General features: G+C 61.7%; 57 protein-coding genes (2 of these 57 running past the window's edge). 24 read left to right on the top strand and 33 right to left on the bottom strand.

Features of this window, described 5'->3' with window-relative positions:
• The 11 genes from ACP15N_RS16520 to ACP15N_RS16470 form a co-directional block, all read left to right on the top strand.
• Positions 1–12, top strand: the end of a protein-coding gene (locus tag ACP15N_RS16520; RefSeq protein WP_425093436.1) for a LysR family transcriptional regulator. 930 nt of this gene lie to the left of the window's left edge; only the last 12 of its 942 coding nucleotides appear in the window; its start codon lies beyond the left edge, outside the window; the stop codon is at positions 10–12.
• An 82-nt stretch (positions 13–94) separates the two neighbouring features.
• Complete coding sequence (locus ACP15N_RS16515) at positions 95–910, top strand: putative hydro-lyase (protein WP_425093435.1); 816 nt, start codon at positions 95–97, stop codon at positions 908–910.
• Between the two features lie 27 nt (positions 911–937).
• A complete protein-coding gene (locus ACP15N_RS16510; RefSeq protein ID WP_425093434.1) occupies positions 938–1,975 on the top strand; it encodes a TRAP transporter substrate-binding protein in 1,038 nt (345 codons plus the stop codon).
• A gap of 35 nt (positions 1,976–2,010) precedes the next feature.
• On the top strand, positions 2,011–2,559 hold the full coding sequence (locus ACP15N_RS16505; protein ID WP_425093433.1) for a TRAP transporter small permease subunit: 549 nt from the start codon (positions 2,011–2,013) through the stop codon (positions 2,557–2,559).
• On the top strand, positions 2,556–3,836 hold the full coding sequence (locus ACP15N_RS16500; RefSeq protein WP_425093432.1) for a TRAP transporter large permease: 1,281 nt from the start codon (positions 2,556–2,558) through the stop codon (positions 3,834–3,836). The genes ACP15N_RS16505 and ACP15N_RS16500 overlap by 4 nt, the downstream gene beginning before the upstream one ends.
• A gap of 9 nt (positions 3,837–3,845) precedes the next feature.
• Entirely contained in the window at positions 3,846–4,511 is a 666-nt protein-coding gene (locus ACP15N_RS16495; RefSeq protein ID WP_425093431.1) for a DUF2848 domain-containing protein, read from the top strand.
• Between the two features lie 3 nt (positions 4,512–4,514).
• On the top strand, positions 4,515–5,246 hold the full coding sequence (gene pxpB, locus ACP15N_RS16490) for a 5-oxoprolinase subunit PxpB (protein WP_425093430.1): 732 nt from the start codon (positions 4,515–4,517) through the stop codon (positions 5,244–5,246).
• The gene (locus ACP15N_RS16485; RefSeq protein WP_425093429.1) at positions 5,243–6,289 is read left to right on the top strand and encodes a biotin-dependent carboxyltransferase family protein; all 1,047 of its coding nucleotides are present in this window, start codon (positions 5,243–5,245) and stop codon (positions 6,287–6,289) included. Before pxpB ends, ACP15N_RS16485 begins: the two co-directional genes overlap by 4 nt.
• 57 nt (positions 6,290–6,346) lie before the next feature.
• The gene (locus ACP15N_RS16480; protein WP_425093428.1) at positions 6,347–6,979 is read left to right on the top strand and encodes a glutathione S-transferase N-terminal domain-containing protein; all 633 of its coding nucleotides are present in this window, start codon (positions 6,347–6,349) and stop codon (positions 6,977–6,979) included.
• Between the two features lie 241 nt (positions 6,980–7,220).
• Positions 7,221–8,585 (top strand): bifunctional enoyl-CoA hydratase/phosphate acetyltransferase, encoded by a 1,365-nt coding sequence (locus tag ACP15N_RS16475; protein WP_425093427.1) that lies wholly within the window; start codon positions 7,221–7,223, stop codon positions 8,583–8,585.
• The gene (locus ACP15N_RS16470) at positions 8,582–9,727 is read left to right on the top strand and encodes an acetate/propionate family kinase (RefSeq protein WP_425093426.1); all 1,146 of its coding nucleotides are present in this window, start codon (positions 8,582–8,584) and stop codon (positions 9,725–9,727) included. Before ACP15N_RS16475 ends, ACP15N_RS16470 begins: the two co-directional genes overlap by 4 nt.
• On the opposite strand, the gene ACP15N_RS16465 is transcribed toward ACP15N_RS16470, so the two are convergent.
• The 18 genes from ACP15N_RS16465 to ACP15N_RS16380 form a co-directional block, all read right to left on the bottom strand.
• Positions 9,724–10,596, bottom strand: a complete 873-nt coding sequence (locus ACP15N_RS16465; protein ID WP_425093425.1) for a dimethyl sulfoxide reductase anchor subunit family protein — start codon at positions 10,594–10,596, stop codon at positions 9,724–9,726. The two genes, ACP15N_RS16470 and ACP15N_RS16465, sit on opposite strands and share 4 nt — an antisense overlap.
• Positions 10,596–11,369 carry a 4Fe-4S dicluster domain-containing protein gene (locus ACP15N_RS16460; protein WP_425093424.1) on the bottom strand — a complete coding sequence of 258 codons (774 nt, stop codon included), beginning with the start codon at positions 11,367–11,369 and terminating at the stop codon, positions 10,596–10,598. Before ACP15N_RS16460 ends, ACP15N_RS16465 begins: the two co-directional genes overlap by 1 nt.
• Positions 11,366–11,518 carry a hypothetical protein gene (locus tag ACP15N_RS16455; RefSeq protein ID WP_425093423.1) on the bottom strand — a complete coding sequence of 51 codons (153 nt, stop codon included), beginning with the start codon at positions 11,516–11,518 and terminating at the stop codon, positions 11,366–11,368. The genes ACP15N_RS16460 and ACP15N_RS16455 overlap by 4 nt, the downstream gene beginning before the upstream one ends.
• The gene (locus ACP15N_RS16450; protein WP_425093422.1) at positions 11,515–14,310 is read right to left on the bottom strand and encodes a molybdopterin oxidoreductase family protein; all 2,796 of its coding nucleotides are present in this window, start codon (positions 14,308–14,310) and stop codon (positions 11,515–11,517) included. The genes ACP15N_RS16455 and ACP15N_RS16450 overlap by 4 nt, the downstream gene beginning before the upstream one ends.
• A 25-nt stretch (positions 14,311–14,335) precedes the next feature.
• On the bottom strand, positions 14,336–15,922 hold the full coding sequence (locus ACP15N_RS16445) for an ABC transporter permease (RefSeq protein ID WP_425093421.1): 1,587 nt from the start codon (positions 15,920–15,922) through the stop codon (positions 14,336–14,338).
• Positions 15,915–16,952, bottom strand: coding sequence for a quaternary amine ABC transporter ATP-binding protein (locus tag ACP15N_RS16440; protein WP_425093420.1), 1,038 nt, complete (start codon positions 16,950–16,952; stop codon positions 15,915–15,917). Before ACP15N_RS16440 ends, ACP15N_RS16445 begins: the two co-directional genes overlap by 8 nt.
• 85 nt (positions 16,953–17,037) lie before the next feature.
• The gene (locus ACP15N_RS16435) at positions 17,038–18,000 is read right to left on the bottom strand and encodes a glycine betaine ABC transporter substrate-binding protein (protein ID WP_425093419.1); all 963 of its coding nucleotides are present in this window, start codon (positions 17,998–18,000) and stop codon (positions 17,038–17,040) included.
• Between the two features lie 91 nt (positions 18,001–18,091).
• Complete coding sequence (locus ACP15N_RS16430) at positions 18,092–18,502, bottom strand: universal stress protein (RefSeq protein WP_425093418.1); 411 nt, start codon at positions 18,500–18,502, stop codon at positions 18,092–18,094.
• Between the two features lie 29 nt (positions 18,503–18,531).
• A complete protein-coding gene (locus tag ACP15N_RS16425) occupies positions 18,532–19,545 on the bottom strand; it encodes an Ldh family oxidoreductase (RefSeq protein WP_425093417.1) in 1,014 nt (337 codons plus the stop codon).
• Positions 19,546–19,600: 55 nt separating this feature from the next.
• Positions 19,601–20,782, bottom strand: a complete 1,182-nt coding sequence (locus ACP15N_RS16420; protein ID WP_425093416.1) for a UxaA family hydrolase — start codon at positions 20,780–20,782, stop codon at positions 19,601–19,603.
• Positions 20,783–20,794: 12 nt separating this feature from the next.
• Positions 20,795–21,085, bottom strand: a complete 291-nt coding sequence (locus ACP15N_RS16415; RefSeq protein ID WP_425093415.1) for a UxaA family hydrolase — start codon at positions 21,083–21,085, stop codon at positions 20,795–20,797.
• A 16-nt stretch (positions 21,086–21,101) separates the two neighbouring features.
• On the bottom strand, positions 21,102–22,082 hold the full coding sequence (locus ACP15N_RS16410; protein ID WP_425093414.1) for an alcohol dehydrogenase catalytic domain-containing protein: 981 nt from the start codon (positions 22,080–22,082) through the stop codon (positions 21,102–21,104).
• Positions 22,079–22,840, bottom strand: coding sequence for an SDR family NAD(P)-dependent oxidoreductase (locus ACP15N_RS16405; RefSeq protein ID WP_425093413.1), 762 nt, complete (start codon positions 22,838–22,840; stop codon positions 22,079–22,081). The genes ACP15N_RS16410 and ACP15N_RS16405 overlap by 4 nt, the downstream gene beginning before the upstream one ends.
• Before the next feature lies 1 nt (position 22,841).
• Positions 22,842–24,149 (bottom strand): histidinol dehydrogenase, encoded by a 1,308-nt coding sequence (gene hisD, locus ACP15N_RS16400; RefSeq protein WP_425093412.1) that lies wholly within the window; start codon positions 24,147–24,149, stop codon positions 22,842–22,844.
• A 9-nt stretch (positions 24,150–24,158) separates the two neighbouring features.
• Complete coding sequence (locus ACP15N_RS16395; RefSeq protein WP_425093411.1) at positions 24,159–25,487, bottom strand: TRAP transporter large permease; 1,329 nt, start codon at positions 25,485–25,487, stop codon at positions 24,159–24,161.
• A gap of 12 nt (positions 25,488–25,499) precedes the next feature.
• Complete coding sequence (locus ACP15N_RS16390; RefSeq protein ID WP_425093410.1) at positions 25,500–26,015, bottom strand: TRAP transporter small permease; 516 nt, start codon at positions 26,013–26,015, stop codon at positions 25,500–25,502.
• Positions 26,016–26,132: 117 nt separating this feature from the next.
• On the bottom strand, positions 26,133–27,281 hold the full coding sequence (locus tag ACP15N_RS16385) for a TRAP transporter substrate-binding protein (protein ID WP_425093409.1): 1,149 nt from the start codon (positions 27,279–27,281) through the stop codon (positions 26,133–26,135).
• 11 nt (positions 27,282–27,292) lie between these two features.
• A complete protein-coding gene (locus tag ACP15N_RS16380; protein WP_425093408.1) occupies positions 27,293–27,520 on the bottom strand; it encodes a hypothetical protein in 228 nt (75 codons plus the stop codon).
• 124 nt (positions 27,521–27,644) lie between these two features.
• Here ACP15N_RS16380 and ACP15N_RS16375 point away from each other — a divergent pair, with 124 nt between their 5' ends.
• Complete coding sequence (locus tag ACP15N_RS16375) at positions 27,645–28,736, top strand: LacI family DNA-binding transcriptional regulator (protein WP_425093407.1); 1,092 nt, start codon at positions 27,645–27,647, stop codon at positions 28,734–28,736.
• A gap of 42 nt (positions 28,737–28,778) precedes the next feature.
• On the opposite strand, the gene ACP15N_RS16370 is transcribed toward ACP15N_RS16375, so the two are convergent.
• The 10 genes from ACP15N_RS16370 to iolD form a co-directional block, all read right to left on the bottom strand.
• Positions 28,779–29,255 (bottom strand): globin family protein, encoded by a 477-nt coding sequence (locus tag ACP15N_RS16370; protein ID WP_425093406.1) that lies wholly within the window; start codon positions 29,253–29,255, stop codon positions 28,779–28,781.
• Positions 29,256–29,259: 4 nt separating this feature from the next.
• Positions 29,260–29,697 (bottom strand): c-type cytochrome, encoded by a 438-nt coding sequence (locus tag ACP15N_RS16365; RefSeq protein WP_425093405.1) that lies wholly within the window; start codon positions 29,695–29,697, stop codon positions 29,260–29,262.
• Positions 29,697–30,263: a Tll0287-like domain-containing protein gene (locus tag ACP15N_RS16360; protein WP_425093404.1), complete on the bottom strand. Its 567-nt coding sequence runs from the start codon at positions 30,261–30,263 to the stop codon at positions 29,697–29,699. The genes ACP15N_RS16365 and ACP15N_RS16360 overlap by 1 nt, the downstream gene beginning before the upstream one ends.
• A 48-nt stretch (positions 30,264–30,311) precedes the next feature.
• Positions 30,312–31,802, bottom strand: a complete 1,491-nt coding sequence (locus ACP15N_RS16355; RefSeq protein ID WP_425093403.1) for an ammonia-forming cytochrome c nitrite reductase subunit c552 — start codon at positions 31,800–31,802, stop codon at positions 30,312–30,314.
• Between the two features lie 9 nt (positions 31,803–31,811).
• Positions 31,812–33,743 carry an FAD-dependent oxidoreductase gene (locus ACP15N_RS16350; protein WP_425093402.1) on the bottom strand — a complete coding sequence of 644 codons (1,932 nt, stop codon included), beginning with the start codon at positions 33,741–33,743 and terminating at the stop codon, positions 31,812–31,814.
• Positions 33,744–34,029: 286 nt separating this feature from the next.
• Entirely contained in the window at positions 34,030–35,016 is a 987-nt protein-coding gene (gene iolG / locus ACP15N_RS16345; protein WP_425093401.1) for an inositol 2-dehydrogenase, read from the bottom strand.
• Positions 35,013–35,858, bottom strand: a complete 846-nt coding sequence (locus ACP15N_RS16340; protein ID WP_425093400.1) for a class II fructose-bisphosphate aldolase — start codon at positions 35,856–35,858, stop codon at positions 35,013–35,015. The genes iolG and ACP15N_RS16340 overlap by 4 nt, the downstream gene beginning before the upstream one ends.
• The gene (locus ACP15N_RS16335) at positions 35,855–36,697 is read right to left on the bottom strand and encodes a 5-deoxy-glucuronate isomerase (RefSeq protein WP_425093399.1); all 843 of its coding nucleotides are present in this window, start codon (positions 36,695–36,697) and stop codon (positions 35,855–35,857) included. The genes ACP15N_RS16340 and ACP15N_RS16335 overlap by 4 nt, the downstream gene beginning before the upstream one ends.
• Positions 36,698–36,711: 14 nt before the next feature.
• Complete coding sequence (gene iolC, locus ACP15N_RS16330; RefSeq protein WP_425093398.1) at positions 36,712–37,695, bottom strand: 5-dehydro-2-deoxygluconokinase; 984 nt, start codon at positions 37,693–37,695, stop codon at positions 36,712–36,714.
• On the bottom strand, positions 37,692–39,557 hold the full coding sequence (iolD, locus tag ACP15N_RS16325; protein WP_425093397.1) for a 3D-(3,5/4)-trihydroxycyclohexane-1,2-dione acylhydrolase (decyclizing): 1,866 nt from the start codon (positions 39,555–39,557) through the stop codon (positions 37,692–37,694). Before iolD ends, iolC begins: the two co-directional genes overlap by 4 nt.
• Before the next feature lie 122 nt (positions 39,558–39,679).
• Between iolD and ACP15N_RS16320 the strand changes: the two genes are divergently transcribed.
• Genes ACP15N_RS16320 through ACP15N_RS16310 form a run of 3 tightly spaced genes read left to right on the top strand, consistent with a single transcriptional unit; the run spans position 39,680 to position 42,853 of the window.
• Positions 39,680–40,795, top strand: a complete 1,116-nt coding sequence (locus tag ACP15N_RS16320) for a Gfo/Idh/MocA family protein (RefSeq protein ID WP_425093396.1) — start codon at positions 39,680–39,682, stop codon at positions 40,793–40,795.
• Positions 40,792–41,685: a TIM barrel protein gene (locus ACP15N_RS16315; protein ID WP_425093395.1), complete on the top strand. Its 894-nt coding sequence runs from the start codon at positions 40,792–40,794 to the stop codon at positions 41,683–41,685. Before ACP15N_RS16320 ends, ACP15N_RS16315 begins: the two co-directional genes overlap by 4 nt.
• Positions 41,686–41,695: 10 nt before the next feature.
• Complete coding sequence (locus ACP15N_RS16310; protein ID WP_425093394.1) at positions 41,696–42,853, top strand: Gfo/Idh/MocA family protein; 1,158 nt, start codon at positions 41,696–41,698, stop codon at positions 42,851–42,853.
• A gap of 6 nt (positions 42,854–42,859) precedes the next feature.
• Here ACP15N_RS16310 and ACP15N_RS16305 read toward each other — a convergent pair whose 3' ends face one another.
• Positions 42,860–43,864, bottom strand: a complete 1,005-nt coding sequence (locus ACP15N_RS16305) for a LacI family DNA-binding transcriptional regulator (protein WP_425093393.1) — start codon at positions 43,862–43,864, stop codon at positions 42,860–42,862.
• Positions 43,865–44,005: 141 nt separating this feature from the next.
• Here ACP15N_RS16305 and ACP15N_RS16300 point away from each other — a divergent pair, with 141 nt between their 5' ends.
• The 6 genes from ACP15N_RS16300 (at position 44,006) to ACP15N_RS16275 (ending at position 48,343) form a co-directional block, all read left to right on the top strand.
• Positions 44,006–44,953 carry a sugar ABC transporter substrate-binding protein gene (locus ACP15N_RS16300; protein ID WP_425093392.1) on the top strand — a complete coding sequence of 316 codons (948 nt, stop codon included), beginning with the start codon at positions 44,006–44,008 and terminating at the stop codon, positions 44,951–44,953.
• A gap of 68 nt (positions 44,954–45,021) precedes the next feature.
• Positions 45,022–46,140: an ABC transporter permease gene (locus tag ACP15N_RS16295; RefSeq protein ID WP_425093391.1), complete on the top strand. Its 1,119-nt coding sequence runs from the start codon at positions 45,022–45,024 to the stop codon at positions 46,138–46,140.
• A 1-nt stretch (position 46,141) separates the two neighbouring features.
• Positions 46,142–46,936, top strand: coding sequence for an ATP-binding cassette domain-containing protein (locus tag ACP15N_RS16290; protein WP_425093390.1), 795 nt, complete (start codon positions 46,142–46,144; stop codon positions 46,934–46,936).
• Positions 46,920–47,189 (top strand): hypothetical protein, encoded by a 270-nt coding sequence (locus tag ACP15N_RS16285; protein ID WP_425093389.1) that lies wholly within the window; start codon positions 46,920–46,922, stop codon positions 47,187–47,189. Before ACP15N_RS16290 ends, ACP15N_RS16285 begins: the two co-directional genes overlap by 17 nt.
• Positions 47,190–47,219: 30 nt before the next feature.
• Positions 47,220–48,029: a 5-deoxy-glucuronate isomerase gene (gene iolB / locus ACP15N_RS16280; RefSeq protein ID WP_425093388.1), complete on the top strand. Its 810-nt coding sequence runs from the start codon at positions 47,220–47,222 to the stop codon at positions 48,027–48,029.
• A 137-nt stretch (positions 48,030–48,166) separates the two neighbouring features.
• A complete protein-coding gene (locus ACP15N_RS16275) occupies positions 48,167–48,343 on the top strand; it encodes a DUF1127 domain-containing protein (RefSeq protein ID WP_425093387.1) in 177 nt (58 codons plus the stop codon).
• A 7-nt stretch (positions 48,344–48,350) separates the two neighbouring features.
• Here ACP15N_RS16275 and ACP15N_RS16270 read toward each other — a convergent pair whose 3' ends face one another.
• From ACP15N_RS16270 to ACP15N_RS16255, 4 genes are read right to left on the bottom strand one after another with little or no spacing between them, the layout of a single operon-like run.
• On the bottom strand, positions 48,351–49,676 hold the full coding sequence (locus ACP15N_RS16270; RefSeq protein WP_425093386.1) for an aspartate aminotransferase family protein: 1,326 nt from the start codon (positions 49,674–49,676) through the stop codon (positions 48,351–48,353).
• A 4-nt stretch (positions 49,677–49,680) separates the two neighbouring features.
• The gene (locus ACP15N_RS16265; protein ID WP_425093385.1) at positions 49,681–50,094 is read right to left on the bottom strand and encodes a GNAT family N-acetyltransferase; all 414 of its coding nucleotides are present in this window, start codon (positions 50,092–50,094) and stop codon (positions 49,681–49,683) included.
• Complete coding sequence (locus tag ACP15N_RS16260) at positions 50,091–50,777, bottom strand: 3-keto-5-aminohexanoate cleavage protein (protein ID WP_425093384.1); 687 nt, start codon at positions 50,775–50,777, stop codon at positions 50,091–50,093. The genes ACP15N_RS16265 and ACP15N_RS16260 overlap by 4 nt, the downstream gene beginning before the upstream one ends.
• 50 nt (positions 50,778–50,827) lie before the next feature.
• Entirely contained in the window at positions 50,828–53,227 is a 2,400-nt protein-coding gene (locus ACP15N_RS16255) for a GcvT family protein (protein WP_425093383.1), read from the bottom strand.
• Between the two features lie 54 nt (positions 53,228–53,281).
• On the opposite strand from ACP15N_RS16255, the gene ACP15N_RS16250 reads away from it, so the two are divergent.
• The 3 genes from ACP15N_RS16250 to ACP15N_RS16240 all read left to right on the top strand — a co-directional run.
• Positions 53,282–54,184 carry a MurR/RpiR family transcriptional regulator gene (locus ACP15N_RS16250; protein ID WP_425093382.1) on the top strand — a complete coding sequence of 301 codons (903 nt, stop codon included), beginning with the start codon at positions 53,282–53,284 and terminating at the stop codon, positions 54,182–54,184.
• 26 nt (positions 54,185–54,210) lie between these two features.
• A complete protein-coding gene (locus tag ACP15N_RS16245; protein ID WP_425093381.1) occupies positions 54,211–55,176 on the top strand; it encodes a TAXI family TRAP transporter solute-binding subunit in 966 nt (321 codons plus the stop codon).
• A 91-nt stretch (positions 55,177–55,267) separates the two neighbouring features.
• On the top strand, positions 55,268–55,926 hold the 5' end (the start) of the coding sequence (locus ACP15N_RS16240) for a TRAP transporter permease (protein WP_425093380.1). The gene runs 1,933 nt beyond the window's last position; 659 of the gene's 2,592 nt are visible here — the first part of the coding sequence; the start codon lies at positions 55,268–55,270; its stop codon lies off the right edge, out of view.

The following is a 55,926-nucleotide window of genomic DNA, read 5'->3' as shown; positions in this document are numbered from 1 at the left end:
GGCGATAAATAACTTGGATATCATTTGAGAGAAAGATTGCATTTGATTTGATGCGAATTCGCTGCAACCCTTGACCACACGATGGGGGTGCCGGGTGTCTGTGCTTTACAACGAACTTCGCCAACAATCGCCGGAAGCGGTACGCGCGGCCATCAGGTCGGGCGCCTATGCCTCCCACACCGCAGGGCTGGGGCCAGGGTTTCTGCAAGCCAATCTCGCCATACTGCCCGAACGCTTCGCGCTTGATTTCATGCGCTATTGCCAGCGTAATCCGAAGCCATGCCCGGTGTCGGGGGTGTCGGATACTGGCAACCCGATGATGTTCACGCTGGGGGCAGAGATTGATATCCGGACCGACGTCCCCGCGTACAATGTTTACCGACACGGCAGGCTCGCGCAGTCCTGTGCGGACATTACCGATATCTGGCAGGAGGATTTCGTCGCATTCGCTCTGGGATGTTCGTTCACCTTCGAGCGCGCGTTGATGAATGCCGGGATTTCGCTCTGGCATATCGAGAACGACACGACCGTGCCGATGTATCGCTCTGGGCTCGAAACGGTGCCTGCGGGTCCGTTCCGTGGCAAGATGGTTGTCAGCATGCGCGCTATCCCCGAGGACCAGGTCGCGCTGGCGGTTGAAATTTCGGATGCTTTCCCCACCGCGCATGGCGCGCCGGTTCACTGGGGCGACCCGGCCGAGATCGGGATTGCCGATGTCGCCCGCCCGGAGTGGGGCGACCCCGCGCCAGTACCGGACGGCCACGTCCCGGTGTTCTGGGCGTGCGGCGTGACCCCGCAAGTTGCGATCGAGCAGGCCAACCTGCCGATCTGCATCACTCACAAACCCGGTCACATGCTGATCACCGATGTGCCCGAAGACGCCAAGGTCACCGTTCTGACGGCGGCCTGATTTCCAACTCGTAGTGAGGATTTAGACATGACAACCAAACTCGCGCTGATGGCCGCAACGGCTCTGATCGCCACGCCGGCGCTGGCGGAAAACCTGAACGTTGTGGGCAGCTGGTCCGGCCTGCCGCTCCACAAGCAATACGAAGCGCCGTTCTGGACGAAAACACTGCCCGAAGCTTCCGGGGGCGATCTGGAGGTTGCGCTGACCACCCACGATCAGATGGGTCTGGGCCTGGGAGACATCTATCGGCTTCTGGGGCAGGGCGTTTACGATGTGGCGATGACCGTCGCGGACTATGCGGTTGCTGACGCACCCGAGCTCGAAGGACTCGATGTGCCGCTTCTGGCGCTGGATGCCGAAAGCGCACGTGCGATGGTCGATGCGGCCCGTCCGATGGTCGAGGATATCTACAATACACGCTTCAACAGCCACGTGCTGGCGATTGCGCCGTATCCGCCACAGGTCGTGTTCTGCAATGCCGAAATTTCCGGCCTTGATAATTTGCAGGGCAAGAAGGTGCGCGCTTCGGGCCGGATGACGGCCAAGTTTCTCGAGGCGCTGGGTGCCGAAGGGGTGAACGTGTCTTTCTCAGAGGTGCCGGGCGCCTTGCAGAAGGGCGTTGTGGATTGCGCGGTCACTGGCGCCGGGTCCGGTTACAGTGCGGGCTGGTGGGAAGTCTCGACGCATTTGCTGCCCATCCCGCTGGGGGGCTGGGACTCGGTCGTCACGGCAATCAACCTCGACAAGTGGAACAGCCTGTCCGAAACACAGCAAACCGTCATTTCCGACAGCATTGCAGCAGAGTTCGAGGGCCCGGCCTGGGCCAGTGCGCAGGACGCTCTGGTCAATGACATCGCGTGCCTGACCGGCAACGGAGAATGCCCGGTCGGTGACGCGCGCGGCATGACCTTGGTCGAAGCCTCGCAAGCCGATTTCGACAAGGCGCGCGCCATCCTTGTCTCCGAAGTGCTGCCCGACTGGGCAGAGCGCGCGGGCGGCGACTGGGCCAGCCGCTGGAACGCATCTGTCGGAGAGGTTGTGGGCGTTCAGGTTCCCACCAACTGATCTGGCCGGGACACCCTGTCTGAACGGAGGTTCCGATGGCTGATACGATATTGCGCTGGATGCGGGCGGTGAACCGGATTGTGGCCTTGGGCGTCGGCCTGATGTTGCTGATCTGTGCAGCCTTCGTTCTGGCCGATATCGTGCTGCGCCAGCTTGGATCTTCGTTCGGCGGGACCGATGAGGTCAGTGGCTACGCGATGGCCATCGCAACGTCCTGGGGCATGGCCTATACCCTTCTGGAACTTGGCCATGTCCGCATTGATCTGGTGCGCAGCCGGTTGCCCGACTGGCCGCGCGCGCTGCTTGATCTGTTCGCAATGCTGGTGATGACGCTTGTGATCTCGCTGATCGCCTACAAGTGCTGGCCGGTTGTCGGCAATTCGCTGGCCAACAACTCCACGGCCAATACGCCCCTGGAGACACCGCTTGCCTTGGTCCAGATCCCGTGGTTCGCAGGGTGGCTCTGGTTTGCGCTTTCCGCGTGGATCACACTTCTGGCCGCAGCTCTGCTGGTAGTCAAAGGACGGTTGAAGGACAGTGAAAACGCCATCGGAGCCTTTGCCGAGGCGGAGACCCTGCAATGATCGTCTACGTTTCCGTGGGGTTGCTTGCGCTGCTCAGTCTGTCCATTCCCGTGGGCATTGTCCTCTTTCTTCTGGGCATCGGGATCGACACGTTTTTCAGCCCGTTTCCCCTGATCCGGGGGCTCGGCAATCTGGTCTGGTCCTCGTCCAACAGCGCAACGCTGATCGCGATCCCGTTTTTCGTGCTGCTGGGTGAAATACTGGTACGCAGTGGCGTGGCGGCGCGCACCTATTCCGCGCTGGATCGTTGGGTGAGCTGGCTGCCGGGCGGCCTCGTGCATGCCAACATCGCAACGGCCACGATGTTCTCGGCCACCTCGGGCTCGTCAGTCGCAACGGCGGCCACGGTCGCCACCGTGGCCATGCCGCAGGCGGAGCGGCTGGGATACGACCCTAAGCTTTTTTCCGGTGCCATCGCGGCCGGGGGAACTCTTGGGATCATGATCCCGCCCTCGATCAACCTGATCGTCTACGGGTTCCTTACCCAGTCTTCGATCCCGCAGCTTTTTCTGGCGGGTCTGATCCCCGGTATAGCGCTTGCCCTCTGTTTCGGCCTGATTACCGTGCTGATCTGTCTGGTGCGCCCGGAGTTGGGCGGTGACCGGCGGTTTTTTCCGTTTGCTGTGATGCTGCGTGCTTTGCTCGACCTGATCCCGATCCTTCTGCTCTTCGCGATGATTATCGGCACCATCTACAATGGATGGGCCACCCCGACGGAAGCCGCTGCCGTAGGCGTCGCCGGAGCGCTGGCCATAGCCGCAGCCTTTGGCGGCGTGTCGCTGAAGATGCTGGAGCAGAGCCTGCTTGGCACGATCAAGATCACCTCCATGATCATGCTGGTCGTGATAGGCGCGTCATTCTTGAACTTCACGCTCGCCTCCGCAGGCCTTGGCAACGAATTGCGTCAGTTCCTTGAGGGCCTGGGGCTCAGCCCGCTATCCTTCATTCTTGTCGTGGTTCTGATCTACGTGGTTCTGGGGTTTTTCATCGAAACGCTGTCGCTGATGGTGGTGACCATTCCGATCATCGTGCCACTTGTCGTCGAGATGGGGTATGATCCGATCTGGTTCGGTATCCTGATGATCGTGCTGATCGAGATGGCGCTGATCACGCCGCCGGTGGGGCTCAACCTCTATGTGGTGCAGGGCGCGCGCAAGGATGGCACAATGGCGGAAGTCATGCTCGGCGCGCTGCCTTACGTGCTGGTAATGCTCGTGATGGCGATGGCTTTGATCGCCTTTCCACAAATCGCGCTCTTCCTGCCCGGCGCTTTATAGGGGACCTTGATGATCCATGCATTCGAGCTTGATGGCGCGGGGTCGGTCTCGTTGGAGGTGCGCGACCTGATCGTTGCGGGCTGGACCGGGCGCGATCCGGCGGCGGTTCAACACCATATCGAGGAGTTGCAGGAACTCGGCGTTGCGCCACCGTCCAAGACACCGCTCTTCTATCGCACTGGCGCGGAGTTACTGACGCAGTCAGACCGCATCCAGGTGGTTGGATCCGCATCCTCCGGGGAGGCAGAGGCCGTTGTGATCGCCGGGCCGGACGGCAACTACCTGACCCTCGGGTCAGACCATACCGATCGAGAAGCGGAGGCCATTTCCGTCGCGGTGTCAAAGCAGCTTTGCCCGAAACCTATTGCCTCAACAGTCTGGAGGCTGTCGGACGTTGCGCCCCACTGGGATCGGTTGTTCCTGCGATCCTGGGTGGAGGAAAAGGGCGAGCGCGTCCTTTATCAGGAGGGGGCTCTGTCGGGGATGCTGTCGGCGGCGGCCCTGATCCATGGGTTTGGTGGCTTGCGTGCTGCAAGCGCAATGTTCTGCGGCACCCTTCCGGCGATCGGCGGCGTGCGCCCGTCCTCCCGGTTCGAAATGGCGCTGGAAGATCCCGTGCTTGGCCGTACACTGCACCATGCGTACACCGTTGAGACCCTGCCTGTGGTGGCGTGACCCATGCGTTTTCTGTCTCTTGGTGATCGTGCATTCACGGTCGAGTTCGCGACCGGGTTCGACGACAGGGCTCGCGTGGCTGTGACCCGGCTCGATGCGGCCATAGCCGCCGCGCGAGAAGCCGGAGACTTGCAAGGCGTGGTGGATGTTGCCCCCACATTTCGGTCGCTGACCGTGCACTACGATCCGGTGCAAACGACCCGCGCTGTGCTGGAACCGGTCGTCGCAGCCTTGGTCAATTCGGAAACCGGCACGGAAAAGTCGCCCGGGGCCCTGTGGCGTTTGCCGGTGCATTACAATGATGCTCATGGTCCCGATCTGGCCGCACTCGCCGAAAGCGCCGGGCTGAGCGTGGCGGAGACAGTCGCGCTGCACAGCGCAACAGAGGTGACCGTTCATATGCTCGGGTTCTTGCCGGGCTTTGCGTTCATGGGCGATATCGCGCCCGTCCTGCGACGCCCCAGGTTGAGAGAACCTCGTGTGCGGGTGCCTGCGGGAAGTGTCGCCGTCGCGGATCGACTGACCGCCGTCTACCCTTGGGAAAGTCCCGGCGGCTGGCACCTGATCGGTCATTGCCCGGTGCCTCTGTTCGATCGTACACGACCGAAGCCATCCTTGCTTGCCCCCGGTGACCGGGTGCAGTTCACGCCTGTCAGTGCTGCGGACCATGATGCGGAAGCCCGTGCTCTTGCAGCGGGTGAACGCGACGTTGCGTCCTACCGGAGCGCACCATGAGCGTGGACACGGGCAAGCTGAAGATCATCGATCCCGGTCCGGCCACGATGGTGCAGGATATGGGGCGGCACGCGGCCCGGCGGCAGGGTGTGCCGGTTGCCGGCACCCTGTGTCCCGACTGGTTGCAACTTGCCAATCTTCTGATCGGGAACCCACCGGACGCCGCCGGTCTGGAGTTTCGCCTGATGGGCCCCCGGTTCACGGTTGAGGGGGCAGAAACGACCCTCGCCGTCGCAGGCCCGGCCGAGTTGAGTTTGGACGGCGCAGAGGGTTCTCAAACGGTTCCCGCCTGGACCGCCGTACGTGCCCAGCCGGGCGACAGAATTGCCGTCGGGCGCATCACTGCGGGCACGACGGCGCTACTGGTGGTGTCTGGTGGTATCGCGACCGACCCGTTTCTGGGCAGCCGGTCCACGTATGCACGCGCACATCTCGGTGGGTTCGAGGGGCGCGCCCTGCGTCCGGGGGACATTCTGCCATGTGGCGCACCGGCAACCACTTTGCTGCATCAACTTTCGCCTGCACCGTCGGAGGACGTGCAGGCGCCGATCCGCGTTGTTTTGGGGCCGCAAGACGACCATTTCGACGCTGCTTCCATCACCGCTTTTCTGGACGGGGTTTACACGGTCACGAACAGCGTGGACCGCATGGGCATGCGACTAGAGGGGCCGGGCTTGAACCACCGGTCCCCGGAGATGCGCGAGATCGTTTCTGATGCCATTGTACCGGGGGCCGTGCAGGTGCCTGGAAACGGTCAGCCGATTGTCCTGCTTGCCGACGGGCAGACCGTTGGGGGATACCCGAAAATCGCGACAGTCATCTCGGCCGATCTGCCACGTCTTGCGCGCCGCGCCCCGACCGAAAGGATACGCTTTGCGGCGGTCTCTCCAGCGCGGGCAGAAGCGCTTGCACGGGCGGCGCAGGAGGATCTGGCGGCCTACCTTGCCAAGGCGGTGCCCGTCACGACGGCAGGTGGGGTCGACTTGCGTCAACTCTACGAAACGAACCTGATCAGCGGCGTGATCACTGGCTGGACCCGTTAGAACCTGTATGGTCGTTGAACACCCGCCAAAGCGCCCCCCAAGAACCCGGAGCCACGCATGATAGATCTGTACTACTGGAAAACCTCAAACGGGCACAAGGTAACGCTGGCACTCGAGGAGATGGGGCTTGACTACACAGTCCACCCGATTGATCTGGGCAAGGATGAACAGCACGCGCCCGAGTTTGTCGCCATCAACCCGAATGCCAAGATCCCCGCGATAATCGACCACGACCCTGCCTTCGGCACCGATCCTCTGCCGGTTATCGAAACCGGCGCGATCCTTCTGTATCTGGCGGAAAAGACAGCGAAATTCCTACCGTCCGATCCGCGCGCGCGCCTCGATGTCCTGCAATGGTTTTTTTGGCAGGCGGCTGGTGTGGGGCCGAATTTTGGCCAACTGCATCACTATAACCGGGTTGCGCCGCCCGAGGCCAGCTACGGCCGTGCGCGGTTCGCAAAAGAGACCCAGCGGCTCTACGGCGTGCTCGATACCCGCCTGACCGGACGAACCTACGTGTGCGAGGACTACTCGATTGCCGACATGATGCTTTTGCCTTGGGTCAATCGTTTCGAATGGCAGAAGATCGACCTCAAGGACTTCCCCGAGGTGAAACGCTGGCGCGACATGCTGTTCGAACGGCCTGCGGTGCAGCGTGCCTTTGCGGTACCGGAACGATTGGGAATTTGAGCTGTGTCCGGGCCCCGGTTCATCACGGGGCCGAGGCAGATCGCTGCCTTTCTGAACACCTGCGTCTGCGCTGCCGCTCTTGCGGGCATTCGGCAGGCAGGCTGTGATTTTCATGTCACTTTCGACTGCTACCGGTTGTGGCAGGAATGAGCTACCATAAACTCATCAGCAGGATGGATGGCCCGCGTCGGTTCGCGCGCAGTGCCGTTTTGGACGCTGATCAGCGGGCGTAAACCACGGGATGAACAAGATTTTCGAAGAACTCAGTGTGGGCATGTCCGCACAGGAAACGCGGCTCTGCCGGGAAGAAGACCTGATAATTTTTGCGAACGCGTCGGGTAATTTCAACCCGTTGCACGTGCCCGATCAGGATGGCGACGGCGATGGGGCACCGGAATCCATCGCGCCGGCGATGTGGGTCGCGTCCTTGATTTCGGGTGTGTTGGGCAACCGGCTGCCGGGGCCGGGAACACTCTACAAATCGCAGGACCTGAAATTCCTTGGCCAAGCCAAGGCGGGAGAGACGCTGATCGCGTCGGTGGAGATCATTTCGAAGGGGCCCGACCGGGAGATCGTGTTGCACACGGTTGTCGAGACCACAGAAGGGCGCCGGATCGTGGAGGGTGAGGCGGTCGTGATCGCGCCTAACATCAAGATCGAACTTGATGCCGAGCATGTTCCGGGCCTGCTGGTGCAGCGCCATGTGCATTTCGATCGGCTACTGGCCAAGGCAGAGCCGCTCCCGGCCTTCGCCACGGCAGTGGTCGCCCCCGAGGAACCTGATGCGTTGGCGGGTGCGCTCCTTGGCGGCGAACATACCCTGATCGACCCGATTCTGATCGGGGATCCGGCCAAGATCGCCGCCGCAGCAGAGGCGTGCGGCAAGGACATCTCCGGCTATCAGATCGTGCCGGAGTTCACCCACAAGTCTGCGGCGGCCCGCGCGGTCGCGATGGTGCACGAGGGCGCGGCGAAGGCCATCATGAAAGGCCATCTGCACACCGACGTGCTGTTGGGGCAGATCGTGAAACGCGAGGGCGGTTTGCGCGGTGCCCGCCGTCTGAGCCATGTTTACGTGATGGATGTGCCCGGTGTCGATCACCTGCTGATGATCACCGACGCTGCCATCAACATCACCCCCGATCTCAAGACAAAGGCAGATATCGTGCAAAACGCGATAGACCTTGCCAATGCAATCGGGGTTCCAGAGCCAAAGGTTGGCATCCTGTCGGCGGTCGAAACGGTGAATCCGGCCATTCCGTCGACACTCGATGCGGCGATCCTGTCCAAAATGGCCGAGCGGGGCCAGATCACCGGTGGATTGGTCGATGGACCGCTCGCGATGGACAATGCGATCGATCTGCACTCGGCGCGGACGAAAGGTATCACCTCGCTCGTTGCCGGAAAGGCGGATATTCTGGTCGCGCCAAATCTTGAAGCCGGGAACATGCTGGCCAAGGAATTGACATTCCTCGCCCACGCCGATGCAGGCGGCATTGTCATGGGGGCGTCCTGTCCGATCATTCTGACGAGCCGTGCTGACAGCGAACACGCGCGTCTGGCGTCTTGCGCGATTGCAGCGCTCTATGTAGGTGCACGCGGGTGAGCGCGATTCTGACGCTCAACGCAGGCAGTTCGTCGGTGAAGTTCGCAGTATACGCGCTCGATGAAGATCCCGATCTGCTGATCGCGGGGCAGGTCGAAAACCTCGGGCCGAATGCCCGGCTTGTGCTGGACAGCGATCCGCGCGCCGAAGCAGAGATCGGAGCCGCAGACCATGCCCGCGCGCTCGACGCGATCCTTGAAGCACTGGGGCCGGTGTTGCAGGGCAATCCGCCGGTCGGTGTCGGGCATCGCATCGTTCACGGTGGCCCGGCCTTTGGCGCACCCGTTCGGCTGGATGATGACAGCGTTGCGCAACTGTCGGAGTTCATCCCGCTTGCCCCCCTGCACCAGCCGCACAACCTGTCCATGGTCGCCGCAGCGCGCAGCGCGTTTCCCGCGGCCGTGCAGATCGGTTGTTTCGACACGGCATTCCACAAGGGCCATCCGTGGGTGAACGACACGTTTGCCCTCCCGCGCGCCTATTACGATCAGGGCGTGCGACGGTACGGGTTTCACGGGTTGTCCTACGACTATATCAGCGGCCAACTTCGGAGCGAGCGACCCGAGTTGCACGCCGGGCGCGTCGTGGTGGCGCATTTGGGGAACGGCGCTTCAATGTGTGCGATGCGCGGCGGTCGCAGCGTTGGGTCCACGATGGGGTTTTCGGCCTTGGACGGTTTGCCGATGGGCACGCGGTGTGGCCAACTGGACCCGGGCGTCGTCTTGTATCTGATGGATCAGGGGCACGACAGTTCGGACATCACCCGGATCCTCTACAACGAAAGTGGGCTCAAGGGTCTGTCCGGGATCAGCCACGACGTGCGCACGTTGTTGCCCAGCAAGGCACCGGAGGCGGCGCAGGCCATTGACTATTATGTGTTCCGGATCCGGCGGGAGCTTGGGGCCATGGCGGCCGTACTTGGTGGGCTGGATGCGCTCGTATTCTGCGGTGGCATAGGCGAGAACGCGGCTGAAATACGCGCCCGCGTGTTGGAGGACATGACATTTCTGGGGCTTGCGGTCGATGCCGCTGCGAACGCGCGAAACGCGCGCGATATCGGCGCGGGGGACACGCCAGTTCTCGTTATTCCGACCGATGAAGAGCGGGTGATGGCCCGCGCTGTTGCTGCGGAACTGGCCTAGCGCATCCCGTAATAGAGCCCGACGGTGTGTTCGGCTTCCGCAAAGAATAGCCAGCGGCTGACCGCGACCCCGGCGATATGGCTGACCACTGCAAGTGCCGCAGCGACATGGCTGAACGGCAACAGCAACAAAAGCACCGGAACAACCGCCATCAGCAGGATCGAGATCACGCGCAGCTTTTGTGTATGCTTGCGCCCGATGATATGGATGAATTCCCGCACCAGGTAATTCGGTGCCGTGTGTGGATGCGCAGCGGATCGCACCGTGCCGATGCTGCCCAACCCTGTTGCGGTTTCCATGGTCGTCTTGCGCCCGCTGAAGGCTCCGTCGCCGTGCAGCCACCACAGGATCTGAACGCCGGTCATGACCAGCAGCAGAACAAGTGCAATCCCGACACGGCCTGACAACAGGGCCCCGCCAGTGATCGCGTATCCGAGATAAAGCACGCAGGTCAGGGGCGTGTTCCAGCGCGGGATCGTCTTGAGCTGCGCGTAGATCATCGAGGTGGCGTAAACCGTCAGCAGACTGAGCACGGCACCAAGCCAGCCGAGTACGTGCAAATGCATGTCGGCCAGAACCAGAGCCGCCGCATAGAGGCCCATGACAAGCAGGGCAACGACCGCACAGACCCCTTCGCGGCTGAGCCAGCTGGTGCGCCATTGGCTGAAGGCCTTGATCGCGCGTTCCGGCCGGCCAAGGTGGAAGGTGGACGAGATCAGACCGCCCACCGCCAGCGCGAAGGCAATGAAGAAGAACGCAAAAGCTGTCCATCCCGTGGGCGGGCTGGCATCGATCCCGAGCCACGCAAGCAGTCCAAAGCCCAGACCCGAAAACGTGGTGAAGGCGATAACAGACGGGGCAGGGTGCATCAGCTCGTCCCCTTGTCGTCACCAGGCAGGCGCGAGAGTTGCTTGTCGATCCACCCCAGAAACCCCTTGGGTTCTTCGGCCACCGGCGCAAGGAACGGCGCGAGGATGTCTTCCTCCCCCTCCCACGCGTCCTTCGGGCGCGGCGGCAGATACTTGTTCACCGGCTTGGTGCCCAGTTCGGGCATCAAGTCCATCCCACCACGCTCCGCCGTCAGCCTTGAGACGTTGGAGTCCGGGTCCGCGAAATCACCGAAATGGCGCGCGCCTGCCGGGCAGGTGCGCACGCAGGCAGGCTCCCGGTCGACCTCTGGCAGGTTCTCGTTATAGATCCGATCGACGCACAGGGTGCACTTCTTCATCACGCCTTCGGCCAGATCAAGCTCCCGCGCACCGTAGGGGCACGCCCATGCACACAGGCCACACCCGATGCAGTCGCTTTCATTGACCAGAACGATCCCGTCCTCGGTCCGCTTGTAGCTGGCCCCGGTGGGGCAAACGGTGACACAGGGCGCGTCTTCGCAATGCAGGCACGACTTCGGGAAATGCACTGTCTGGGCCGGTCCGGCGTCCGGCTGCACTTCGTAGGAATGCACCCGGTTCAGGAAAGTGCCCGACGGGTCGTCGCCGTACGGGCGCTGGTCTGACAGTGGCGCACCGTAGTTTTCCGTGTTCCAGCCCTTGCAGGAGATAACGCAGGCATGACACCCAACGCAGGTGTCGAGATCAATCACGAGGCCGAGTTTCTTCTCGGTCTGGTCGGGCAGGGACGTCATGCTTGAGCCTCGCTCGAATAATCCGTCGGCAGGGCCGAGACCGGGTCACGCTCAGCTGGATCCCACGTGGCGATATACCAGATGAAGGACCCGACGCTGAGAACCACAAATGCCAGAATGATCAGCAAGGTGCGTTGAATACCGCTCATTTGCTTACCTTCCACGCAAGGCTGCCCGGGCCCTTGGGTACCGGTGATCCAATTGGGTCGAAGGCAGGTTGTGCCTCTAACGGCGGAGTTGCTTTTTCGATTTTCACGCGCAGGTCAAACCACGCGGCCTGTCCCGTGATCGGATCGGAGTTCGACCACCGCAACCCGTCGCCCTTGGGCGGCAAAAGCTCGTGGATCAGGTGATTGAGCAAAAACCCCTTGGTCGCTTCCGGCGCGTCCTCCGCCAAGGCCCATGCGCCCTTGCGCTTGCCGATCGCGTTCCATGTCCACACTGTCCGGCTGTTCAGCGCAGCTTGCAGGGCGACGGGCACGGTGATGGAGCCGTGGGCGGACGTCACGCGCGCCCAGTCGCCGTCCTGAAACCCGTGTTCCTGCCAAAGCTCGGCGGGAATGAAGAGCGGGTTTTCGCCGTGCAACTGGCGCAGCCACGCGTTCTGCGTGCCCCAGGAGTGGTACATCGCCATCGGGCGCTGGGTCAGCGCATGGATCGGGTATTCGTCCGTGTCGACACAGGCATCTTCAAACGGCGGATACCAGAACGGGAGCGGGTCCATGACCTTCTTGATCTGCTCGCGCAGATGATCGGGCGGCTGCCGGTCGCCATACCCTTCGGCAGCGCGCTGGAACTTGCGCATCGGTTCCGAATAGAGCTGGAACAGATAGGGCTGCGGCGCATCGAACAGGCCCAGATCGACCGCCCAGTCCTGATACGCCATGTTCCAGGGTTTGTAATACGAGGCCTCCTTTGGGACGTGATGGACGAAGAATCCGCCATTTTCGATATAGAGGTCCATCTGGCTTTGATTGACCGCGCCACGGCCCACGTCTTCGCCCTCATGTCCCCGGAACCCGGCGAGCGGGCCGATGCCCGGTTTGCGCTCGTGGTTTACGATGTAGTCGGCATAGTCCTCGTATTTCGCGGCGCCGTTGTCGTCCGTGAACCCGGGCAGACCCATCTTATTGGCCAACTGCACCAGAACGGTCTGGAACCCGCGCACGTCCCGGTCCGGTTCGATGACTGGCCAGCGGATCGCATCCGCCGCGCCGTCAGCCTCGCAGATCGGGCGGTCGAGCAGGCTGATGCAATCGTGGCGTTCCAGGTAGGTCGTGTCCGGCAGGATCAGGTCGGCATAGGCCACCATCTCGGAACTGTAGGCGTCTGAATAGATGATGTGCGGGATCACGTAATCGCCGTTTTCATCCGTATCGGTCAGCATCTCCATCACGCCGCCGGAGTTCATGGACGAGTTCCACGACATGTTCGCCATGTATAGAAACAGCGTGTCGATCTTGTAGGGATCGCCCGCATGCGCATTCGAGATGACCATGTGCATCAAGCCGTGTGCGCTCATGGGGTTTTCCCATGTGAACGCCTTGTCGATGCGCGCGGGTGTTCCGTCTTCTTTCAGAGCGAGGTCTTCGGGGCCACGGACGAACCCGAGATGCGGGCCATCGAGCGGACAGTTTGGTTTTGAATGGCAATGCGGGGTGGGGTGCGCCTCCACCGGCTTGGGGTAGGGCGGTTTGAACCGGAACCCACCAGGTGTTTCGACCGTTCCGAGCAGGATTTCCAGAATATGGAGCGCCCGGCAGGTCTGGAACCCGTTCGAGTGGGCCGAGATGCCGCGCATGGCGTGCATCGATACCGGGCGGCCGACCATCTTGTCATGCGTATCGCCGCGAAAATCGGTCCATGCGCGATCCAGTACAACGGCCTCTTCAAACGCCACGCGGGCAAGCTCGGCTGCGATGGTCTTGATTTTGCGGGCCGACACGCCGCAGCGATCTGCCACGGCGTCCGGGGCATAGGCCGGGTCGAGATATTTCTCGGCCATCAAGGCCATAACCGTGCGATGCCCATTATGGATTGCCGTCAGGCTGGGGCGCACGCCCTTGCGGTCAAAGGGCGCGAGATCGCCCGAAACGCTGTCGATGACAAGAGGCTTGTCGTCGCCGTCGCGCAGGAACAGGCCGGTGTCCTTGTCGATCAGAACTGGCGCATTGGTGAATTGCGCAAGGTAGTCCAGATCAATCTTGCCAGCCTTCATCAGCTCATGGACCAGCGCTAGGATGAACAGGCCGTCCGTGCCAGGCGTAATGCTGACCCATTCGTCCGCCACGGCGTTATAGCCCGTGCGGACCGGGTTTACCCCGATGACCTTGGCCCCGCGCGCCTTGATCTTCCCGATCCCCATCTTGATCGGGTTGCTGTCATGGTCCTCGGCCACGCCGAACAGCATGAAGAGCTTTGTGTGATCCCAGTCCGGCTGACCGAATTCCCAGAACGCGCCGCCCATGGTGTAGATGCCGCCCGCCGCCATATTGACCGAGCAGAACCCGCCATGGGCCGCGTAGTTCGGCGTGCCGAAGTTCTGCGCCCAGAAGCTGGTGAAGCTCTGCGACTGGTCGCGCCCGGTAAAGAACGCGAGCTTTTCTGGTGCCGTTTCGCGCAGGGGCGTCAACCAGCCCACCGCGATCTCCAACGCCTCATCCCAAGAGATTTCTTCGTACTGACCCGATCCGCGTGGCCCGACCCGCTTGAGCGGCGCGCGCAGGCGGGACGGGGCGTTGACCTGCATGATGCCCGCCGAGCCCTTGGCGCAGAGCACGCCTTGGTTGACCGGGTGGTCGCGGTTGCCCTCGATATACGCGACCTTCCCGTCCTTGAGGTGCACGTCGATTCCGCAGCGGCACGCGCACATGTAGCAGGTCGTTTTGCGCACCTCGTCGGAGACCTTTGGCGAAAGATCCAGTGGCGGTGATACGGTCATCTGCGCGTCCTCCTCCCAAAGGCGCTCATTTCTGGTCGGCTCGCCTGAACGCCCCTTGCACGATCCGGTCCATGACCATGGCGACAAACAGAATGGCGAAGCCGCCGAGCAAGCCCGGCCCCTTGGCGGCGTATTGCAGCGCCTCAAGGATCTCCTTGCCGAGACCACCTCCGCCGATGAGCGAGATGATCACAACCATGGACAAGCACATCAGGATGGTCTGGTTCACGCCGGTCATGATCGACGGGAGCGCCAGCGGGATTTCGACATCCTTGAGCAGCTGCCATTTAGAGGCGCCGAACGCGACCGCGGCTTCCTTTATGCTTTCGGGCACGCCGCGCATACCAAGCGCGGTCAGGCGGATCACTGGGGGCATCCCGAAGATGATCGTGGCCAGAATGCCCGGCGGGTTGCCGGTTCCGAAGAACGCGATGATCGGGATAAGATACACGAAGGCCGGCAGGGTTTGCATCAGGTCGAGCACGGGCTCGGCAAACTTGTAGGCGCGTTTCGATTTTCCGAACCAGATTCCGAGGGGTATCCCTATTGCCACGCAGAGCAACACCGCAGCCCCAACAAGCGCCACTGTCTCCATCGCCAGATCCCAATAGCCCAGTAGCGCGATATACGCGAGGCAGGCGGCCGTGAAGATCGCCACGCGCGGCCCGGCGGAGCGCCAGGCCACCACGCAAATGACCAGCATGACAACCGGCCATGGCGTATCAATCAAGGCCACCGTCAAGGCATCCAGGACCCCGCGCACGGTTGCCACGATCCCGTCGAAAACGTCGCCGCCGCTGACGGCAGCAGCGTCGATGCGGTCCTCCATCCATGTGGCCAAGACCGAAAAGAGCCGCCCGCCATCCTCGCCGAGGATCAACGCTGATGCCTGCTCCTCCGGGAAGGCATCGAGCATCGGCAATTCACTTGTCGAGGTGAACTTGTAGACGATCAGCGGTCCGATCGCTGCCGTGAGCACCGCGCCGAGGATTATATTGCGCTGAGAGCGTCCGCTCTCCACGCTCTCGGGGTCGATGCGCCAGCGCGAATACTGTTTTTCATACACCTGATCTGCATAGAGGCCCTGGATCAGTTTCACTACGACCAGCAGCACCAACCCGGTCAGCATGATGCCAAGCGCTTCGGACTGTGCTTCCTCGGCGCGGACAAGCGTGTTCTGGGCGGCACGGGCGATGTTCTCACCAAGTTGCGTGAAGCGGTCTACATCCGCCTGGGTTGTGGACGCCGCAGCGCGTTCGAAAAACTCGTCTGCGCGGGCCTGTTGCGTAGCCGCACGTTCAAAGAACTCGGCACCGGGATTGCCCCAGGCCCCGCGTCCGATCTGGACCCATGCGATGATCTCGAGGATCAGAAAACCCCAGAAGAGACCCCATATCCCACGCGCCGCGGACCAGAGCGGCCCGAGAAGTGCCGCCCACATGTTGAACGTGCTGGGCAGCAATCCCGTGGAGTCGTGGATCTTGTGAAATGCGTTGCAGTAGTAGTCGCCATTTGGCCCGGCGAAATCCTGGATCGAGGCGTCGAGCGCGTCGGTATCAACCTGAATATCGGAAGCCGCGGTGACTCTGAGTTCGGTTGTCGCGTCAGTCATCCTTGCCCCCTTGGATCCCGCGCAGCAGGCGCGGCTTGGTTACAACACCGATATCGGCGCCTGCATCTGTGATGACGACCGGTAGATCCGTGCCCACGGCCAGATCGATCAACTGATCCAGATCGGCGCCGTGGTCGGCACGCGGTGCCGCGTCCAGCGCGCCTGTGAAGCTGTCCATCGGTTCCATGATGGAGTGCGCCTTCACGAGCTTGAGTTTCGAGATACCCTGTACGAACTCGCGCACGTAATCATCAGCAGGGTTCATGACGATCTGTTCCGGCGTGCCGATCTGGACAATCACACCGTCCTTCATGATGGCGATGCGGTGTCCGATGCGGATCGCCTCGTCCAGATCGTGGGTGATGAACAACGTGGTTTTCTTCAGCTGTGCCACCAGTGCCTTGAACTGGTCTTGCAATTGCAAGCGGATCAGCGGATCGAGCGCCGAGAAGGGTTCGTCCATCAACAGGATTTCCGGGTCGGAGGCGAGCGCGCGGGCAATCCCGACGCGTTGCTGCATGCCCCCTGACAATTCTCGCGGCAGCCGGTCTTCGTAGCCGGTCAGATCAACCAGACCCAAGGCATGGTCGGACACCGCCCAACGCTTGGACTTCGAGATTTTACGGATTTCGAGGGGGTAGGCGACGTTGTCGCGGACCGAACGATGCGGCATCAGCGCCATGTGCTGAAACACCATGCCGATCTGCTGTGCACGTATCCGGCGAAGCTCGTTGGCCGAGATTGCCGAGACATCCTGCCCCATGATCTCGATCTTGCCTGCGGTCGGCTCGATCAGCCGGTTCACGTGGCGCACAAGCGTTGATTTTCCGGACCCCGACAGGCCCATGATGCAAAAGATCTCTCCGCGGGCGACTTCAAAGTTCGCGTCCTGAACGCCGACAACGCAGCCGTACTTTTCCAGAACCTGAGGTTTCGTAAGCCCTTCGCTCAGTACCGCTTTCATGGCTTCGTCAGCCTGCGCACCGAAAATCTTCCACACGCCGTCCAGTTTAACGACCGTGTCTTCCATGCTTTCCCCCGCTTTGCTGTCGTGCAGCTTTATATTTTGTGAAGAGGCCGCCGCGAGCGCATCGCGGCGGCCTGCAAGCGCGGGATTAGTTGGTCAGCCAGCCCAGAACCGTGTCTTCGTTCTCGGCCACCCATTGGGCGGCAAACTCGGAGGCTTCCATGTTGTCGACGGCAAGCGCCTTGCCCATTGCACTCAGCGATGCGCCGTCCATCTGGTAGTTCCGGAACAGCGCCGCGACCTCAGGATAGGACTCTTCCAGCGTCTTGGCGTAGTGCAGGTGCAGCGTCGCGCCATTCCACGCAGTGGAGGCCGATGATTTCTCCAGCCAGTCCGGGTCGTCGGTCGGTTGCACGATGGTCCAGGTGGCCGGGTCGTGCGCCGGCTCTTCGAGTACGAACAGATCTTGCGTCACGAAGATGTAGTGCGGGCTGTAGCAGAAACCGATCCAGGGCTCGCCCGCCTGAGCGGCGTTCGCCAGGTTCGCATAGGCAATGGTTTCTTCGTATTCGGTCAGCTCGAACAACTGGTCGTAGCCGTAGGACTTGGCGCGGATTTTCTCGACCACGGTGGAGGCCCAGCCCGGTGCGCCGATCCATACTTCGGGGGTGCCGTCGCCGTCGGTGTCGAAGATCGCCATCTTGTCCGGGTCGGACAGGTCGTCGATGCTCTTGATGTCATACTCTTCGGCTATCGCTGCGGGAACGCACATGCCCTGTTCTGCCTGAACGGGGTTTTCGTTCATGACCACCGTTCCATTGTCCTTGACATAGGTGTCATGCAGGTTCTGCTGGTTCGGCATCCACACTTCGGGGTGCACGTGCATCGAGCCCTTGTCCATCGCTTCGAACACGATCGGGTTGGTGCCGTTCTGCAATTCCACGTCGAGCCCGAGGTTCTGTTCGATCACGACTTCCAGCACGTGTGCCGTGGCATTCACGGATGCCCAGTTCGGCACGCCGATCACGATGTCTGCGGCGAACACAGGTCCGGCCGCGATCGCGCTGAGACAAACGGCCGAGACGCCGGTCTTGAGTTTAGAAGCAGTCATTCAGTATCTCCCTGAGTTTCGGGTCTTGTCTTTCAAACCCATTATGATGCCTAAGGTTAAGCGCTTTGAGATTGGATTGTCTACGGACGGTTTAGGGGCGTGCAACCAGTACCGAACATGGCGCGCGCCTGACCACGCGCGCGGCGGTCGAGCCCAGAAAATAGTCACGTAATCCAGGTCGGTGGCTGCCAACGATCACCATCTCAATTCCGGCATCCGCTGCGTGCTGGGCAATCTCGACGCCCGGTTTTCCGGTGCAGACATGGATTTCGATATCAGCAGCGCCGCCGCCCAGTTTCCGCAGGGCGGCGCCCACCTTGTCTGTCAGGTGGTTCTCGGATTTGACCGTGACAAACTCCGACACGTAGCCCGGGACGTTTTCCAGCACGGTCATCAGCGTGATCTTGCCTCCGGGCGACAACACCCGCCGGGCGAGTTCGAGTTTCCGCGGGACCAGTTCTTCGTGGTCGAGGTCGACCGGGATCAGGATTTTTTCGTACATGAGCGTCCCTTTTTAAGTTCCTGCGCGCATCAGGTTACGCCAGCCAGGTTGCGAGCCACGCGAAGGTAATGGACGGGCACACGCAGCCCGTCGCGTTCGGCCCGCGCAATCGCCTCAAGCCGGCGCGATCCGGGCAGGCGGGCGCCATCCATCGCGGCAATGGCCTCCAGCAAAGTCTCCAGCCGCGCAGCAAAGGCGTCGATACCTTGCGGGGGCCGGTAGAGCGTCAGAAAATGTCCGACCCCGGGGCGCGTGCCATCGGCGGTAAAGAAAGACCCCGCGTCCGCGCTGAAATTCGCACCGGTCATCACAGTAGAGAGGACTTCGACCATCAGCGCGAGTGCAGTGCCCTTGGGGCCGCCGATCGGTTGCATGGAGCCTTTGAGCGCTGCTTGGGCATCCGTGGTGGGCTGGCCGTCCGCATCCAGTGCCCATCCCTCGGGAATGGGTTTGCCGGCCTTTTTCGCGTTCAGAACCTTGCCGCGTGCCACGCGTGAAAGCGACAGGTCGATGACCAGCGGCGGCGCGGAACTGCGCGGGGCCGAAAACGCAATCGGGTTGGTGCCGTATAGCGGGGTCTTGGCGCCCCAGGGGGCGATGGCGACAGGGCTGTTGGCGACCATCAGGCCAACAAGGCCGGCTCGTGCGATTTTCTCGACAGATACCGAAAGCGCACCGCAATGGTGCGATCTGGCAATGGAGATGGCCGCGGTGCCCTGTGTGCGCGCCACCTCGATCCCACGCGCGATCCCGGCGTCAAGCGCTGGAAAGGCAAAGCCGTACCCGGCATCCACGTTGATCAGGCCAGGTGCGGGTTGTGAAATCGCCACTTCTGCATCGGCGATGATCTTGCCGCTGCGGACCTGTGCTACGTAGTCCTCCAGTCGCGAGAACCCGTGGCCGACCTGTCCTTCGGCTTCCGCTGCGACAAGCGCTGAAGCCACACTTTGGGCCGCAGCTTCCGGCACGCCGACGCGCAGGAAAGCGTCACGCACAAGCGCACGTGCGTCGTTCAGGGACAGAGTTTCAGTGTCGTCGCTCATGGTCACCTTTCGCGGGGGGCGGGCGCGCAGCGTGGGCCGCGCGCCCGAGGGCGCGTCATGCGCTACGATAAAGCTTGGTCATCGAGAATTCGCGATGCCCAAGCGCCTCGGCGGCGGTATTCCGACCGTTCGCGGTCCTACGGATCATGTCGATGAGGGCGTCGCCCGCCTCGTCTATCGTCTGCTCGCGTCGCAGGATGCCCGAGACATCGACATCCACATGCTCGCCCATCGTCCGCACGGTGCGCGGGTTCGCCGTGATCTTGATCACGGGCACGATCGGGTTGCCGACAACGTTGCCCTGACCGGTGGGGAAGGTGTGGATGACCGCCCCGCCAGCCGCCATCAGCGTGACGCATTCCGCTGCGGCGGACGAGCTATCCATGAAATACAGGCCATTGCCCTGAGAGGGGGCCTCGGCGGGTTCGAGGATATCGATGTATTTCGACGTGCGACCGATCTTTTCCAGGTTGCCGAGGGCTTTCTCTTCGATCGTCGTCAGGCCACCTTCGATGTTGCCCTTGGTGGGCTGGCTGTCGGACAGGTCGTCGGTCTGGTGGGCGAAGATCACCTCGTCCTGATAGGCTTTCCACATCTTGTACCACCGCTCGCCAACTTCCTCGTTGATCGCACGCTTCTGGCAGATGTGCTCAGCACCCGTGATCTCGGATGTTTCCCCGAAGAAGCCGGTGATCCCTTCGGGCAGCAGCTTGTCATACATGTTGCCGACCGTGGGGCAGGACCCGAGGCCCGTCGTGGTGTCGGACTCGCCGCATTTGGTGGACACCCACAACTCGTTGATCGAACATTCCTCGCGTTGTTGTTCGGTCGCCTGATGCACGAAATCCTTTGCCGCCCAGGACGCTGCGCGGATCGTCTCGAAGTCGCCCTTCTGCTCGATCGAGAATTCGGCGACCGGCTTGCCGGTGGCGCGAATGCCGTCGGCGATCCGCTTGGTCCAGCCGGGTTCGATCCCGATCACGACCACGGCGGCCACGTTGGGGTTGGCACCGGTGCCGATGATCGTGCGGAAGTGCACTTCAAGGTCCTCGCCAAACTGGAGGCGCCCGTAGGCGTGCGGTATCGCCATGGTGCCCTTCACATTGTTGGCCACGGCCTCGCACGCAGCGTTGGAGATGTCGTCCACGGGCAGGATCACGACATGGTTGCGTACACCGACCCGGCCGTTTTCACGCCGGAAGCCCTTGAAGGTGATGTTGGAGTATTTCGATGCCATTGGGGCGGCTCCTTACCAGCGTTTCGTTTTGCAATTGTGGGTGTGCAGATGCTCGCCCTGTCCGACGTCGGCGATGATCTTGCCGATATCCTCGCCGTACTTCATCGCCGTGTCGCCCGCCTTCAGATCGGTCAGCGCGACCTTGTGGCCGATGGGGACGTCATGCTTGGCCGTGAGGCGAAAGGTCGAGTTGTCATGGGTGATGCAGCACAACATGTCAGTGCCGGCGGTCAGCCCTTCGACCACGACGACACCGACATTGTCGGCCTTTTCGTGCACGAGAAGATGCGGGATTTCGGACATTTTGGTCTCCTGTACCTCAGGGTTTGAGGATGATTTTGGGGGCCGCCACGCGACCCGATCTGATATCTGAAAAGGCGCGGGCGCCTTCGGACAAGGGCCGTGTTTCGACCCAGTCGAGCGGCCCGAGACGGCCGTCGAACATGGCGTGCGCAGTGTCGCGGAAGTCCTGCGCAGTATAGGTATAGGTGCCGATAAACGTGATCTCCTGCAAGGTTATCCGCCGCATGTCGAGGCCGCCATTGCCGCCGCCAAGGCCGATATGCAAGATCACGCCACCGGGCCGGGTGCGCGCAGATGCAGTGGCGCGGGTGGCGTCATAGCCCACCCCGTCCACAACGATGTCGAACATCTGGTCTGCGATCTCGTCAGGGGCCGCGATGTTGTATGGCGCCGTCAATCCCAGGTAGGCACGGCGGATCTCGTTCGGTTCCACCAAGGTGACCTGCGGGACCCCCTGCGCAACAAGGCTGACTGCGGCGGCCACGCCAATCGCGCCGCCGCCTATCACGAGGGCCGTGTCGCGGCGCACATCTGCCATGGCCTCAAGCCCCAACCGAACAGCATGCCAGCTAACGGCGACTGGTTCCGCGAGTGATGCTTGCTCAAGGCTGACATGGTCTGGCACCTGCACGAGGTTGCGCGCGGGCATGACAACGTATTGCGCAAACGCGCCTTCGCGCGGGGGCATAGAGATGATCTGCCGTGTTGCGCACAGGTTATCCCGACCGGAGAGGCACGCGGCGCAGGTGCCGCAGGTCACCAGCGGATTGATTGTCACGCGCTGCCCGTCCCGGTCCCCGCCGACGATAGTGCCTGCCCCCTCATGCCCCAGAATAAGCGGGGCAGGGCGGCGGTCGTCATGACCCAGATAGGCGTGCATGTCGGACCCGCAGATACCAACGCTATCGATCCGGATTAGGGGGTCGGACCCCGGGTCCGGGTCGGGCATCTCGCGGTACTCGAGCGCTTCGGGGGCGGTGTAGACGAGAGCCTTCATTTTGCGGTGAACCCCCCGTCGACCATCAAAACCTGTCCGGTGACATAGGCTGACGCATCGGAACACAGAAACAAGAGCGGGCCATCGATATCCTCCAACGTGCCGTTGCGCCCGATGCAGGTTTGATCGGCGAGTTTCTGTGCAAGCTCGGCATTGTCAAAAACGCGCGCCGTCAACTCGGTGCGGAAGAACCCCGGTCCGATGGCATTTGCGTTGATCCCCTTGGCTGACCACGCTTCGGCCATGGCGCGGGTCAGTTGGGCGATCCCGCCTTTGGAGGCGCCGTAAGACACCCCGCCCGGAAATGCGCGGGTCGACTGGAGCGAGGCGAAATTCACGATCCGGCCCCACCCCTTCTTCGCCATCTCTGGCACCAGAGCCTGGCTCAGGAAGAATGGCGCCGTGAGGTTAAGCGCCAGGGTCGTGTCCCAACCTTCCGGCGTAACGTCGTCAGCGCGCTCACGCGTGTTGATCCCTGCCGCATGGACGACGATATCCGGTGGTCCAAACGGCGCGGAGACATGTTGCGCCAGCGTCGGCAAGTTGTCGCGAACGCCGACATCGCAGGGCACCGTCGCGGTTTGTCCATCCGTTTCAGCCGACCACGCGTCCAAGGCGTCATGCCGTCTTGCAACGCCGACCACCGCCGCACCCGCTTGTGCCAGCACGCTCGCAGCGCGCCGACCAAGGCCGGACGTGGCGCCGGTTACACAGGCCACGCGTCCGGTCAGGTCCCAAAGATGCGTCGGCGGGGTCACGTCACTCTTCCGCAGACAGGTCGAAGTTTTCGCCGGGGAAGTACTTGCGCAGGCGGATGTCGGCGGTACGCGCGTGCCCCTCCATCCCTTCCAGACGCGAGATGCGCGCTGTGGCTTCGGCCACTGGGCGTGAGCCCTCCTTGGTGGCGCGCTGCCATGTGACGATTTTCATGTACTTGTGCACCGATAGACCGCCCGTGTAGGTCGCCGCCCCCGATGTCGGCAGCACATGGTTTGTACCGGACGCCTTGTCACCGAACGCAACGGTCGTCTCCTCGCCGAGGAAAAGCGAACCGTAGCAGGACAGGCGGTCCAGCCACCAATCCAGGTCCTCGGCCTGAACGGTCAGGTGCTCGGGCGCGTATGCATCGGATGTGGCGGCCATTTCTTCGCGGTCAGCGCACAGGATCACCTCGGCATAATCGCGCCAGGCTGCGGTCGCGTTGTCTCGGTTCACCTCAGGAAGGTCGTCGATCAGCAATGGGACAAGCCGCATCACCTCCTCGGCCAGCGAACGGTCATCGGTGACCAGCCATACGGGCGAATTGTAGCCATGCTCTGCCTGACCGACGAGGTCGGTCGCCACGATCATCGGATCAGCCTTGCCATCCGCCAGAACCAGGCTGTCGGTCGGGCCGGCGATCATATCGATACCGACGCGGCCGAAGAGCATGCGCTTGGCTTCGGCGACGAACTGGTTCCCTGGGCCGACGAGAATGTTTGCCTTGGGCAGACCAAACAGACCGAAAGTCATTGCCGCCACACCCTGCACACCGCCCATCGCCATGATCTTGTCCGCGCCGCAGATATGCGCCGCATAGATGATCGCCGGGGCAATCCCGACACCGGGGCGCGGGGGGGAACACGCGACGATATGCTTGCACCCGGCAACCTTGGCCGTGGTCACGGTCATGATCGCGCTCGCGATATGGCTGTAGCGACCACCCGGAACGTAGCAGCCCGCCGCATGTACGGGGATGCTCTTCTGGCCCGCGATCAATCCGGGAACGACCTCTACCTCGATGTCCTTGAGCGTGGCTTTTTGCGCTTCTGCGAACTTTTTCACGTTGGTATGGGCGAACCGGATATCTGCCTTCAGTTTTTCCGGAACAAGCGCGACCGCGGCTTCGATCGCCTCTGGCGACAGCAGCACCTCGCCATCGTACTTGTCGAACTTCGCGGCATATTCCAGCGCGGCTGCATCGCCGCCCGCTTCGATGTCATCCAGGATGGAACGCACGATTTTCTTGGTCTCGGACGCATCGCTTTTGGGGGTGAGTTGCGCTTTCTTGAGATACTCTATCGACATGGGTCGGTCCTACTTGAAGGCGTCTGGAAGGAACGCGGTGGAGATCGCCGGAATGTAGGCGATCATCAGGGTCACGATGAGCATGAAGAACACGAACGGGATCGCACGGTAGGCGATCTTCAGGATCGATTCCCCGGTTATGCCCGAGACCACGAAGAGGTTTAGTCCGAGCGGCGGGGTAATAAAGCCCACACCGAGGGCTGTGATCATCATGATGCAGAATTGAATCTCGTTCATGCCGATCTCTTCGGCCAATGGCAAAAGAATGGGCGCCAGAATGACGATGTTCGGCGTTGTTTCCATCACGCAGCCTGCGGCGACCAGAATACCGACCATCATCAGGATCAGGACCCAGGGTTCCTCGCTGACACCTGTCGCGACGGCCACAAAGCCTTGCGGTACACCGATGATGGCAAGCGCCTCGGCCAGAGGGACCGAGAAGGCGATGATGGGCAGGATCACACCGTTGACCTTGGCGGAACTGACCAGCATGGCCGGAAAATCGCTCAGCTTCAGGGTGCCGAGGATGAAGCCCATGATGATGGTGACAACCACGGCTGTTGCGCCGGCTTCGGTGGGGGTCAGACGCCCCGAGAAGATGCCGTAGAAGATGATGCCCGGCACGATGAACGCGTACCAGCCGGACTTCAGTGCAACCGCCAACCGCGAGAAGTACTCGGCTGCGCTAATGTTCCCGCCGCCTTCCCAGCCATTGAGGCGGTTCATGATGATATTGGTGATCAGGATCGACACGAGGATCGCGAGGCCCGGAATGACCGCTGCAAGAAAGAGTGTCGAAGCCGATATCCCGAGCACGAGGCCAATGATGATATAGGCGATGGAGGGCGGGATCAGGATGCCGGTACAGGCGCCTGCGGCGACGAGCGCGCAGGCATAGGGGCGTGGGTACCCGCTCTCTACCAGGCGCGCGATGGTCATCCGGCCAACAGCTGCGGCGCCTGCCGCGTCTGATCCCGAGATCGCAGCGAACATGCCGCAGACCAGCACCGTGGCTGATCCGAAGCCTCCCTTGGCGAATTGCGTCAGCGCCTCGGCCACGTCCAGAAACTTGCGCGACAGGCCCGTGCGGACCAGCGCGTCCCCGGTCAGGATAAAAAGTGGGACGGCCGTCAGCGCGAAAGCGTCGATACCGGAGAAAAGGCGTTCCCCGACAAGGCTGAGGGGCAGGGCGCCCGACCACAGCAGCATCAGGATGGCGGAGGCGCCGATCGCGGCCCAGACCGGAACAGCCAGCGCAACCAGCGCGACGAACATGATGACCGGACCGTAGAAATCCCAACCCAGGACCACAGTCTGTTCCATTTGTTGCCAAAGCATCTGTACGCCCCCTCAGTCGAACAGCTTGTCGCCTTCGTAAACGGGCCGTCCCGCACGAAGGTCGCGAATGTCGCGCAGGAAGGACTGCACAAGGCGCATGATCACGAGAGAGAAGCCGACCGGCACCGCCATCAGGAACCAGACCTGGCTGATCCGCAGACCCGGCGTCACCGATCCGAACTTCGCGGACACCAGAACGGTTTCAAACGACCAGTAGAGCGCGATAACCGAAACGACGAACATCACGATGTCGCCGAAGATGTACAGGACCGCTTTCACGCGCCGCCCGACATACTGCATCAGCACGTCAATGCGGATATGGCCGCGTTCCTTAACGGCCGCGGCGCAGCCGATCCACGCGAGGTAAATGAAGGAGTATCTGACGATCTCTTCCCCCCATATGGAGGAGTAGGACATGATCTCGCGCCGCAGCACCTCGATGAACATGGTGGCCACAAGCATCACGTAGAAGAACAGGAGCGCCCATCGCTCGCCGTTCTTGTCCACGGCTTTCCAGATCTGAGACATAGGTTCCTCCCCCGACCCCAGTAGGGTTCTGGCCGCTCCCGGGTATTCCCGCGTTTGGATTTCAGCGGCGGTCAGGGGACCGGCACCATGGTGCCGATCCTGTTTTTGCGGGTGTGCTTAGGCGTCGTGGACGTAGAACTTCCCGCGTGTGTCCGCGGCTTCTTCGAGCTTTGCGAACGTGTCCATCGACCCGGCGAGTTCGACCTTGAACTCGTCCCATTCGGAGCGCTGGTAGCCACCGGCGGCTTGCCATTCGGCAAGCTGGTCATCGCTGAGCGAGTGGAACTCGACACCGGCCTTGGTCAATTCCGCCATGGCGTAGGCGCGCGCAGAGGGAACTTTTGCGAGGTTCTGATGCGTGGTCATTTCGCCCGCGAACTCGATACCTTCCTGCACATCTGCGGGCAGGGAGTTGAACCATTCGAGATTCATCGAGAACACCTGGCTATCCGGCACGGCCTGCGTAAAGGTCACATGGCTCAGGATATCTGCGAAGCCAAAGACGTAGAGCGCGCCGACGGACGGATCCAGTGCGTCTGCAACCCCTTGCTTGATCGCGGAGGGTGTCTCCCCCCACGCCACCGGCGTCGGGTTCGCGCCAACCATCCGGTAATACTGTTGCAGCATCGCAGAGCCGGGTACGCGGAACTTCACGCCGTCCAGATCGCCGGGGGTCAGAACAGGACCCGCGCCTCCGGCGCGTACGGCCACGACCCTCGGATCAATGACGACGTAGAACAGAGCCTTGAAGCCTGCGGCCTCGATTTTCGGGTGCACTTCGGTTTTCCATGCATCCGAACTGACAAGATTGGTGAACCGCTGATTGGACCCGCAGAAATACGGCATGTTGATCAGGTCAGCCGCGCTTGCAAACGGCGCAAAGTTTGACAGCGAGTGTTGTGCGCATTGAATGGTTGCCCCCTGAACGGCCTGCACAAGCGCACCGCCCGCGCCAAGCTGACCACCCGGGGCAAGTTTGACATAGACCTTGCCGTTCGTGGCGTTCTGGATGTTCTCCTTCAGGTCAAGCTGCATGATCGGATAGCTGCGGGACGCCCCCAGGACATAGGCTGTTGCCATGGTCATAGTATGGTCGGCGGCGGCTTCGCGCTCCCGCTCTTCGCGGGCTGTCTGGGCGACTGCCGCGTCCGACCACAGCAGTCCGCCCGCGCCAGCCACCATCGCCGCCGTGAAGGCGCCCGTGCTGGAGAGTTTCAGGAAGTTGCGTCGCTCGATCGACGCGAGCTCCTTGATGTCACGATCCATATCGTCCTCCCTTATGGATTTTTGTCTTTTCTGTCGTTTTCGGCCGCTTCGCTCTTCAGGATCGCGACAGTGAAAAATCCTGCCGCCGTGAACAAAACGACCATCTCGGTTACATCTCCAAAGAACGGATTGCCCGTAACCGCGCCCATGACCACGTTGGCCACGTACACGGTAAAGAATGCGATCGAAATTCCGAGAAACACCGTGCCGTCCTCCCAAACGTCGCGATTCGGGTTCAATGTAAGCGCTTACATTCCTGTCGGCAAGCTGTTTGATTTCGCTGCAACGCGGCTTTTCCAAACCGGTCCGTTATACTAGGGTGCGGCGTCCCCTCGGCCTGACCGGAAAGCGCATAGTCTGTCCATGCCACCCGCAAATCCACAAAAAGCCCCCCGCAACCGTCCCATCGCGGATCCGCCGACCTTGGATGATGTTGCGCGTGCGGCCGGCGTCTCTACGGCGACAGTATCGCGATGTCTGAACGCACCGGACAGGGTCACGGCTACCACACGGGACAAGGTTCTCGCCGTGGTGGAGCAATTGGGATATGCGCCGAATTTCGGCGCCCGCGCACTGGCCGCCAAGCGAACCAACACCATCGGCGCGATCATTCCGACGATGGAAAACGCCATTTTCGCCCGTGGGTTGCAAGCCTTTCAGGAGGAGTTGGCGCTGAATGGTTTGACACTTCTGGTGGCGAGTTCGTCATATCGCCCGGACCTGGAGGCAGAACAGATCCGCACGCTTCTTGCGCGCGGGGCCGACGCGCTCCTTCTGATCGGGTTCGACAGGCCGTCTTCTGTTTATGCGATGCTGGAGCGGCGCGGCGTTCCCTACGCCATTGCATGGTCATATCGGAGCGGGTCTGACCAGCCCGCAATCGGGTTTGACAATTTCGCGGCCATGTCGCGTCTTGCGCAACAGGTGTTTTCGCTTGGTCACCGGGACGTGGCAATCATTTCCGCCCCGCAGGAGGACAATGACCGGGCGCGGGACCGTGTGCTGGCCATCAAGGCAGAGGCGGCGCAGGTTGGCATTGCCGCAGACGCGGTACAGATCACCGAAACCCCATACTCGGTCGAAAACGGCGCTGCAGCCATGGTCGGGCTGCTCGCGCAGCCCAAGCATCCGACGGCGGTTCTTTGCGGGAATGATGTGTTGGCGGTCGGGGCCATTCGGGCCATTCAGGACGCAGGCTTGAAGGTTCCAGACGACATTTCTGTCACCGGGTTCGACGATATCGAGATCGCCCGCATTGTCACGCCGGGATTGACGACGGTCCACGTTCCCCATCGCGAGATGGGCAAGCGCGCCGCTCAGGTTATCGCCAAACGGCTCAAGGGCGGCGAAGCCCCCGGAAACGTCGCGTTGGAAACCCGAATAGTGGAGCGTGCCTCGCTTGGTCCTGTGCCGCCATCATGTCGTACTTCGTCACGCCAAGGTGATGGTCCCTGACCGGGGTCGGAAACCACGCACCTGACATGTCGCGCAAAGGGCTCAGGCCGGTTTTGCGCCCCAGAACTTCCAGAACGGTTTCTTGGCTTCGGCAATTGGCGCCGTCGCCGGTGGGTAGGCGGCGTCCTTCATGACACCGGACAGCGTGGTATAGGCCGTCACCCATGCGTCCTTCACGTCTGCAGTCCATGCATCGCCAAGGCCTTTTTCCAATGTCCGCAAGAGCGAGGCGCCGACCTTGTCATAGTCTTCGGCCTTCACGCCGTACTTGATGTGGTCAACGGCGAGCTTCTGGGCAACCGGCACGATCTTGTCGAGGTCCCGCAGGCCATTCACGACGACAGCCAGCGTTGCCATGAGTTTCGAGCCTTGTTCCTTCATGTCGGAGTTGGCGAAATAAGGCTTCACTTCCGGCGCTGTCTCGAACAGGTCGTTGTAGAAAATCTCGGCTGCTGCGTCCTTGATCGGTACAACTTTTGCGAAGCTCTCCTGGATCAGCGTGATTTGTTTATCTTCCATGGATTTAGTCCTTCTCGGTAAGGGATTGGGCAAAGGCGGTGGCTATCTCTGCCCCGCCGCTGGCCCAAACCATAAAGGCGACAGCCGAACTGACGGCTGTATCGCTCAGGTCTTCTTTGCCGCCACGCGCGGGCATTTCGGTGTAGCGAGGTCCGATGAACCCGTTGATGGCATGCTCGATCAGAACCTCCATGCCCTGATCGATGCGCGGCGCCCAAGCCCGCGTGGATGTGACCTTGGGCGCCCCGGTCAGGCTGTCTCCTCCGTGGCAGTTCTGACAGGTTCCCCCCCAGATCTCGCGGCCACGTGCCAAGACGGGATCTGAGGGGACGGGCAACCGGTCCACTGTCACGAACCCTTCCATTCCTCGGTCCGAGGGGGCGGGGTCCGCGGCAAGACCGGGGCTTGCCAGAACCATCAGCAGGAGACATGCGCTGCGCATCAGTCCATCGGGATCCGGATGACCACACCGCCCATCACGTCGCCAGCCTCGAAATCGGTCTTGGGGCTGTCCTTGTGATCGTTGTGGCAGGCGTAGCAGGCCGTGGCCACGGCGATGTCCGGGTACACGGCGGTAAAATAGGTCGTGCCGCCCAGTTCTTCTTCACCGTAGAAATTCTCGCCCGGGTTCGCGGCAATGTATTCCAGACCTTCTTTTTCCATGTCCGTCGTCGGCGCGTTCTGCTTGTTGATCGGCCAAAGCGACAGCAGCGAGTACGAAAACTCGTCGGTTTCCTCTGCGACCATTTCGGCGCCAAAACGGAACATCTGCGCGGGCAGAACAAGAGCCTTGTCGTCCTTGAAATGTTCGGAGGCTTTGATGACCTTCTCTTCGACGGCAAGGCGGTTGACGATCATGCGCGTATAGACCGTACGGTCCGAACTCATCACCAGATGCAACAGGTCCGTCACCGTTTCGTAGTCCATTTCCGCCTGCGCAGGCATTGCCGTTGCGGCCATGGTGCCGCACAGAACTGCGGCTTTGATTTTTCCGAATTTAACACCCATATTCAGCATCTCCTGGGGCTAGTCGTTTCAGGATGCGTGGCCGGTCGGTCATTGGTTGGCGCCTTCGTCCGGCTGGTCCACGCGTTTTACCGCCCAATCGATGCTTTCGATGTGGCGATCTGGTTTGCCCGAGAAATTCCGCGCAACAAGGTCTGCATCGGCCAAGGCGTCGATCGAAAACTCGAGGCTGTGGCACTCCATGCAAACCGGGCGGATCATTTTCTCATTCGGGCGTAAAGTGTCGTTCTGATTGTGGTTTGTTGTGACCGTTTCCCCCTTGACGGTCTGGGGCATGTGGCACGTCGCGCAGGTCACACCCGATCCGATGGGCGCATCGCCCGCCAGTTCTGCCTGCCATAAATCATGGTGGGGGCTGTCTTTGTATGCGTTCGTGTGATCATCGGCATGACAACTCGTGCACGCTTCCACGGCCGCAAACTTCAGGTCCTGTTCGTGCGGGGCGTGGCAACTCATGCAGGTCAGCTCCCGCCCCTTGGCCTCCGGGTGGAGCGCGACGCGCGCTTCTGCCGTGCTCATCAAAGGCGGCGGTACCACATCGGTGATGTAGGCGTCCAGTGTCGCAACAAGCGCGTCATCCGGTTTCTTGATGCCCAGGTTCTTGAGTTGTTTCTTCGCAGTGCGGGGCTTTGCAAGCTCGGGATGGCGGCGCATGCCGTGCCGTCCCAGGGCAAAGGTCTTGGCCTCTGCCTTGTGACAGGACGCGCACACCGCTTCGGTCGGGGCTTCCACCCAATTGGCGGCGATTTCTGCTTCGGTCTCTGCTTTGGGCGCATGGCAGCTTGCGCATCCAACCTCACCCGAAGCGTGCGCGGATGCTGCCCAATGCTCGGCAACCTGCGCGTTCTGATGTGGCTCCGGAGCATCGAGTTGTGCGATGTACGCCGCGATCTCATCCGCGACCGGGCGTGGGCGCTCCCCAGCCAGGGCGGCGGGCCCATGGACGGGACTTTCGCTCAGCCAAGGCTGGTTCGCGTGCTTGACGAGATAATCCTCGTAGATCGCTCTGTTGTCATGGAAATTGTGGCACCCTGCGCTCGAGCATGTCTCATATCCAAGGCCCGCGTGGCTGGGTCTGTTCACCCGCACGTCCTGTTCGCCCTCGGAGTGACACGCAACGCAGAAATCCCCCGGCAGCGTGACCAGACCAGCGAGCGTGACCTCCGGTTGATGCTCCGTATGGCACGACGTGCAGAAACGCGCATCGATCCGTTCCCAATAGGCCGCCATGCGGGGGTTCTTGAACTTCTTGATCGGGTGGCTGTCATCGGCCTCGTCCAGCTCATCCTTGTGGCAACTGGTGCAGGTCTTGTTGATGTCCTTGCGGATCTTCGACTGCTTCGCAAACGGCTTGGAGGTATGGCACGTTTCGCACGACATCTCGATCTGGTGGTGCACGCCCGTTGTTTCGCCCGGCATGAACGCTGTCCGATCGCCGCCCACGTACAGCTTCGCAGTGGCTGTGGCGGCCAGAGCCAGCGTTCCGACGATCCAGACAATCCAGAGGAGGCGGTTGCGCATCAGATCTCCCTAGAAAGCGTAGGACGCCAGCACATGAAACGCGATCAGTGCAGGCAGCGGCCAGAGAAGGAGGATATGAGCCCAGACAGGCAGTTTGCGGGGCGGCTTTCGGGAGGTGCCGATGCCATGCGCACGTAGTTCGTGCTCGCCTCCGGTGGCCACACCGGCAAGCGCCCCGGTCAGTGCCATCGCGGAAAACGTCGCCCCCAATGCGAAGTTCCATCCGCTACCAAGGCTGAAGCCGGTATGTGCGAACAGTGCGGCAATGGTCGCAACACCAATCCCGAGATGGACGAGACGCCACGCATCGAAGCTGCCGAGCCGATCCAGCAGGCGCACGCGTTTGCGCAGCCCGATGACCAAAGCGGCGACGGTCAGTCCCAGCAGGATGAACCCGCTCCATTGCTTGACGATGTTGTCCTGCCAAAGCCACACGCGAAGGCTGTCGGCGTCATAGGAGGTTGGAAGCGGAACGTTGCCCCCAAGCAGTGGCCATATCGCGGCGAGGAGAGCCACCGCCGAAAGCCCGAGCACCGGTTTCCACAGTGGCTGTGGTTGCGGGCCCGCGCCCGCATCGATCACTTCGGCCATCAGGGGACGGCAGGTGCCGCAAACCGTGCCTGCGCCGGTCGTCTCGCCGATCGCTTCGACCGATCCGCAGCCCGCACCAATTGCCTTACGGACCTGCCCGCAGGTGACACCGGTGCAGTTGCACAAGGTGGCGTGAGCAGGCATGTCGGCGGCGGGGATGTCTTCTTCGGTCCACAGAAGCCCCGTCTTGCGGAAGCGATAGAGCATCCATGGATAAACCGTTGCGCCCTCGTGTACCGCATCCTGCGCGCGGCTGGCCTGATCCCATTTCCCCACGGCCAAGGCACCAACCAGCTTGCCGCGCTCGACAAAAATCCGGCGGTACGCGGTGCCTTCCTGCCAGACATGGCTGCGGACGTTCAGACCGACTTCAAGCTGCTCGATTGCTCCGGCCGAAAAGACATCCGCCCCGATAACCTTCAGCTTGGTTGTCGGGGCAACCTCGTCAAACCGGTCGGGCGTTCCGGCAATCGTTGCCGCGGCCACCTCGGCTTGCGCGTAGCCCGGCCCGACCAGGCCATAAAGCAGGTCGCGATGTTCAGCGCATTCGCCGATCGCATAGATCGACGGATCGCTGGTCTGCATCTGGTCGCCGACGACAATCCCGCGGTGGAAGGCGAGGCCGTTGTCCCGCGCAAGCGCAATGTTGGGACGTACACCTGTGCAGATGATCACGGTATCGCAGGTCACATGCCGCCCGTCGGCAAGGGCAAGCCCCTCGACCCGGTGCGTTCCGGTAATCTCCTTGACTGCGCAGCCCGTGATGACGTTTACACCAAGAGCTTCGATATTTGCGGCAAGGCGCGCGCCGCCTGCCTTGTCCAGTTGCCGTGGCATCAGGTGCGACTCGTGCTCGGCAACCGTCACGTCACAACTGCGCTGACGCATGCCGCGCGCAGCTTCGAGGCCCAGCAGCCCGCCGCCGATCACCGCGACCCTGCGCGCCGAGAACGACCTCGCGATCAGGGCGGAAGCGTCGTCCGCTGTTCGAAAGGTGTACACACCAGGTTTGTCCTTGCCTGGAATGCCCGGGACGAATGCGTGCGAGCCGGTGGCGAGGATCAGCGTGTCATAGGGCCAGACCCCGCCATCTGCGGTCATCACCGTCCTTGCGTCGCGATCAATTCGCACAACGCGTTGGCCCAGTTGAACATCAAACGGCAGATCACGGTCGTCCGCATCGATGAGAGAAATCCGGCCAAACTGAACATCGCCGCACAACAGAGGTGTGAGTTGTACGCGATTGTAGGGCAGAACGCTTTCTGCACTCAGAACCAGCACCTGAATGCCCCGGCGCGACAACTCCTGCGCGGCCCTGATGCCGACAGGCCCGCCGCCGATAATGACCACGGGGGCTCGGGCTGTCGCGCGAATTGCAGAACTAGAAAGGGGATCACCCATCAACGATCATGTCCATTCGGTCGTTCGTGCGTTTCGCACGAAAATCGGGAATGAGCATCGTTGCCCGGGGCAGAGACCTGATAACAGGCTCGCAGCGTCGTTGCTGCCTGACTCTACCCATTCACCAGAATCGCCTTAGGTCAAAAGGTTTTCTTCATGAATGCTGCAACCGCAAAAAAATCGATCACGAAACGGGCACCATTTGGTCGCAGGTGAGCGATTTTCAGGCGAACAGCTAGAGAACAACCCACGCGCCACTGCGCGCGGACCGGTCCGCCGCATCTGCCAGGCGCAGGGCTTCCAATCCATCCTGCCCGCTGACCGGTGGGGGGGCGCCTGTCTCGACCATGTCCATGAACGCGCGCATTTCGTTGGCGTAGGCGTCCTTGTAGCGGACCATGAAAAAGTCCAGCAGGACAGGGTGCTCAAACCCGGACGAGGTGGCTGTTCTAAGCGCTGTTTCAGGCTGATTGCCCACCTGTAGCATCCCGTCGCTGCCCAGCACTTCGACACGCTGGTCGTACCCATAGGTCGCGCGCCGTGAATTCGTGATGACGACCTGCGCGCCTGTCGTTGTCTCCATCAGAACCGTCGCGGTGTCGGTGTCGCCTGCGGATCCTATGGCAGGATCGACCAGCGCCCCGCCCACAGCCAAGACCCGCGTTATGGGGCCATCAAGCAGAAAACGGGCCATGTCAAAATCATGGATCGTCATGTCCCGAAACTGCCCGCCAGAGCGTTTGATGTAATCCAGCGGTGGCGGGCCGGGGTCCCGACTGGTGATCATGATCTGTTCGATCCGGCCGATCCTGCCGGCGGTCAGCGCGTCTTTCAGCGCCCTGAAATGCGGATCAAAGCGCCTTTGAAACCCAACCAGCAACGGCGTACCGGTTGCGGCCACGGTTTCCAGGCAGGCTTTAACGCGGTCGATATCCAGATCGATGGGCTTCTCGCAGAACACCGGTTTTCCAGCATGCGCCGCGGCTTCGATCAGATCGGCATGCGTGTCTGTCGGCGTACAGATCGCAATTGCGTCGATGTCCCCTGCGGACAGGATCGCATCTGACGCGCGCACCTCGGCGCCGACCTCCTCCGCCAGTGTTTCCGCTGCCAGTGGCATCGCGTCCGATACCGCAGCCACCCTTGCCCCGCGAAGCCGGTGCAGGGTCCGCGCATGAACCTGTCCGATCCGTCCGCAGCCGAGGATGCCGAAACGGATCATGCGGCCCTCCTGTGGTCAGGACCGATGCCCCGGATCGCAGCGCGCGCGGCGGCCTCAAGCGGCGCTTCGACCTCACTCAGAAGTGTTACCCGGTCAAAGACGTCGGGATCACGCGCGATCGCTTCCCGCAGGGCGTGGCCGAAAACCATCCGCAACTCAGTGCCGATGTTGAACTTGCAGATTCGACTGGACCGCGCGAGCGCTGCGCGTTGAGGCCCCGGAACGCCTGAGCCGCCATGGATGACCAGAGGAACGTCCGTGACCGCTTCGATGGCGCGCAGGCGCGGCTCATCGAGCCCGCCTTCCTGGTTCTGTTGCAAATGCACGTTACCAACGGAAATCGCCATTGCGTCCACGCCGGTTTCACGCGCGAAGCGTGCGGCCTCGTCTGGATCGGTCCCGCGCGAGGTTTCGCCCTCGGCATAGCCGACAAATCCAATCTCGCCCTCACAGGAGACCCCGGCAGCATGTGCCATCTGAACGATAGCGCCTGTTTCCGCGATGTTCTGTCCAACAGGCAGACGCGAGCCGTCAAACATGACGGAGGTGAAGCCGCAGTCAATGGCGATGCGACACTCCTCTGCCGCGTAACCGTGATCGAGATGCGCAACGACCGGGACAGCAACGCTTTCCGCGAGGGTGGAGAACATCTTGCCCAGAACGGGCAGAGGAGTGTGCTTTCGGCAAGACGGACCTGCCTGCAGGATGACCGGGAGTCCCTCCGCCTCCGCCGCGCGGGCAAAAGCCCGCATGTCTTCCCAGCCGAGGCAGACGAGGCCCGCCACGGCGTACCCCTCCCTGAGCGCAGGCGTCAGAACATCCTTGAGCGTTGCGCGCGTCATTTGAATTTTGCAACCATGTCGAGGATCCCGGGGATCGTATGCAACTGCTCTGCATGGGTGGGTTGGAAGTACTGGACCAGCGGGCGTTGGGAAAGCCCGCCGAGGATGGTAAAGTAGTACATCTCGTAGCCCGGCATCACCACGCAGGGGTGATATCCCTTGTCGATGCAGACCGTGGACCCGTCCACGATATGATACGCCTCCCCGACGTCGCCGTCTTCGCGTTGCAGGAGTTGCAGCCCGGAGCCGTGGTTTGGCCGAAAGCGGAAATTGTAGGTCTCGTCATGCCGCGTTTCGTCCGGCAGGCGGTCCGTGTCGTGTTTGTGCGCGGGAAAGCCCGACCAGCCGCCCTGACCGACCGTGTAGAGCTCGCTGACCAGCAGGCGGCCCACGCGACCTGCCTGTTTCTGGCCGAGTATGTGTTTTATCTTGCGGTGCGTCTTGGTGTCGTCCGATCCATATTGCACCAGATCGAGATCGTCGGCGCGCACCGCAAAAGGCTCCAGAACCTGCTCGTACTTTGCGCCTGCGATGAACACCTCTGCCGTATCGGACTGACAGATGATCTGCGCCGGCTGACCGGAGGGCACATAGACGCCTTCGGGCTCACCATCCCAGACGTCAACGCCGCGCCCGCCGATATCCTTCACCCGGAAACTGCCGACCCTGACGGTTACCAGCCCGGTTGCGGGCACGACGCATGTCTCATAGCCGGGCACCTCGCTGTCGAAAATCTCGCCTTTGCGCAGTTTCACGATATTGAAGAAGTTCAGCGGCACCAGATCGTTTTCCTCATCGACGATGGGCGTGTTCCGGTTGTCATGTGGCGCGATATGCATGGGCTGGTCTCCGGTCAGGCAGCACTTGGGCCGGGGTGGTCGGACAAAAAGGCTTTCAGCTGGTCTTCGGTGGGCATGGCAGGGGCACAGCCGGGCCGCGCGACGACGATCGCAGCACAGGCCGAACCGCGCAGGACAGCGTCACGCAAGTCCAATCCCGACGCCAGTCCCGACAGCAGCCCTGCCATGAAGCTGTCGCCCGCGCCCGTAGGTTTAAGGGCGGTCACTTCATAGATCCCGGTCTTGATCTCCTGCCCCCGGTAGAAGGTGATCGCACCCTTTTCCCCCATCTTGTAGACGATCAGGCGATCAGCCTCGCTGGCGAGATCCTGTGCTTTTTGCAGGCCTTTGGCCATGTCGCCGGCCATGAAACCGAATTCCTCGTCATTTCCGACAATCATATCGCTCGCATCTCCGGCCCGGGACAACACGTCTGCCGCGACCTCTGCCGAGGGCCAGGAGTACGGGCGATAGTCAATGTCGAACAACACTGGCAGCCCGGCTGCATGTGCCTTGTCAAAGGCATGAAATGCCGCGTCACGCGATGGGTCTGCGGCAAAGACAGTGCCTGCGGTGATGAAAGCGCCAAAATCTGCCAGCGGCACCGCATCCACATCTTCGCGCGTCACCTGAAAATCGGCGGCCCCGTTGCGATAAATGACCGATTGGTGGTCCTCGACCCGGCTTTCATACACCGCAAGGGATGTGCGGTATTCTCCTGAAATGCGCCTCACATACGTGGTTTCGACGCCATAGTGGTGCAGCCTTGTCAAACAGAACCACCCGACCGCGTCATCGGAGACGGACGTGATCAACGCCGCGCGTGCCCCGAACTTGCAAAGGCCCGCCGCGATATTGGCCGAAGAGCCGCCCAGATCGCACGACATTTGCGCCGCCTCGCGGGTTCTTGTTCCGGGCGGGTCGGGAAAGAGATCCATGCCCGCGCGTCCGAAGACGGCAAAGCTGTTCTTCGCGATGGCGTCGCGCAGGGGCGTCATACACCCCTCCGCTGTTTTTCCCGGCTGCTTTCCCAGTCTTCATGGGCCGCACGCACCTTTGCGCTGTCGGACACCTGCGGTGTGCCAACCTCCCACCAGGTGTGGCCTTCGGTCGTCCAGCCCTCATAGGCATCGACGGACATGACAATCACGGTGGTCCGATCTGCCCTCTTGGCGCGTTTGAACGCCTCACCGAGTTCCGCCGCAGAGTCCGCGCGTTCCGCGATCGCCCCCATCGCGGTCGCATGAGCCACAAAGTCGACGCCAAACGCTTCAGGCACCGTCGGGCAATCGGCGATCAGATTGTTGAAGCTCTCATTCCCGGTGTTGTTCTGAAGTTTGTTGATGACCGCGAACCCGCCATTGTCGAGCAACAGAACAATCATCTTTTTCTGTGTCAAAACAGAAGAGTAGACATCGGAGTTCAACAAGAGGTACGAACCGTCGCCAACAAAGACGATCGTATCCTTGTCAGGCTCGGTTTCAGATTGCGCGATCCGGGCACCCCATCCGCCTGCGATCTCGTACCCCATGCAGGAAAAACCGAACTCCACGTCGACCGTTCCGATGTCCAGCGTGCGCCAATTCGCAGTCACCTCGGCAGGCAGGCCCCCAGCTGCTGCGACGATCCTGTCGCGCGGGTCACACAAGTCGTTCACAACACCGATCGCCTGGGCGTAGGAGTTCGGACGATTGCCGGGGCGCACGTTGTCGGCGACATACGCGTCCCATTTCTTGCGCTCATCCCGGGCGAACGCGGTCCATGTCGCGGGCGCCTGATAGCCCGTCATCGCCTTCGCCAGCGCCTGTAGACCCAATTTGGCATCCCCGACCATGGGAAGCGACATGTGCTTGCCCGCATCGTGCCGCGCGGCATTGAGCGACACAAATCTCGCGTCTTTGGCAAACGCTGTCCATGATCCGGTGGTGAAGTCCTGGAGGCGCGATCCAACCGACAGGATCACATCTGCCGCTTCGGCCACGGCGTTTGCGCTGTCGGATCCCGTCACGCCAATGGGACCGATGTTGAGTGGGTCCGTTGCCAGCATGTTGGCGCGACCCGCGATGGTTTCTACCACGGGAATGGCATGGGCGTGGGCAAATGCGGTCAGCTCGGCCACCGCGCCGGAATACTGCACACCGCCGCCCGCAATGATCATCGGGCGTTGCGCGTTCGCCAAAAGGGCGGCAGCCTCGGCGACCTCGCCGGAATCCGGGGCTTGCCTGCGAATGCGGTGGGTACGCTCGACGAACAACTCCTCTGGGTAGTCATAGGTCCAGCCCTGCACGTCTTGCGGCAGCGCCAGAAATGCCGGGCCGCAATCAGCAGGGTCAAGCAGTGTGGCCAGTGCGGCAGGCAGCGATTGGATGACCTGTGCGGGATGCGTGATCCGATCCCAGTACCGGCTGACGGCCTTGAAGCCGTCGTTCAGTCCAAGGGTGGGGTTCCCGAAGTGTTCAAGCTGCTGCAGGACCGGGTCGGGCAGACGGGTCAGAAACGCGTCCCCGCACAGCATGAGCATCGGTAACCGGTTGGCATGCGCCAGCGCGGCAGCTGTCATCAAGTTGGCCGTTCCGGGCCCGGCAGAGGCCGTGCAGAACATGAACCGGCGGCGCAGGTGGTATTTCGCATAGGCGGCCGCCGCAAATCCCATGCTTTGTTCGTTTTGCCCCCGGTAGAGCGGCAGGGTGTCCTGAAAGGAGTAGAGCGCTTCGCCAAGACAGGTCACGTTGCCGTGCCCGAAGATACCGAAACCGCCGCCACAGACACGGGTGCGCACGCCGTCAACCTCGATAAACTGCGCGGCCAGAAACCTGACGATCGCCTGTGCGGTGGTCAGCCGGATAGTGGTGCCTGACATGGGTTCGCCCCCTTCCTTGCGATGGCAGTCGAGATCGCCGCGCGATTGGTCATTGACGTCCTCGCTCAATTGAAGATACTCATTTTGCAACCGGTTGCAAATACTTTCAGGCAGCGCCCAACATGCAAAAAATCGGCATCGGAATAGTCGGCGGGGGATACATGGGCAAAGCCCATGCGGTCGCCATGTCCGCGGTCGGGGCGGTGTTCGGTACGGGCTTGCGCCCAACGCTGGAAATGGTCGCGGCGTCCAGCGCGGAAAGCGCGGCGCGCTATCGCGACGTGTTCGGGTTCAAAGCGTCGACGGGTGAATGGCGTGAACTCGTTTCTGCCCCGCAGGTGGAGGCCATTGTCATCGCGTCCCCACAGGAGACCCACAGGGCCGTCGCCGAGGCCGCTTTTGCGCTGGGAAAGCCGGTATTGTGCGAAAAGCCGCTAGGTGCGTCACTTGAGGACGCGCGCGCGATGGCTGCGGCGGCGCAGGCAAGCGGGTGCGCCAACATGGTCGGGTTTAACTATGTCCGCACCCCCGCGACGCAGTTTGCGCGGCAGTTGATTGCTGAGGGCGAGATCGGTGATCTCGTCTGGTTTCGCGGAGAACACACAGAGGATTTCTATGCCGATCCAGCGACGCCCGCGTCCTGGCGGACCGAGGGTGAGGCCAATGGCACCATGGGGGATCTGGCCCCGCATATGATCAACGCGGCACTAGCGCTCGCCGGGCCGATTGAGGCGGTCATGGCCCAGATCGAAACGGTGCACCCGCGCCGTGGTGGCAAGCTCGTTACAAACGATGATCAAGCGCAAATGATGTGCCGCTTTGCGTCGGGGGCGGCGGGGCATCTCCACTTCAGCCGGATCGCCCATGGACGGAAGATGGGATATGCCTATGAAATCACCGGTACCAGGGGCGCGATCCGTTTCGATCAGGAGGATCAGAATGCGGTCTGGCTTTACCGCGCGGAGGGGTCGGAGGCGACACGCGGCTTCGTCAAGATCCTGACTGGGCCGGCGCACCCTGATTACGAACCCTTTTGTCAGGGGCCGGGGCATGGCACCGGCTATCAGGACCAGATCATCATCGAGGCGCGTGACTTTCTTGTGGCTATCGAAACGGGGGCGCCGGTCTGGCCGACCTTTGCCGACGGGCTCGCCGTGGCGGAGGTGATTGCTGCCGCCCGCGCGTCTCACTCAACGTGCAGTTGGGTCGGTGTGCCGCCCACACAGGAGACACCATGACAATCAAGATCGGGAACGCGCCCTGCTCGTGGGGTGTGGAGTTTGCGGATGATCCGCGCAATCCGGGCTGGCGTGACGTGCTGCGGCAGTGCGCGGAGGCAGGCTATAACGGGATCGAACTCGGTCCTGTCGGGTTCATGCCCGAAGACCCGCCACAAGTTGCTGACGCGCTGGCGGAGAATGGGCTTGAGTTGATCGGCGGTGTCGTCTTTCGCCCGTTCCACGATGCTGCGAAATGGCAGGATGTTCTCGATGCCTCCAGACGGACCTGCGAGGCCCTTGTGGCGCATGGAGCGCGGCATCTGGTGCTGATCGATTCCATTTCACCGCGCCGTGCGCCCACCGCGGGTCGCGCCGACGCGGCAGAGCAGATGGATGCCGCAGAATGGGCCGCTTACCGGGACCGGATCGCCCATGTTGCCAGCCTCGGGTCGGAAGAGTACGGCCTGACTGTCGGCATCCATGCCCATGCGGCGGGGTTCATGGATTTCGAGCCAGAATTGGAAAGGCTTCTTGAGGAGGTCGACGAAAGACTCCTGAAGATCTGTTTCGACACCGGCCACCATTCCTATGCGGGGTTCGATCCTGTTGCGTTCATGGAACGGCACATCGGGCGTATCAGCTACATGCATTTCAAGGATATCGATCCGAGGGTGAAAGCCGATGTGATCGCCAGGGGCACCGGGTTCTATGAGGCTTGCGGGCAGGGGATATTCTGCAACCTCAGCGACGGGGACGTGGATTTTCCGCGCGTGCGACAGATCCTTCTGGATGCAAAGTTCGAGGGTTGGTGCACGGTGGAGCAAGACTGCGATCCAACGCTCCCGGATACGGATCCGCTGGGCGACGCACGGCTGAACAGGGGCTATCTGGCCTCCATCGGATTTTAGGGGGGCGCTCATGCAAAGACTATCTTGGGGAATGGTGGGCGGCGGCGAAGGCAGCCAGATCGGTCCGGCCCACCGGATGGGCGCGCAGGCAGATGGAAATTTCTCGTTCGTTGCCGGGGCTTTGGATGCAGACCCGGACAAGGGGTGCGCCTATGCGCAGTCCTTGGGGATCGCTCCGGATCGCGCCTACGGAGACTGGAGGGAAATGCTGGAAGGTGAACGTGGCCGGCCGGACCGGGTTGATCTGGTCACTGTCGCTACGCCCAACGCCACACATTTCGAGATCACCAAGGCGTTCCTTTGGGCCGGGTTCAATGTCCTCTGCGAGAAGCCCATGACAATGACCGTCGAGGAGGGGGAAGAAATCGTGCGGGTCGCGGCGGAAGTCGGCCAGACCTGCGCTGTGAACTACTGCTACAGCGCCTATCCGATGGTGCGGCACATGCGGGCGATGGTTGCCTCCGGCGACCTTGGCGCACTCCGCTGCGTTGTTGTGAATTTCAGTCATGGACACCATGCGGCGGGCGATGATGCCGACAATCCGCGCGTGCGGTGGCGCTACGACCCGGCGCAGGCCGGCGTGTCGGGACAACTTGCCGATTGCGGCATTCACGCACTGCATCTGGCGACGTTCATCGCCGGGGATGAGGTCGAAACCCTGTCAGCTGATTTCGCCTCTACAGTGTCCGGTCGCGCGCTCGAAGATGACGCAATGGTCAACTTTCGAACCACGCGGGGTACGGTCGGGCGGCTTTGGTCCTCGGCTATCGCGTTGGGGCGCCAGCATGGACTCGATATTCAGATCTTTGGCGAAACCGGCGGCTTGCGTTGGGCGTCTGAACATCCCGGGCAGGTTTACTACCATCCGCTCGGTGGGCGCGTTCAGATCATCGAGAAGGGCGAGGCAGGCATCAGTTCAGAGGCTGCGCGCTTGTCTCGGGTACCGATAGCACATCCCGAAGGTTTCCCGTTGGCTGTGGCAAACATCTATGTCGATCTTGCGGAGGTCATTCGCGCCAGAAAGGACCGACGCACACCGGCTGCGGCCAGCCTTGCGGTGCCGCGCGCCGAGGATGGCCTGCGATCGATGGCGGCGGTCCACGCCGCGGTCGCGTCCGCCAAGGCGAACGGAGCCTGGATGGATGCGCGCCCGCCGATGTTTCGCTGAGGCTGTCTAGGGTGTCGGCAACGGCCTGAGCGAGCCGCGTTCGACCACGTGGCAAGGGAACAGGCGCGTTTCAGGAACTCTTTCGGCATCGGACAGCATCGAGGTCACAAGCTCGATCGAGCTGGAAATGATTTGCGGGATCGGCTGGTGAATGGTTGTCAGGTCGATGTTTTCCCACCGCGTCATCTCCATGTCGTTCAGGCCGATCAGGCCGATATCATCAGGGACGCGCAGTCCCGCAGACTGGATCGCGGTTTGTGCCCCGATCGCAATGATGTCGTCGCCGCAAAAATACGCCTCTGCGGGATCGGTCATCAGAAGCTTGGTCATTTCGACCCGACCGGCATCGAATGAATAGGCCGACGCAAAACTGTGGGTCACGGTCACATCCGGGTGCGCTACTGCGGCATCCAGAAACCCGGTGATCCGGTCCTGCGTGGAACTTGCGGTTTCCGGCCCACCCAGAAACGCGATCCGGCGGTACCCGCGTGCGATCAGCGTGCGCGCCGCCATCCGGCCGCATTCTGCATTGTCTATACCGACCACATGCACCCGAGGTGTGTGCGCATACCGACCGAAAGAGTGCACAACCGGCATTCGTGCGTTACGAAAGGCGAGGGCGAACTCCGGAGACAGGGTCGAGGACGCAACGATCACGCCGTCGACCGAATACTGCTTGAGCAGCCGGACCGAGTTCGCGGGATCGATATCCTCGGTCAGATTGACCAGCAGCGGGCGCAATCCGCGCTCTTGCAACCCGCGCGTGAACAGGTCGAACACCTGTAGGAACAGCGGGTTGTGGAAGTTGTTTGCCACAAGCCCGATCAACTTGGTTCGCCCGGTCGTCAAGCTGGAGGCGAGCGCATTGGGTTGATACCCAAGGGCGCTGGCCGCCTTTTCGACCTTGCGGCGGGTTTTGTCGGACACAGAAGCGCCCTCGGTGAAGGTGCGCGAGACGGCTGAGCGCGATACGCCCGCCAGTTCTGCCACGTCTTTCAGGGTTACAGGCATGGGACCACATTAGTCCTGAAAACCCGATTTCTGCAAGCGTGTTTGCAACCGGTTGCAAAATTCGCCGAGGTGTGTTTGTCTGGGACTCAGAGAGGCGGAAACACCGCCCGTTCAATGACGCATCATTTCTGGGAGGAAGACATGAAGTCATTTGTTGCATCCTTGGCTATCGCCGCGAGCGTGGTCACAGTTCCCGTCACTGCAATGGCCGAGGGGCATGAAAGCCTGAGCTATGTGCTGGTGAGCCACGCGCCCGACAGCGATACTTGGTGGAATACGATCAAGAACGGCATCGCGTTGGCTGGCGAGCAGGTTGGGGTCGAAGTCGAGTACCGCAATCCACCAACCGGTGACATTGCCGACATGGCCCGGATCATCGAGCAGGCCGCGGCGTCACAGCCTGACGGCATCATCACCACGCTTGCGGATTACGATGTTCTCAAGGGTCCGATCATGAATGCTGTCGATCAGGGGATCGACGTAATCATTATGAACACCGGAACTCCGGATCAGGCCCGCGAGGTTGGCGCGCTTATGTATGTGGGCCAGCCCGAATACGACGCCGGTTTTGCGGCAGGCCTGCGCGCCAAGAGCGAGGGCGTTTCCAAATTCCTGTGCGTAAACCACGCCATCCAGCAACCCACCGTCGGCGAACGGTGCCGTGGCTACGCAGACGGCCTCGGGATCGAACTTGGTGACGCCATGATGGATTCCGGCACCGACCCGTCCGAGATCAAGAACAAGGTCATGGCGTACCTGTCGGCCAATGAAGATGTCGACGGCATCCTGACCCTCGGTCCGGTTTCGGCAGATCCAACGATCGCGGCTCTCAATGAGATGGGCATTGCCGGAGACATCCATTTCGGGACGTTCGATCTGGGCGAAGAGATCGTGAATGCCATCAAGGATGGCACGATCAACTGGGGCATCGACCAGCAGCCATTCCTGCAGGCCTACCTGCCGGTGGTCGTGCTGGCCAACTGGGACCGCTACGGCGTGCTGCCCGGCAACAACATCAACTCCGGTCCGGGCTTCGTGACCGCAGACGGTCTGACCAAGGTCGAAGCTTTCGCGGGCGAGTATCGCTGAGACGACCCTCCGGGCGCCACGAGGGGTGGCGTCCGGATTTCCGAAAAGACGAACCCGGAGGACCCGAGATGGCTGATCTGGCCACAAGCGGGGACGACGAACGAGTCAAGGCCATACCAGCTTGGCGCCGGGCCCTGATCCGCCCCGAACTGGGTGGCATGTGCGGCACCGTTATCGTCTTCGTATTCTTCTTGCTCACTGCTTTTGACAGCGGCATGTTCGCGCCGCAGGGCATCATGAACTGGACCGTCGTGTCGGCGCAATTCATGATCATTGCCGTCGGCGCATGCCTCTTGATGATCGCAGGTGAGTTCGACCTTTCTGTCGGCTCCATGATCGGTTTTGCCGGAATGATGGTCGCGGTATTCGGTGTCGTGCTTGGATGGCCGATGTGGATCGCGATCCTGATCACCTTTGCGCTTTGCATTTCGATCGGGGCCCTCAACGGCTGGATCGTGATCCGGACCGGGCTGCCAAGTTTCATCGTGACGCTCGCATTCCTTTTCATCCTGCGCGGCTTCACGATTTACATTCCCCAAACAATCGAAAGCAAAACGATCATTGGCGGTATTCGCGATGCCGCAGAGGGCGACTGGCTTGCCCCGATCTTTGGCGGGAAAATCGGGGGCGGTATCTTCCAGTGGCTGGCGGACGCCGGCTTGATCGATACGTTCACCCGCGGCAATCGCGCGGGGCAGGCGGTGATCGACGGAGTGCCGATGCTGGTGGTCTGGGCGCTGATCCTGATCATCTTCGGACACGTGCTGCTGACGCGAACAAAGTTCGGAAACTGGATTTTTGCAGCCGGCGGGGATGCGGAGGCGGCGCGAAATTCCGGTGTGCCGGTTAGCCAAGTCAAGATTCTGATGTTCATGTTTACCGCGTTCTGCGCGACCGTGTTTGCCGTTTGCCAGGTGATGGAATTCGGTTCCGCTGGCGCGGATCGCGGGCTTTTGAAGGAGTTCGAGGCCATCATCGCCGTCGTGATCGGCGGCGCATTGCTCACCGGGGGCTACGGGTCGGTGATTGGCGCCGCCCTTGGCGCCCTGATCTTCGGGGTCGTCCAGCAAGGGCTGTTCTTTGCCGGGGTCGAATCGAGCCTGTTTCGAGTGTTCCTTGGCGTGATCCTCTTGGGCGCGGTCGTGCTGAACACCTACATCCGGCGCATGATCACGGGGGAGCGGTAAGATGAACACGCGATCCATTCACGAACCGATCATCCGCATGAAGGACATCGAAAAGCACTTCGGCTCGGTCATCGCGCTGGCTGGGGTGTCGGTGGACGTGTATCCGGGTGAATGTCACTGCCTGCTCGGCGATAACGGAGCGGGCAAATCGACCTTCATCAAGACGATGTCCGGCGTGCACAAGCCCACCCACGGAGAGATCATCTTCGAAGGCAAGCCAATGCATTTCGACGATCCGCGCGATGCGATTGCAGCCGGGATTGCGACGGTGCATCAGCATCTCGCGATGATCCCGCTCATGTCCGTCAGCCGCAATTTCTTCATGGGGAACGAACCCACGAAAACGCGTCTTGGCATTCCGTTCTTCGACCATGAATACGCGGACCGCGTGACCATGGAAGAGATGCGCACGATGGGCATAAACCTGCGCGGGCCGGACCAGGCAGTCGGCACTCTGTCGGGCGGAGAACGCCAGACGGTTGCAATTGCCCGCGCGGTGCATTTCGGCGCCAAGGTGCTGATCCTCGATGAACCGACCTCGGCGCTCGGTGTGCGCCAGACCTCGAATGTGCTGGCCACGATTGACCGGGTCCGCAAGCAGGACATCGCCGTGGTTTTCATCACGCACAATGTGCGTCACGCGATGGCCGTGGGAGACAGGTTCACGGTGCTCAACCGAGGCAAGACCCTCGGAACCGCCCAACGCGGACAGATCACGCCGGACGAGTTGCAGGACATGATGGCTGGCGGGCAGGAGCTTGCAACGCTCGAAGGGTCACTTGGCGGAACTGTATGACGTGCGGGTGTGGCACATGACCAAGGAACATGACACCTCATCTGCGCGCCGCCGCCGACACCCGGCGCTTGATGTGCGGATACCTTTCTTCAAACCCCTCTGGCGTCGGGTGCTGACGAGTGCTGTGATGGTGCTCTGGATCATCGTCGAACTTGTCTACGGCAGCCCTTACTGGGCAGCGCTGGCTGCCGGGATCTGCGCTTATGTTGGGTACCAGTTCTTCGTCGCGTTCGACTTGGATGAAAGACGCTGAGCACCGTCATTCGACTTCTAGAGGGTTTCGATGTCACATCTGAAGAGGTCCCCAACCGGCACGCAGGGCCACGTCCATGCCATCACGCCCGAGGTCGCGGGATGGGAGTATGTCGGCTTCGATCTGCACCGGATGCAGCCGGGTGAGACTGTTTCATCAAGCACGGGCACGCGCGAAGTCATCCTTGTTCTGATAGAAGGGAAAGCCCAGATGGCAGCCGGCGGTCAGGATTTCGGGGTCATGGGCGCGCGAATGAACGTATTTGAACGCACGCCGCCGCATTGTGCCTACGCTCCGCCGGGCTGTGAGTGGTTGGCCCGCGCCGAAACCGATTGCACGCTTGCCGTATGCTCGGCACCGGGGCAGGGCGCACATCTGGCCCAGATCATCGGTCCCGCGGGTATTCATCTGACCGAACGAGGCAAGGGCACCAACACCCGTTTCATTCATAATATCGCGATGGAGGATCGTGACGTTGCCGACAGCTTGCTTGTGACAGAGGTGTTCACACCGTCCGGGCACTGGTCTTCGTACCCGCCCCATCGCCATGACGAGGACGACTATCCGAACATCACCTATCTGGAGGAGACCTATTATCACCGCCTGAATCCCGCGCAGGGTTTTGGTGTGCAGCGGGTGTTTACCGAAGACGGGAGCCTTGATGAAACCATTGCGGTGTCAGACCACGATGTGGTGCTCGTTCCGCGCGGCCACCACCCTTGTGGCGCGCCATACGGGTACGAGATGTATTACCTCAACGTTATGGCCGGGCCGCGCCGCAAGTGGCGGTTCAAGACCCATCCCGACCACAGCTGGATCATGGCGCGCGAAGCGGATTAACCGCCGCGTGGAGCCTTGAATTTTCTGCATGGCAGCATTGCCGATTCCAGCGCTTGTGCAGGTGCAGCGAAGACGTAGATCATGCAGCGACCGCAGTCGCACGGTGCGACCTGCGTCCGTTCAAGGGATTTACCGCTATGGCCCGTCTTGCAGCCACCCGCTCCGCTATTTCCTTGTTTCTGCGCCGTCGTGCAGTCGTGCGACAGGTCACTGCGGAACTCAACTACATGTCCGAACGTGACCTGACGGACCTCGGGATCAGCCGCACCGCGATCCCGCGCCTTGCCCGAGAAGCGGCGCTGGAAGTCGCCTGAGGCTTTCTCACTGCGACAGCGCGGTCCTGAACGCGCTGTCCAGCTTGTCCACAAGCTCGCCGATCTGGTCGTTCGAGATGATGAAAGGCGGGGCTAGCAGCACGTGATCACCGGATTTGCCGTCGCGCGTGCCGGCCATCGGGTAACAGATCAACCCGGCCTCGAAAGCCGCAGATTTGATCTTGCCCGCCAGCCTGCGGCCGGGATCGAAAGGTGTTTTCGCTTCGCGGTCTTCGACCAGTTCCAGCCCCTGAAACAGCCCGCGCCCGCGCATGTCGCCCACATGCGGGTGTTGGCCGAACCGGGCGCTTAGAGCGGCGGCAAGCTTCTCCCCCTGATCTCGGGCGCGGCTTACGAGGTCTTGGTCGAGCAGCTTGTTGACAACGGCATGTCCTGCGGCGGCGGCAACCGGATGGCCCAGGTAAGTGTGCCCATGCTGGAACAGCCCGGTCCCGGCCTCAATCGTTTCGTAAATCTGCTTGCTACAGAGCATTGCGCCGATCGGCTGATAACCCGCACCCAGACCTTTTGCTATGCACAGAATGTCAGGAGCGATCCCGTCGGCCTCGCATGCGAACAGGTGTCCGGTGCGCCCCATCCCGCACATCACTTCGTCTAGGATCAGCAAGACGCCGTAGCGGTCGCAGATCTCACGAATACGTTTGAAGTACCCCTCCACCGCAGGCACCGCGCCAAGCGTCGCGCCCACGACTGGTTCCGCCATGAACGCCATCACTGTTTCCGGTCCGAGACGCAGGATCTCCGCCTCCAACTCCCCGGCCGCGCGCTGACCGTAGTCAAAGGCGCTTTCATCGTCGTCTCGCAAAACATATTCGTAGCAAGGGGCAATGTGGGTCACGTCGATCAGCAGCGGTGCAAACTGGGCCCTGCGCCATTCGTTTCCACCCGCCGCAAGCGCCCCGAGGGTGTTGCCATGATAGCTTTGCTTGCGTGCGATCAGGTGACGGCGTTCGGGTTGACCGGTTTCCACAAAGAACTGGCGTGCGAGCTTGATCGCGGCTTCCGTCGCTTCAGATCCGCCCGAGACGAAATACACCCGGTCCACCGCGCCCGGGGCGTGTGCCACCAACAGGTCGGCCAATGCCTCAGCAGGCTCAGACGTGAAAAAACCGGTATGGGCAAAGGCCAAAGCGCCGACTTGCGCCTGAACCGCGCCGATCACATCCGGGTCACCATGGCCGAGGCAGGACACTGCCGCGCCGCCCGAGCCGTCCAGATACGCTTTGCCGCTCTCGTCATAAAGGTAGCAACCTTCACCACGTACGGCCATTGGCGGCAGGTTGCGCGTGTGGCGCGGAAAGACATGGGACATCGGATTACCCTTCCATCCTTGCGACGAACTGGAGGCTGAAACGATCAAAGCCGTTTGCCTCGTAAAAGCGGTGTGCATCATGCCGGGAAAGCCCGCTGCACAGCCGCATCGTATCACAGCCTTTGGCCAGAGAGTGCGCTTCTTCAAGCAACCGCCGACCGGTGCCTTTGCCGCGCGCGCCGGGGTCCACGACCAGATCATCGATATAGAGCGTGCGCCCCCAGCACAGATCGGACGTGATCCTGTACCCCAGCGCGCCGATCATCTGATGCCCGTCAAACGCAGCCACAACCTTGTAGCCTTGCGCAACAGCGGCGGTCAGACGCGCCTCGAAGGTCGGCGTATCGAGTTTGTCTCGCAAAATGCGCAGAAGTGGCGCGGCTTCCGCCGCCTGTGCAATGGGTCTGACCAGGATCATTCTGCAGCCTCCAGGCTGTTGCGGAGTGCCTTGACCGAGCTTGCCATGTCGGGCCAAGCCACGCCGTCCGCGTCTGTATGGGAGTTCTCGAAACCAACCCGCATATCGCCGCCAAGTCTTGCGGCTGCGCGCAGGCATGCATGCTCGTTGCGCCCGAAGGCGCACAGCATCCACTTGCCAACCGGGGGCAGGGTGGCCCGCAGCGCGGGCAAATCCGCGGGATCGGATTGAAAGTCCTGCGCATATCGCCCGAGAACCAGTATGACACTGGCGTCTTCGGTCAGCAGCCCGCCGCGTTGATGCGCTGCGAGCAGGGCTGCGTCCGCTTCGTCATAGATGATATGCTGGAGTTCGGTGCCCTGATCCGCGGCCGTTTCGTACAGTGTTCTGGCCAGTTCCGGTTCCGCCGCGACCTCTCGCAACGCGACAGAGGCCCAATCGGGTTTCAGGTCGCGAATGACGGCCAGTTGCGCGGCCACGTCAAAAACCCCTGCGGCCTCGGTCGTCACCTGAACGGGCAGGCGCGGGAGCGTTGCTTGCACTTCTGCCAACGCCTCCTTGTAGAGGCCGATGTCGAGGGAATGGTGTCCTGCCCCGTTGCGGACGTGCAGGTGCAGCGCATCCGCCCCGGCCGCAACGCAGGCGCGCGTCGCCTCGACGGTTTCGGCAATGCTGATGGGCAAGCCGGGATGGTCCCGCTTTGTCTTTCTCGCACCCGTGGGGGCAATCATGATCATGCGAAAACCCGTTTCATCCGCGTGCCATCGGGGTCGAACAATGGCCCGACCGTGACGGTTGCCGCAAACATTCGCCGGGCGATGTCGACCTGAACCTCTTGCTGGTCGGAAAGCCTCACGCCATGTGCCAGCGCGATCGGTGCATCCACCCTGTGCCCATAGGCACAAGACGTGGTTTGGCCGACGATCTGTCCGTCCGCGTAAATCGGTTCATGGCCGAGCGGAACGGCTGAGCGGTCTTTGAATGTCAGGGAAAAGACCTTTGCAGATGCACCGGCTTTGCGCGCTTCGTCGAGGGCTTCGGCCCCGATAAACCCACCAGTCTTTCGTGTTGCAAAACCAAGTCCGGCGGCAATGGGCGTTACGTCACTGTCAAGCTCGTGACCCATTGCGCAGAAACCCTTTTCGATCCGCATCGAGGTTTGCGCGTAAAGCCCTGCCGGAACTGCCCCGGCACGGGTCAACGCCGCGTACAGCTTGCGCGCATCGCCTGCGGCACAGGTCAACTCCCACCCGGCTTCGCCAACATAAGACAGACGCGCCGCCGTAACCGGCACATCCGCAACCTCGGACTGGATCAGCTTGAAGTACCCAAGATCATTCAGCGTTTCGGCACCGCAGACGGACGCAATGCGCGCGCTTTCAGGCCCCATCAGGTTCAGCACCGCGTGGTCTTCGGTCGTATCGCGCAAGACAACGTCGAACCCGTCCGAATGATCACGCAGCCACGCCAGATCCCGCTTTATCGCGTTGGTACCGACAAACAGGCGGTAGTGATCGGTGGAAAGCCTTTGCGCCGTCAGATCGGATTGAAACGTGCCGCGAGGGTTCAGCATGGCGGTATAAATGACAGACCCCGGGGCGCGCCCCATGTGCCCGGCACAGACCCTTAGCAGGAAGGGTTCGGCGTCCGGACCGGCGACATCGATCTTGCCAAAACAAGAGGCGTCGAAAATTGCCGCGCCTTCATGGGCGGCGCGCACCTCGGCTCGGACCTTATCGAACCAGTCCGGTCGATCGAAGCTTGGTTCGGGCGAGGCCGTTCCGCCGAAATACAAAGGCCGTTCCCAGCCGTAGACCTGCCCGAACTCCGCATGCGCAGCCCGATACTCGGCATGGAGGGGCAGGGTCCGCAAGCCGCGCGCGGTGGTCAGTTGCCGGCCCGGATATGCGATCTCGTAATGCGTCCCCAGAATTTCCGGCGCGCGCGCCATCAGGTGATCGACCGAGTTGAACACCGGCGCAAAGCGTTTGGCGTCGGCCTCTGTCAGGTCATAGGCTGTGTGTCCATAGACAATACAGTGCGCGAGGTTCATGCCCGCGCCGCCGCCCGACGCGATCCCGACGGAATTCATCCCGCAGCCCAGAAAAAGTCCGCGCGTTTCTGCCGTCTCGCCAAGCATGAACGTGCCATCAGGAGTGAAGCTTTCGGGGCCATTCAGCAGCATCTTGACTTCGGCGGTTTCAAGGGCGGGCAGGCGGTGCAACGCGTTCAGCATCATTGGCTCGAAATGATCCCAATCCTCGCCGAGCAGGCCGAACGCGAAATCCTGACCCAGCACGCCCGGCGCGATGGGTTTGCCCATCAGTTCGAAGCATCCTACCAGCAAACCGCCACTGTCATCGCGAATGTAGAGGTGATTGTCGTGATCCGACAGCGTGGGCATGTTGCCGGTGATCCCGTCGACAGGTTTCGTGAGCAGGTAGAAATGCTCACAAGCCAGCAGCGGCACCTCTGCGCCGGCCATTGCACCGACCTCCCGCGACCAGAGCCCCGCGCACAGAGCCACCGCATCGCAGGTTACAACTCCCCGCGCCGTCTCGACCCCGTACACACGGCCATCGCGGGTCAAGATGCCGGTCACACCGGTGTCTTCGAAAATGCGCGCTCCGGCTGCCTTGGCCCCTTTTACCAGTGCTGCGCAAACGTCCGACGGGCTGACGCGCCCGTCCTCGGGGGACCAGACGGCGCCGATCACGTCTGCGGCGTTCATCAGCGGCCAGCGCTCTTTCGCCTCCGCCGGTGAAATCGACGTGGCATCGACCCCATACGCATGCGCGAGCGCTTCCTGCCGTTTGATATGCGTCAGCCTGTCAGGTCTGGTCGCGATCGAAAGCGAGCCTTTCTGTATCCAGCCGACGGATTGACCCGTCTCTGCCTCAAGCTGTGCGTAGAGGTCGACGGAGTATTGGATCATCCGTGTCAGGTTCCGCGAGTGGCGCAGTGCGCGAACCTGTGCCGCCGAATGCCACGTGGTGCCAGAGGTCAGTTTGTTGCGTTCCAGCAGGATCGCATCCGAGACACCCATCTTGGCCAGATGGTATAGCGTGGAGCATCCCATGATCCCGCCACCAATGACGACCACGGATGCATGTGCGGGCAGCGACTCGGTCATGACAGCACCTCCTGTTGCCACACCATGAAACACTTGTTTCGACACTTGACAATAATGGAAACGATTGAAACATTCAGTTTCATGAGTGTCGGCCAGTCCTTTGTAAGTATCGAAGACCGGATCAGCGCCAGGTATGGCGGCTTGAGCGCGAAATTGCGCACTGCGGCGGACTATGTGGCGGCCAATCCGGTGGACCTGGCAACCCGGTCATTACGCGCGGTCGCGCAGACAAGCGGTGTGTCCCCGGCGACGTTTTCGCGGCTCGCGCGTGTTCTGGGGTACGCTGACTATGAGGAATTGCGCGAGGCGGGTCGAAACGCCGTCGGTCAGCGTCTTGTTCCGTTCGCGGAACGGGCAGGGGCTTTGCAGCAAGGAGATCGCAGTGCCGGGCATTTGCTCAACCGCCAATCCGCCATCTGTACGCACAGCATCTCGGTGCTGGCGCAAGCCGTCGCACCGGAGCGTCTCGAAGCTGCGGTGGATGCCTTGCATGCCGCCGACAGGGTTGTGTTGATCGGGGAGCTGGGCTCCGCGGGTATCATGGATCATTTCTCGTATCAGGCGCAGTATTTCGCCAGACACTGGGTCAGGGCAGGGCGCGGCGGTGCATCAATCGCGGCGTCTTTTGCACAGATGCGGGCGGGCGATGCCGTGATCGGCCTGACCATGGCGCCATATGCCGACCAGACCCTTGGGGCCTTGCGCGTTGCCCGTGACAACGGCTTCGCGACCGTTGTTCTGACGGACAGCCCGACCTCGCCAGCGATGGCCTTTGCCGACCATCCGTTCGCACTTCCAACGGAGACCGCCAATTTTTTCTCTTCCTACGTAGCCACTTTGGTGTTGATCGAAACGATAATGTCGCTTTTGGTTGCCCGCGTGGGCCCCGAGGCCGAGGCGCGGATACGCGCGACAGAAGACCAGACAAAAAAGCTCAGACAAGAGCTGGACAAGTAAAACAATTGCAACAAGGGAGACTACACATGTTTGCAAGACTGAAAACGACTGCCGCCGTAGCGGCCATCGCCGTAGCTGGCGGGGCTGCGCATGCGGAGACGACGTTCATCACCATCGGCACCGGCGGTGTCACGGGCGTATACTACCCAACTGGTGGCGCGATCTGCCGTCTGGTGAACAAGGACCGCAAGGACCACGGCGTGCGCTGCTCGGTCGAGTCCACTGGCGGGTCGGTCTACAACACCCGCACCATCCGCGAAGGCGAGCTGGATTTCGGCGTTGTGCAATCGGACGTACAGTCGGCGGCAATCGAAGGCGTGCGCGCCTTTGACGGCGACGATCCTTACGGTGAGCTGCGCGCCGTCTTCTCTGTCCACCCCGAACCGATGCACGTGATGGTGCGCGCCGATGCGGGCATCGAGAGCGTGATGGACATGAAGGGCAAGCGGGTCAACATCGGCAACCCCGGGTCCGGCACGCGTGTTCTGGCCGGTGTTCTGATGGAAGCCGCAGGCGTGACGCCGGATGACTTCTCGCTCGCTGCCGAGTTGAAGTCTTCCGAACAGTCCGCGGCGCTCTGCGACGGCAAGATCGATGCAGCCATCTGGGCTGCTGGCCTGCCGAACGGGTCGACGATGGAAGCCACCTCTACCTGCGATATCAAGTTGCTGGACCTGAGCACATCGGGCATGGACAAGGTGCTGGCCTCCAATCCGGCCTACGCGGCAGCCACCATTCCCGGCGGCATGTATCCGGGCAACGACAGCGACGTGATGTCCTGGGGGCCAAAGGCCACTTTCGTGACCGATATGAGCACCTCCGAAGAGGTGGTCTACGTGCTCGTGAAGGCGATCTTCGAGAACTTCGAAGACTTCAAGAAACTGCACCCGGCCTTTGGACGCCTGACAGAGGAAGAGATGATCAAGGACGGTCTCTCTGCTCCGCTGCACCCCGGCGCGGCAAAATACTACACAGAGCGCGGCTGGATGTAATCCACCCCCGGCAGGTCTGAACCTGCCCCGGTAAATCAAGGTCTTCGGCGAAACCTCTCGCCGGGGACCCAACGCCATTCAGGGGGACATCATGGCCGAAGCACAAGCCAAGAGCGACAACGCGCTCGACGATATCGTTGCAGACGCTGATACGGGCGGTCGGGCACCGAAGGATGCGTTCGGGCGCGCGGCGCTGTGGTACATCCCGCTGGTCTGGTCGATCTATCAACTCTGGATTGCATCCCCGTTGCCGTTCATGGTCGGGTTCGTGTGGAACGACACCCAGACGCGGGCAATCCATCTGGGCTTCGCTGTGCTTTTGGCGTTCCTCGCCTTTCCTGCGGGTAAGAACTCCCCCCGGCATCATATTCCGAACCTCACCTGGCTGATCGCGATCGTCGGTGCGATTTCTGCGTCCTACCTCTGGTGGGACTATCGCGGTGTTGCCGACCGCACCGGCGCGCCGAACATGACCGATATCATCATGGCCGGCATTGGCCTGATCCTCCTGATGGAGGCGGCGCGTCGATCCCTGGGCATCCCGCTGATGCTGGTGGCGCTGTTTTTCCTTTCCTATGTGTTCTTCGGCTCATGGTCGGGTCTGCCCGAAGTGGTGCAGTGGAAGGGCGCATCGTTCGAAAAGGCGATGAGCCACATGTGGCTGACGACCGAAGGTGTCTTCGGCGTCGCCCTTGGCGTTTCATCAGGCTTTGTCTTTCTGTTCGTTCTGTTTGGCGCATTGCTCAATCA

Origin of the sequence: Tropicimonas sp. S265A, from assembly GCF_049800835.1 — a bacterium.
GTDB lineage: Bacteria > Pseudomonadota > Alphaproteobacteria > Rhodobacterales > Rhodobacteraceae > Dinoroseobacter.
This window is presented reverse-complemented; position numbering and strand designations above follow the sequence as displayed.

What these genes read in the sequence shown, in the direction of transcription:
- ACP15N_RS16510 (WP_425093434.1), top strand. Translation starts at nt 938, where the DNA reads ATGACAACCAAACTCGCGCTGATGGCCGCAACGGCTCTGATCGCCACG.
- ACP15N_RS16505 (WP_425093433.1), top strand. Translation starts at nt 2,011, where the DNA reads ATGGCTGATACGATATTGCGCTGGATGCGGGCGGTGAACCGGATTGTG.
- ACP15N_RS16500 (WP_425093432.1), top strand. Translation starts at nt 2,556, where the DNA reads ATGATCGTCTACGTTTCCGTGGGGTTGCTTGCGCTGCTCAGTCTGTCC.
- ACP15N_RS16495 (WP_425093431.1), top strand. Translation starts at nt 3,846, where the DNA reads ATGATCCATGCATTCGAGCTTGATGGCGCGGGGTCGGTCTCGTTGGAG.
- pxpB (WP_425093430.1), top strand. Translation starts at nt 4,515, where the DNA reads ATGCGTTTTCTGTCTCTTGGTGATCGTGCATTCACGGTCGAGTTCGCG.
- ACP15N_RS16485 (WP_425093429.1), top strand. Translation starts at nt 5,243, where the DNA reads ATGAGCGTGGACACGGGCAAGCTGAAGATCATCGATCCCGGTCCGGCC.
- ACP15N_RS16480 (WP_425093428.1), top strand. Translation starts at nt 6,347, where the DNA reads ATGATAGATCTGTACTACTGGAAAACCTCAAACGGGCACAAGGTAACG.
- ACP15N_RS16475 (WP_425093427.1), top strand. Translation starts at nt 7,221, where the DNA reads ATGAACAAGATTTTCGAAGAACTCAGTGTGGGCATGTCCGCACAGGAA.
- ACP15N_RS16465 (WP_425093425.1), bottom strand. Translation starts at nt 10,596, where the DNA reads ATGCACCCTGCCCCGTCTGTTATCGCCTTCACCACGTTTTCGGGTCTG.
- ACP15N_RS16460 (WP_425093424.1), bottom strand. Translation starts at nt 11,369, where the DNA reads ATGACGTCCCTGCCCGACCAGACCGAGAAGAAACTCGGCCTCGTGATT.
- ACP15N_RS16455 (WP_425093423.1), bottom strand. Translation starts at nt 11,518, where the DNA reads ATGAGCGGTATTCAACGCACCTTGCTGATCATTCTGGCATTTGTGGTT.
- ACP15N_RS16450 (WP_425093422.1), bottom strand. Translation starts at nt 14,310, where the DNA reads ATGACCGTATCACCGCCACTGGATCTTTCGCCAAAGGTCTCCGACGAG.
- ACP15N_RS16445 (WP_425093421.1), bottom strand. Translation starts at nt 15,922, where the DNA reads ATGACTGACGCGACAACCGAACTCAGAGTCACCGCGGCTTCCGATATT.
- ACP15N_RS16440 (WP_425093420.1), bottom strand. Translation starts at nt 16,952, where the DNA reads ATGGAAGACACGGTCGTTAAACTGGACGGCGTGTGGAAGATTTTCGGT.
- ACP15N_RS16435 (WP_425093419.1), bottom strand. Translation starts at nt 18,000, where the DNA reads ATGACTGCTTCTAAACTCAAGACCGGCGTCTCGGCCGTTTGTCTCAGC.
- ACP15N_RS16430 (WP_425093418.1), bottom strand. Translation starts at nt 18,502, where the DNA reads ATGTACGAAAAAATCCTGATCCCGGTCGACCTCGACCACGAAGAACTG.
- ACP15N_RS16425 (WP_425093417.1), bottom strand. Translation starts at nt 19,545, where the DNA reads ATGAGCGACGACACTGAAACTCTGTCCCTGAACGACGCACGTGCGCTT.
- ACP15N_RS16420 (WP_425093416.1), bottom strand. Translation starts at nt 20,782, where the DNA reads ATGGCATCGAAATACTCCAACATCACCTTCAAGGGCTTCCGGCGTGAA.
- ACP15N_RS16415 (WP_425093415.1), bottom strand. Translation starts at nt 21,085, where the DNA reads ATGTCCGAAATCCCGCATCTTCTCGTGCACGAAAAGGCCGACAATGTC.
- ACP15N_RS16410 (WP_425093414.1), bottom strand. Translation starts at nt 22,082, where the DNA reads ATGAAGGCTCTCGTCTACACCGCCCCCGAAGCGCTCGAGTACCGCGAG.
- hisD (WP_425093412.1), bottom strand. Translation starts at nt 24,149, where the DNA reads ATGTCGATAGAGTATCTCAAGAAAGCGCAACTCACCCCCAAAAGCGAT.
- ACP15N_RS16395 (WP_425093411.1), bottom strand. Translation starts at nt 25,487, where the DNA reads ATGCTTTGGCAACAAATGGAACAGACTGTGGTCCTGGGTTGGGATTTC.
- ACP15N_RS16390 (WP_425093410.1), bottom strand. Translation starts at nt 26,015, where the DNA reads ATGTCTCAGATCTGGAAAGCCGTGGACAAGAACGGCGAGCGATGGGCG.
- ACP15N_RS16385 (WP_425093409.1), bottom strand. Translation starts at nt 27,281, where the DNA reads ATGGATCGTGACATCAAGGAGCTCGCGTCGATCGAGCGACGCAACTTC.
- ACP15N_RS16375 (WP_425093407.1), top strand. Translation starts at nt 27,645, where the DNA reads ATGCCACCCGCAAATCCACAAAAAGCCCCCCGCAACCGTCCCATCGCG.
- ACP15N_RS16370 (WP_425093406.1), bottom strand. Translation starts at nt 29,255, where the DNA reads ATGGAAGATAAACAAATCACGCTGATCCAGGAGAGCTTCGCAAAAGTT.
- ACP15N_RS16365 (WP_425093405.1), bottom strand. Translation starts at nt 29,697, where the DNA reads ATGCGCAGCGCATGTCTCCTGCTGATGGTTCTGGCAAGCCCCGGTCTT.
- ACP15N_RS16360 (WP_425093404.1), bottom strand. Translation starts at nt 30,263, where the DNA reads ATGGGTGTTAAATTCGGAAAAATCAAAGCCGCAGTTCTGTGCGGCACC.
- ACP15N_RS16355 (WP_425093403.1), bottom strand. Translation starts at nt 31,802, where the DNA reads ATGCGCAACCGCCTCCTCTGGATTGTCTGGATCGTCGGAACGCTGGCT.
- iolG (WP_425093401.1), bottom strand. Translation starts at nt 35,016, where the DNA reads ATGATCCGTTTCGGCATCCTCGGCTGCGGACGGATCGGACAGGTTCAT.
- ACP15N_RS16340 (WP_425093400.1), bottom strand. Translation starts at nt 35,858, where the DNA reads ATGACGCGCGCAACGCTCAAGGATGTTCTGACGCCTGCGCTCAGGGAG.
- ACP15N_RS16335 (WP_425093399.1), bottom strand. Translation starts at nt 36,697, where the DNA reads ATGCATATCGCGCCACATGACAACCGGAACACGCCCATCGTCGATGAG.
- iolC (WP_425093398.1), bottom strand. Translation starts at nt 37,695, where the DNA reads ATGACGCCCCTGCGCGACGCCATCGCGAAGAACAGCTTTGCCGTCTTC.
- iolD (WP_425093397.1), bottom strand. Translation starts at nt 39,557, where the DNA reads ATGTCAGGCACCACTATCCGGCTGACCACCGCACAGGCGATCGTCAGG.
- ACP15N_RS16320 (WP_425093396.1), top strand. Translation starts at nt 39,680, where the DNA reads ATGCAAAAAATCGGCATCGGAATAGTCGGCGGGGGATACATGGGCAAA.
- ACP15N_RS16315 (WP_425093395.1), top strand. Translation starts at nt 40,792, where the DNA reads ATGACAATCAAGATCGGGAACGCGCCCTGCTCGTGGGGTGTGGAGTTT.
- ACP15N_RS16310 (WP_425093394.1), top strand. Translation starts at nt 41,696, where the DNA reads ATGCAAAGACTATCTTGGGGAATGGTGGGCGGCGGCGAAGGCAGCCAG.
- ACP15N_RS16305 (WP_425093393.1), bottom strand. Translation starts at nt 43,864, where the DNA reads ATGCCTGTAACCCTGAAAGACGTGGCAGAACTGGCGGGCGTATCGCGC.
- ACP15N_RS16300 (WP_425093392.1), top strand. Translation starts at nt 44,006, where the DNA reads ATGAAGTCATTTGTTGCATCCTTGGCTATCGCCGCGAGCGTGGTCACA.
- ACP15N_RS16295 (WP_425093391.1), top strand. Translation starts at nt 45,022, where the DNA reads ATGGCTGATCTGGCCACAAGCGGGGACGACGAACGAGTCAAGGCCATA.
- ACP15N_RS16290 (WP_425093390.1), top strand. Translation starts at nt 46,142, where the DNA reads ATGAACACGCGATCCATTCACGAACCGATCATCCGCATGAAGGACATC.
- iolB (WP_425093388.1), top strand. Translation starts at nt 47,220, where the DNA reads ATGTCACATCTGAAGAGGTCCCCAACCGGCACGCAGGGCCACGTCCAT.
- ACP15N_RS16275 (WP_425093387.1), top strand. Translation starts at nt 48,167, where the DNA reads ATGGCCCGTCTTGCAGCCACCCGCTCCGCTATTTCCTTGTTTCTGCGC.
- ACP15N_RS16270 (WP_425093386.1), bottom strand. Translation starts at nt 49,676, where the DNA reads ATGTCCCATGTCTTTCCGCGCCACACGCGCAACCTGCCGCCAATGGCC.
- ACP15N_RS16265 (WP_425093385.1), bottom strand. Translation starts at nt 50,094, where the DNA reads ATGATCCTGGTCAGACCCATTGCACAGGCGGCGGAAGCCGCGCCACTT.
- ACP15N_RS16255 (WP_425093383.1), bottom strand. Translation starts at nt 53,227, where the DNA reads ATGACCGAGTCGCTGCCCGCACATGCATCCGTGGTCGTCATTGGTGGC.
- ACP15N_RS16250 (WP_425093382.1), top strand. Translation starts at nt 53,282, where the DNA reads ATGGAAACGATTGAAACATTCAGTTTCATGAGTGTCGGCCAGTCCTTT.
- ACP15N_RS16245 (WP_425093381.1), top strand. Translation starts at nt 54,211, where the DNA reads ATGTTTGCAAGACTGAAAACGACTGCCGCCGTAGCGGCCATCGCCGTA.